Origin of the sequence: Micromonospora humi, from assembly GCF_900090105.1 — a bacterium.
Lineage (GTDB): Bacteria > Actinomycetota > Actinomycetes > Mycobacteriales > Micromonosporaceae > Micromonospora > Micromonospora humi.
The window spans coordinates 1-55,103 of record NZ_FMDM01000002.1 but is presented as its reverse complement, the minus strand read 5'-3'; the positions used below and the strand labels follow the sequence as shown (position 1 = coordinate 55,103).

The window sequence follows — 55,103 nt, the reverse complement described above, 5'->3', positions numbered from 1 at the left end:
AGACCGGTCAGGAATCGAGAAGCCCGACCCACGCCACCCCCACTAGCGTGACCACCATGACGATCACCATCCACTACGCGTTCCTGCCCCACACCGACGCCGACGCCGCCATCGCCTTCTACCGCGACACCCTCGGCTTCGACCTGCGCAACGACGTCGGCCAGGGCGACACCATGCGCTGGCTCACCGTCGGCCCACCCGAGCAGCCCGAGACCGGCATCGTCCTGCACCCCCCGGCCGTCGACCCCGGCATCACCGACGACGAACGCCGCACCATCCACGAACTCATCGCCAAGGGCAGCTACGGCGCGCTCACCCTCGCCACCGACGACCTCGACGCCCTGTTCGACCGCCTCCAGGCCAGCGGCGCCGACGTCGTCCAGGAACCCACCGACCAGCCCTACGGCGTACGCGACTGCGCCTTCCGCGACCCCACCGGCAACCTCATCCGCATCAACCAGCGCCCCTGAAACCCGTCCACGGTGACCGACACCCCCCGCACCCGCGGCCAACGCCGCCACGACACCACCCACCGCCTCGAACACGACATCGACTGCTGGGTCGCCAGCGCAGACACCGACGGCACCCCCCACCTCGTACCGCTGTCCTTCCACTGGGACGGCCACACCCTGCTGCTCGCCACCGAGGCCGACAGCCCCACCGGCCGCAACCTCGCCGGCGGTCGCGCCCGCATCGCCCTCGGCCACACCCGCGACGTCGTCATGATCGACGGCCACGTCGAAACCCTCGACCTCGACGCACTGCCCGACGAACGAGGGGAGCGGTTCGCCACCCGCACCGGCTTCGACCCCCGTACCCTGACGCCCTACCGCTGGTACCGCATCCGACCCCACCGCGTCCAAGCCTGGCGCGAGGTCGACGAGATGCCCGGCCGCACGCTCATGCGCCACGGCCGCTGGCTGGACTGAACCCCACCGGACGGAGAACCCATGACCACGGCCCACGCCGACAGCCACGACGTCATCCGCGTCCACGGCGCCCGCGAGAACAACCTGCGCGACGTCGACGTCGAACTGCCCAAACGCCGCCTCACCGTGTTCACCGGCGTCTCCGGCTCCGGCAAGAGCTCACTGGTCTTCGGCACCATCGCCGCCGAGTCGCAACGCCTCATCAACGAGACCTACAGCGCGTTCGTCCAGGGCTTCATGCCCACCCTGTCCCGACCCGAGGTCGACATCCTCGAAGGCCTCACCACCGCCATCATCGTCGACCAGGAACGCATGGGCGCCGACCCCCGCTCCACCGTCGGCACCGCCACCGACGCCAACGCCATGCTGCGCATCCTCTTCAGCCGCCTCGGCCGACCCCACATCGGCCCACCCAACGCCTACTCGTTCAACGTCCCCTCCGTCCGCGCCGCCGGCGCCATCACCGTCGACCGCGGCCCCGGCAAGACCCAGACCAGGAAAGGCACCTTCAACCGCCTCGGCGGCATGTGCCCCCGCTGCGAGGGCCGCGGCAACGTCAACGACATCGACCTCACCGTCCTCTACGACGCCGACCGCAGCCTCAACGACAGCGCCATCACCATCCCCGGCTACAGCATGGACGGCTGGTACGGCCGCATCTTCCGGGCCAGCGGCATGTTCGACCCCGACAAACCCATCCGCGACTACACCGAACGGGAACTGCACGACCTCCTGCACAAGGAACCCACCAAGATCAAGGTCGAGGGCATCAACGTCACCTACACCGGCCTCATCCCCGCCCTCCAGAAATCCATGCTGGCCAAGGACGTCGACGCCATGCAGCCGCACATCCGCGCCTTCGTCGAACGCGCCGTCACCTTCACCACCTGCCCCGACTGCGACGGCACCCGACTGGCCCCCGAAGCCCGCTCCTCGAAGATCAACGGCATCTCCATCGCCGACGCCTGCGCCATGCAGATCAGCGACCTCGCCACCTGGCTCCGCGACCTCGACGAACCCTCCGTCGCCCCCCTGCTCACCGCGCTGGGGGACACCCTCGACTCCTTCGTCGAGATCGGCCTCGGCTACCTCAGCCTCGACCGACCCGCCGGCACCCTCTCCGGCGGCGAGGCCCAACGCACCAAGATGGTCCGCCACCTCGGCTCGTCGCTCACCGACGTCACCTACGTCTTCGACGAACCCACCATCGGCCTGCACCCGCACGACATCACCCGGATGAACAACCTCCTGCTGCGCCTGCGCGACAAGGGCAACACCGTCCTGGTCGTCGAACACAAACCGGAGACCATCGCCATCGCCGACCACGTCGTCGACCTCGGCCCCGGCGCCGGCACCGACGGCGGCGCCATCTGCTACCAGGGCACCGTCGCCGGCCTGCGCGCCAGCGACACCACCACCGGCCGCCACCTCGACGACCGCGCCACCCTCAAGGACACCCCGCGCACACCCACCGGCACCCTGCCCGTGCGCGGCGCCCGCACCCACAACCTGCGCGACGTCGACGTCGACATCCCCCTCGGCGTCCTCGTCGTCGTCACCGGCGTCGCCGGCTCCGGCAAGAGCTCCCTCATCCACGGCTCCCTGGCCACCCGCGACGACGTCGTCAGCGTCGACCAGAGCCCCATCCGCGGCTCCCGCCGCAGCAACCCGGCCACCTACACCGGCCTGCTCGACCCCATCCGCAAGGCCTTCGCCAAGGCCAACGGCGTCAAACCCGCCCTGTTCAGCGCCAACTCCGAGGGCGCCTGCCCCACCTGCAACGGCGCCGGCGTCATCTACACCGACCTGGGCATCATGGCCGGCGTCGCCAGCACCTGCGAGGACTGCGAGGGCAAACGGTTCCAGGCCGCCGTGCTCGACTACCACCTCGGTGGCCGCGACATCAGCGAGGTCCTCGCCATGCCGGTCAACGAGGCCGAGAAGTTCTTCGGCGCCGGGGACGCCCGCACCCCGGCCGCCCACACCATCCTGGACCGCCTCGCCGACGTCGGACTCGGCTACCTCACCCTCGGTCAGCCGCTGACCACGCTGTCCGGAGGGGAGCGGCAACGACTCAAGCTCGCCACCCGGATGGGGGACAAGGGCGGCATCCACGTCCTCGACGAGCCGACCACCGGCCTGCACCTGGCCGACGTCGCCCAACTGCTCGGCCTGCTCGACCGGCTGGTGGAATCCGGCAAGTCGGTCATCGTCATCGAACACCACCAGGCCGTCATGGCGCACGCCGACTGGATCATCGACCTCGGCCCGGGCGCCGGACACGACGGCGGCCGGATCGTCTTCGAGGGCACCCCGGCCGACCTGGTGGCCGCCCGGTCCACGCTCACCGGCGAGCACCTCGCCGACTACGTCGGGGCCTGACCCCGCGAGGCCCGGGGCGGCGGCGTCCGGCACCGACGCCGCCGCCCCGACCAGCCCGCCATCCGAGATTCGATAATCTACATTATGTCAAGTAAACCGGATCGGGGCCTCCCCGGACCTCACTCCGCCACCGGATCGTCGAGCACCGCGGCCAACGCGCGCGCCTGCTCGACGTGCGGCCCCCGCGCGAGCGACACCAGCGCCTTCCACAACGCCCAGCCGCGCGCCCGCCGCCACGTGTCCGCCGGCAACCCGACGGCGCCGGAGAACACCGCGCGCTCGGCGCCCACGCACCACGTCCACGCCGGCACCAGATCGCAGGCGGGGTCGCCGACACCGCACTGCCCGAAGTCGATCACCGCGGTGAGCCGCCCGTCCGCGACGAGCAGGTTGCCGGCGGAGACGTCGCCGTGGAACCACACCGGCGCGTGCGGCCAGGCCGACGTCAGCGCCCGCGCCCACACCGCCCGGCAGGCGGCGGTGTCCACCCGGTCACCCAGCACCGCCAGGGCCTGCTCGACCTCGTCGCCGTAGACGCTCGGGTGGCAGCCCCGGAACGCGGAGTGCCGGCCGGCGGCGGGTCCGCCCACGGACGGGACCCGACGCAGCGCGGCCAGCAGGCCGCCCAGGTCGCGCGCCACCGCGGCGCGGTCGAGGTCGCGGGTGGCGGCCAGGGTGTCGCCGGGCAGCCACCGTCGCACCGACCAGGGGTACGGGTAGCCGGCGCCGGGCGCGCCGGTGGCGACCGGTTCGGGTACGGGCAGCGGCAGGTGGCGGGCCAGGATCGGCAGGCAGTGGTCCTCCTTGGCGATGCCGGGCACGTAGCCCTCGGCGCTGGGCAGTCGGACCAGCAGCTCGTCGCCGAGGTGGAAGGTCCGGTTGTCCCATCCCTGCCGGGCCACGGCGGTCACCGGCAGGTGCGCCCAGCGCGGGAACTGTTCGGCGACGAGGGTGCGGACGAGCGTCTCGTCGATCTCCACCATGGGGCCCAGTCTGCGGGGCGCGGCAAGCGCTTTTCGGCCGCTCTCCCCCGCAGCGATCACTGGCGGGAACGCGAGAATCATGCATAATATCTCTTATGCATGACAAACCGGACGAAATGGTAGTAACGTTGATCGAGGAGTTCCTGACCGCCCGGGCCACCCGCAAGCCCTCCCCCCACACCCTCGCCGCGTACCGGCGGGACCTCAACGCGGTGGCGGCGCTGGTCGCGGCGGACGGCGACGACGCCACTCCCCTCCCCCCGGACCGGCTGCCGGTGGGCGACCTGTCCCCCCGGGTGATGCGCGCGGCGTTCGCCCGCTTCGCCGCCCCCCGCGCCGCAGCCTCCGTCCACCGCGCCTGGTCCACCTGGAACAGCTTCTTCACGTTCCTGGTGGCCGAGGGCGTCGTACCCGGAAATCCGATGCCGGCGGTGGGGCGGCCCCGCACGCCGCTCCCCCGGCCCAAGCCGCTGCGCGGCGAGGACACCCCGGAGGAGTTGCTGGCGGCGGTGGCGCGGGCCGAGGGCCGGCAGCGTGACCCGTGGCCGGAGCGGGACCTGGCGGTGCTGGCGCTGGCGCTGTGTGCCGGGTTGCGCCTGTCGGAGCTGCTGGCGTTGCGGGTGTCGTCGGTGGCCGGGCGCGACGGTGAGCGGCGCGTCGACGTGGCGGGCAAGGGCGGTCGGCCGCGGACGGTGCCGATCGAGGTGGGCGTGGACCGGGTGTTGACCGGTTATCTGCAGAGCCGGCGGTTGCGGTTCGGGCGGCGCAGCGTGCGGCCGGACGGGCCGTTCCTGGTGGACCGGGCGGGTGAGCCGTTGCGTCGCGGTGGCCTGCAGTATCTGGTGGAGTCGTGTTACCGGCGGGCGGGCGTCGGTGACCGGGTGCCTCGGGGGGCGCGGTTGCACGCGTTGCGGCACACGTTCGCGACCCGGTTGGCGGAGGACGGGGCGGGCGCGGCGGAGATCATGCGGTTGCTGGGGCACGCGTCGTTGGCGTCGTCGCAGACGTACATCGAGGTGACGGCGGGTCAGCAGCGGGCGGCGGTGGCGGCGAACCGCACGAATCGCGCGTTGTCGGGGCTGTCCGGTCTCTAGCGTGGCGTCGGCGGGGTGGTCGGGAAGTCGGCGGCGCGGGAGAGGCGCTCGTTGGCCCGGATGTCGGCTGCCCTCTCGGTGAGGGTGGCGGTGACCGCGTCGAACGCGGCGCCGCCGAGGACGAGCCGGTGTGGTGGTGGGTCCTGGTTCATCGCCTCGACGACGGCGCGGGCGCCGCGCCGGGGGTCGCCGGGTTGGGCGCCGTGTTGGTCGATCATCGCGGTGCGGACCTGCTGGAGCATCGGCTGGTAGTCGTCGATGGTGTCGCGCGTCGGCTCGTCGGCGAAGCCGGCGTAGGCCTGGGTGCGGAAGGCTCCGGGTTCAACGGTCAGGACGCGGATGCCGAGGGGGGCCACTTCGTCGCGCAGCGCGTCGGTGAGTCCCTCGATCGCGTGTTTGGCGGCGCTGTAGTAGCCGAATCCGGTGACCGCGCGCAGGCCGGCGGCGGAGGACATGGTGACGATCCAGCCGGTGCCGCGGGCGCGCATGCCGGGCAGGGCTGCGCGGGTGACCGTCAGGACGGCGAAGAAGTTCAGTTCGAACATGTGTCGTACGTCGGAGTCGGGGGTGCCCTCGACGGATCCGTACCAGCCGCGTCCGGCGTTGTTGACCAGCACGTCGATGCCGCCGAATCGCGCCTCGGCGGTGGCGACGGCCTGTCGCGCCTGGGCGGGGTCGGTCACGTCCAGCGGCAGGACGAGGGTCCGGTCCGGCTGGGTGTCCGCCCAGTCGCGCAGCGGTTCGGTGCGTCGGGCGGTGAGCACCACCCGGTCGCCGGCGTCGAGGGCGGCTTCGGCGTAGGCCATTCCGAATCCGCCAGGGCTGCCGCCGGTGATGAACCAGGTCCTCGCCGTCGGGGCGGTCACGGCTCGATCACCAGGCGGGCGATCAGCCCGTTGCGGAGGGTGAATCGGAAGTGCAGGTCGGCAGTGCCGCCGGGGAAGTCGCCTTCGAGGTGGTGCACGGCGTCGTAGTGCTGGTCGTCGGTCTTGGCGGCGGCGGTGAGTGCGGTGGTGTAGGTGTATTCGCCTGTCGATCGGGACAGCCAGGCGCGGATCTGCTCGGGTCCCTGGTGGGTGCGGCCTTCGTCGGTGACCGCCGCGTCGGGCGTGAGGAGCGCGACGGCGGCGTCGAGGTCGCGCGCCTGGTGCGCGGTGAGGTATCGGGTGATCGTGGCCGGTAGTTCGTCGGGTGCGATCGGGCTTGCCTGGTTCCAGTCGGTTGCGTTCATGTGCCCACGGTGAGGTTTCTCGTCGGGAGAGGGTCAAGTCGTCGACTCTCTCGTGGGGGGAGGGTGCAGAGTGAGGGGCATGCGCAGGGGCCTGACGATCGGTGAGTTCGCGACGCTCACCCACCTGAGTGTGCGGACGTTGCGTCGTTACCACGAGGCCGGTCTGTTGGAGCCGGAGACAGTGGATCCGTTCACCGGTTACCGCTACTACGCTACGGAGCAGATCCCGGCGGCGCAGGTGATCCACCGACTGCGTGAGTTGGATGTGCCGTTGGTCGAGGTGAAGGCGATCCTGGCGACGAACGACCCGGATCGGCGGTCCGCCTTGATCGCGGGGCATCTGCGTCGGCTGGAGGAGGCGTTGGAGCGCACCCGCGGGGCGGTCGCCGCGCTGCGTCGGCTGTTGGGGCCGGAGGACCGTGAGTCGCCGGTCGAGGTGCGTTCGGTGCCCGGGGGTGCGGTCGCCGGTGTGCGGGGGGACGTGGAGTTGGCGCGGGCCGGTGCCTGGTACGACGGTGCGATGGCCGAGTTGGACGCGGCGTGTCCGGTGGGCGAGCGGACCGGGCCGCCGGGCGGGCAGTACGCGAACGAGTTGTTCACCGGTGGCGTCGGTGCGGTGGTGGTGTACCGGCCGGTGCGTGACCCGCGTCCGTCGGGGCGGGTCGAGGTGGTCGACCTGCCGGCGGCGGAGTTCGCGGTTGCCGTGCACCGCGGGCCGCACGATGACATCGACGTGACGTACGGGCGGCTCGGGGCGTGGGTGGTCGGGCACGCGCTGGCCGTCGACGGGCCGGTCCGGGAGACGTACCTGGTGGGGCCGCGGGACACCGACGTGCCGGCGGATTGGCGTACCGAGATCGGTTGGCCGGTCTTCCGCCTCTCCCCCGCCTGACCCTGCCGCGTGGATGTCGGGCTGGCAGGATCGCCCGGATGCGGGTGGGTGCGGCGCGGGCGGTGGCGGTGGACTGGGTGCGGGAGCGGATGCGGGTCGATCCGTCGATCGAGGGGGCGGTGTTCAGCGGGTCGACGGTGGGGTTGCCGGACGATGCGGTGTTGCCGGTGTCGTCGGACGTGGACGTGCTGCTGGTGCGCGACTCCCCCGGCGTGAAGGTGGGCAAGTTCGTCCGCGGTGGGGTGCTGCTGGAGGTCAGCACGGTGACCTGGGCGCAGTTGGGCAGCCCGGAGGACGTGTTGGGGTCGTGGGTGTTCGCGCCGATGTTCCGTACCGACGGGGTGATCGCGGATCCGTCGGGGCGCTTGGCCGCGGTGCGGCGGCGGGTGGCGGCGGGGTTCGCGGATCCGGTCTGGGTGCGGCGGCGGTGCGCGGGCGTGCGGCGGCGGGTGGAGGACGGGTTGCGGGCGCTGGACGCCCGGGCGCCGTTGGCGGATCAGGTGTTGGCGTGGGTGTTTCCGACGTCGCTGGTGGCGGTGTGGCCGGCGGTGGCGGGGTTGGTGGATCCGACGGTGCGGCGGCGGTACGTCCGGGCGTCGGAGGTGTTGGCGGGTCACGGGTGGGGTGGGCGGTATCCGGAGTTGTTGGCGACGTTGGACGGCGGTGGCGTGGACGCGGGGCGGGTGCGGGAGCATCTGGCCGGGTTGGCGGTGGTGTTCGAGGAGGTGGCGCGGCTGCCGCGGGAGGGTTTCGCGTTCGGGGCGGATCTGGGTGCGGCGGGGCGGCCGGTGGTGGTCGACGGCGGCGCGGAGTTGGTGGCGGCGGGGCGGCACCGGGAGGCGATGTTCTGGGTGCTGGTGACGTACGCGCGGTGTGACGCGGTGGTGGCGGCGGTGGCGCCGGAGCGGGCGCGGGTGGTGCGGCCGGGGTTCGAAGCGGTGTTGGCGGATCTGCGGGTGGTGTCGGCGGTGGACCGGCGGCGTCGGGCGGATGCGGTGTTGGCGTCGTTGCCGGCGTGGCAGGCCGTGGTGGATGCGGTGTCGCGGCGGGTTGTGGCAGGCTGAGGGGGACGCGACTGGCGGCACGGGGATGGGTGAACCATCGGGGAGCTCGTCGTGGGGGTCGACCGCCTGGGCCTCCGCGGGCGAGGTGTCGCATGTCTTCTTCTTCGTCGGTTTCCGTGGTGTCCGGTGCGACCGCGCGGCTGTTGCCGGGTGGGCCGGTGGCGGATGAGGTGTTGGCCGAGGTGGCCGCGTCGGTGGCGCGGCTGCGGGCGGCGGGGGTGACGCCGGCGTTGGCGACGGTGCTGGTGGGTGACGACGACGCGAGCGCGGGTTACATCCGGATCAAGCAGCGGCAGGCGGCGGAGTTGGGGTTCGCGTCGCCGCACGTGCATCTGCCGGCGTCGGCGTCGCAGGCGGATCTGCACGCGGTGGTGGCGGACTTCAACGCCGATTCCGGGGTGCACGGGGTGTTGGTGCAGCATCCGATTCCGGGGGGCCTGGACTACGACCGGGCGTTGGCCGAGGTGGATCCGGACAAGGACGTCGACGGGATGCATCCGGTGAACATGGGTCGGTTGGCGTTGGGGTTGCCGGGGCCGTTGCCGTGTACGCCGGCGGGGATCGAGGCGTTGTTGGCGTTCCACCGGGTGCCGGTGTCGGGCCGGGAGGTGGTGGTGCTGGGTCGGGGTGCGACGTTGGGTCGACCGTTGGCGATGTTGTTGGCGCAGAAGCGGCCGACGGCGAACGCGGCGGTGACGGTGGTGCACACCGGGGTCGCGGACTGGCCCCGGTACACGCGGCGGGCGGAGATCCTGGTCGCGGCGGCGGGGGTGCCGGGGATCGTGCGGCCGGAGCATGTGCGTCCGGGTGCGGTGGTGGTCGGTGGCGGGGTGCGCTACGAGGGACGGCGGTTGCTGCCGGACGTGGACGAGTCGTGTGCCCGGGTGGCGGGGGCGATCACGCCACGGGTCGGTGGGGTGGGTCCGACGACGGTGGCGATGTTGTTCCGTAACGCGGTGCGGGCGGCGCAGCGGCAGACCGGGTTGGGGTGAGGTCTCAGCCGAGGTCGACGACGAGGGGCCGGTGGTCGGAGATGGTGGCCAGCGGCGTGTCGACGGCGGTGACGGGTGGGAGCCGGTCGAGGTGGTGGGGGTCGGCGAGGACGTGGTCGAGTTGGACGCGGGGTTGTCCGGCCGGGTAGGTGGCGCGGCGGGCGAGGGGCCGCCAGCGGGTGAGCGCGGCGGCGGGGCCGGCGGGGAGGTTGAGGTCGCCGAGCAGGATCCGGGGGGCGGGCAGCGCGCGCAGGGCGCGCACGACGCGGCGCAGTTGCCAGATGTTCCAGCCGGGGACGAAGGACAGGTGGGTGGCGGCGACGGTGAGGGGGCCGTGGGGGGTGTCGAGGACGGCGGCGAGCACGACGCGGGGTTCGTCGCGGAGCAGGACGAGTCCGCCGCCGGGGCCGGGGACGTAGATGGGTGAGCGTACGGGTGCGGCGCGCAGGCGGGTGACGTGCCAGGTGCGCACGGGGTGGCGGCTGATGAGTCCGACGCCGTAGAGGGGTTCGCCGTGGCCGTCGTCGTCGTGGGTGAGGGGGCGGAACTGTTCGCCGGGGGTGCCGACGACGGCGGCGGCGAAGCGGTGGTGTTCGGCGTCGAGGGCGCGGGCGGCGAGGGCGGTGAGGTCGAGTTTGCCGCTGCGGGTCTGGTCGCGGTCGACTTCCTGCAGGGCGAGGACGTCGGCGTCGAGGGCGGTGACGGCGGCGGTGAGCCGGTCGGGGTCGACGAGCCCGTCGGTGAGGGAGCGGCCGTGCAGCAGGTTGAAGGTGGCCAGGCGCACCTGCACACCCTACGTCGCTCTGGCAGGCTGGCCGGGTGCTGAAGCTGCTGTGCTGTTCGATGCTGGTGTTCGTGGCGGTGGCGTGCGTGGGGATGTGGTTGCGGCGGCGTCGGGGCCGGTGAGGCTGGCCACAGCCGTTCTTCCCGGTGGCGGCGGGGTGGGCAGAATGCGCGGCGTGGATGCGTGGGCGTTGACGACGTTGCTGTGCGTGGCCGCGTTGGCGGGCTGGGTGGACGCGGTGGTGGGCGGCGGCGGCCTGGTGTTGTTGCCGGCGTTGTTGGTGGCGGCGCCGGGGGTGCCGGTGGCGACGGCGTTGGGGACGAACAAGTTGGCGGCGATCTTCGGCACGTCGACGGCGGCGGTGACGTATGCCCGGCGTACGAAGCTGGACTGGGCGGTGGCGGGTCCGGCGGCCGGGTTGGCGGTGGTGACGGCGGGTGTGGGTGCGGCGTTGGCGGGGGCGGTGCCGGCGGGGGCGTACCGGCCGGTGGTGTTGGTGGTGTTGGTGTCGGTGGCGGTGTTCGTGGTGACCCGGCCGCGGTTGGGCACGGTGTCGGTGCCGTCGCGGCGGACCCGGTCGCGGGTGGTGGCGGCGGTGCTGGTGGCCGGGTTGGGCATCGCGTTGTACGACGGGTTGATCGGTCCGGGCACCGGGACGTTCCTGGTGTTGGCGTTCACCGCGTCGGTGGGTGCGGATTTCGTGCACGCCTCGGCGATGGCGAAGGTGGTGAACGCGGGGACGAACCTCGGCGCGTTGGTGGTGTTCGGGGTGAGCGGGCACGTGTGGTGGTGGTTGGGCGCGGCGATGGCGGTGTGCAACGTGGCGGGGGCGGCGGTGGGCGCGCGGATGGCGTTGCGTCGGGGCGCGGGGTTCGTGCGGGTGGTGTTGCTGGTGGTGGTGCTGGCGTTGGTGGCGCGGTTGGGCTACGACCAGTGGGTGGTGGGCTGAGGTGGCGGTGCGGGCGGAGCACGACCGGGCGGTGCTGGCCGGGCTGTTGGGGCGGGATCCGGTGTTGCACGCCTACCAGTTGGGTGATCTGGACGATTTCTTCTGGCCGTTCACGTCGTGGTTTCGCGCCGGCGACGAGGTGGTGTTGCTGTATCACGGGGTGCAGTTGCCGACGGTGTTGGCGTTCGCGGCGCCGGGTCGGGTGGCGGCGTTGGCGGCGTTGCTGAGGCGGGTGGCGCCGGTGTTGCCGGCGCGGTTGTACGCGCACCTGTCCCCGGGGCTGATCGGGGCGCTGGCCGGGTCGTTCGGCCACGTCCCGGGTGGGCGGCACCATCGGATGGCGTTGACGGATCCGGGGCGGCTGGCGGGGGTGCCGCCGGCGGGCGAGGTGTTGGGGGCGGCGGATCTGCCGGAGTTGCTGCGGTTCTACGAGCGGGCGTATCCGGGGAACTGGTTCGACGCGCGGATGGTGGAGACGGGGCAGTACGTGGGGGTGCGCGACGGCGGTGAGCTGGTCGCGGTGGCGGGGGTGCACGTGTTCTCGCCGGCGTACGGGGTGGCGGCGTTGGGCAATGTGGCGACGGTGCCGCGGTGTCGGGGGCGGGGTCTGGGCGCGGCGGTGGTGGCGGCGTTGTGCGGGCGGTTGCGCGAGCGCGTGGGGCACGTCGTGTTGAACGTGAAGGCGGACAACACGGCGGCGGTGCGGTTGTACGAGCGGGTGGGGTTCACCCGGGTCGCCGACTACGACGAGTTCTCGCTGGTGTCCCGGGTGGGGTCAGCGGCCGCGGCTGGGTGAGTCGAAGCGCCCGGCGCGGATCTCGCGCAGTGCCTGGCGGCGGGTGTCGCCGCGCAGGGTGTCGACGTAGAGGCGGCCGCGCAGGTGGTCGGTCTCGTGTTGCAGGGCGCGGGCGAGGAAGCCGCTGCCGGTGATGGTGAGCGGTTCGCCGTGCTGGTCGTGGCCGTGGGCGGTGGCGTGCAGGGCGCGGGGGGTCGGGAAGTAGAGCCCGGGGATGGACAGGCAGCCCTCGTCGTCGTCCTGGAGTTCTTCGGACAGCTCCAGGGTGGGGTTGACGAGGTGGCCGCGGTGGCCGTCGGCGTCGTAGACGAACACCTGGGTGTTGACGCCGATCTGGGGTGCGGCGACGCCGGCGCGGCCGGGCGCGCCGAGCAGGGTGTCCATCAGGTCCTGCACGAGGGCGCGTAGTTCGGCGTCGAAGGTGGTGACGGGTTCGCTGGGGGTGCGCAGGACGGGGTCGCCGATGATCCGGATCGGGCGCATAGTCATGCCCGGAAGGGTATCCGTCGCTTACCGGGCGCGGGTGTCACCGGGCGGGTGGGAGCAGTCCGGTGTCGGCGATGCGGTCGCGTAGCGGGCGGCGGCGCAGCGCGTCGAGCACGGCGTACAGCTCGTCGGCCAGGGGCACGGGCAGTTCGGTGTCGAGCCGGCGTACGGCGGCGGTGGTGGCGGCCCATTCGGCTTCGACGGCGGGTAGCAGGGTGCGGGCCCGGTCGGTGAGGGTGACGATGCGGTGCCGGGCGTCGGCGCCGGGGGTGAGGGTGACCAGGCCGGCGTGGCGCATGCCGGCGACGGTCTGGCTGGCGGCGGAGTGGGTGACGCCGACGCGGGTGGCCAGGTCGCGGATGGGTAGCGGCCCGTCGGCGACGAGCACGCGCAGCACGGGTGAGTAGCGGGGCCGGTAGTCGGTGAGGCCGAGGCGGGCGTGCACGGCGGCGACGTCGGCGTCGAGGGTGTCCAGGACGTGGCGCAGCAGGGTGCCGAGGGCGTCGCGGTCGGGGGCGGTCACGTCCGCTAATGTAACAGCGCTGTTGTATCCGGTGTCGGGGAGGACCGCGGACATGTATCCACCGATCGAGCCGTACGCGTCGGGTCACCTGGACGTCGGTGACGGCCAGCGCGTGTACTGGGAGACCTGCGGCAACCCCGACGGGCGGCCGGCGCTGGTGGTGCACGGCGGCCCCGGCTCCGGCGCCGGCGCGGGGTGGCGCCACCTGTTCGACCCGGACGCCTACCGGATCGTGCTGTTCGACCAGCGCGGCTGCGGGCGCAGCACCCCGTCGGCGGCCGACCCGGCCACCGACCTGTCGACGAACACCACCGGGCACCTGGTGGCCGACATGGAGGCGCTGCGCGCGCACCTGGGCGTCGAGCGGTGGTTGCTGTGCGGCGCGTCGTGGGGTTCGGCGTTGTCGCTGGCGTACGCCCAGGCCCACCCGGGCCGGGTCACCGCGCTGGTGCTGTTCAGCGTGGTGGCCAACACCCGCCGGGAGATCGAGTGGGTGACCCGGGACATGGGCCGGGTGTTCCCGCAGGAGTGGGCGCGTTTCCGCGACGGGGTGCCCGAGGCCGAGCGCGACGGTGACCTGGCCGCCGCGTACGCCCGGCTGCTCGACGACCCGGACCCGGCGGTGCGGGACCGGGCGGCGCGCGACTGGTGCGCCTGGGAGGACGTGCACGTCTCCCTCGCCGGCGGCCACACGCCCAGCCCCCGCTACGCCGACCCGGTGTTCCGCTACGGGTTCGCCCGGCTGGTCACCCACCACTTCGCGAACCTGGGTTTCCTGGCCGACGGTCAGCTCCTGCGCGACGCCGGGCGCCTCGCCGGCATCCCCGGGGTGCTGGTCCAGGGCCGCCTCGACGTCAGCGGGCCGCCGGACATCGCCTGGCGGTTGACCCAGGACTGGCCGGACGCCCGGCTGGAGATCGTCGAGACCGGCGGCCACGGCGGCGGGCACGGCATCGGCGAGCGGGTGGTCGCCGCGCTGGACGCGTTCGCCGCCGCCTGAGCCGGCGCGCTCAGCCGGCGGCGAGCAGCGCCCGCACCGGGGCGGCCTTGGCGGCGGCCTCCGCGACCTCGGCGGCCGGGTCGCTGCCCCAGGTGATGCCGCCGCCGGCCCACAGGTGCAGCCGGTCGGCGTCGGCCGCGGCGGTGCGGATGGTCAGGCCCAGGTCGAGCCGGTCCGGCGCGACCCAGCCGAGGGCGCCCATGCCGGCGCCGCGCCCGACCGGCTCGAGCGCGGCGACCTGGGCCAGGGCGGCGTGCTTGGGCGCGCCGGTCACCGACCCGCCGGGGCACACCGCGCGCAGCAGGTCGGCCAGGCCCAGCCCGTCGGCGGGCGCCGCGGACACGGTCGACTCGGCCTGCCACAGGTCGCACCAGCGGCGTACGGCGAACAGCTCGTCGACGCGCACCGAGCCGGTGCGGGCCACCCGGGCCAGGTCGTTGCGCTCCAGGTCGACGATCATCACGTGTTCGGCGCGTTCCTTGGCCGAGGTGAGCAGCTCGCGGCGCCCGGCGGCGGTGGCCGGTCGGGTGCCCTTGATCGGGCGGGTGACCAGCCGGCCGCCCGACACGGCGACGAGTGTCTCCGGGGAGGCGCAGCCCAGCGCCCAGCCGGGCCCGGTCAGGGTGCCGCCGTAGCGGGCGCCGGGCAGCGCGGCGAGTCGCGCCAGCGCCGGGCGTGGGTCGCCGGCGTACCCGGCGGTGGCGTGCCCGACGAGGTTGACCTGGTAGACGTCGCCGCGGGCGATGGCGGCGCGGACCGCCTCGACGGCGTCGGCGTGCGCGCGGGGGGTCCAGCTGTCGCGCCAGTCCCCCAGCCACCAGCCGCCCGTGGTCGGCGGCGGCGGCGTCGTCTCGGCGTGCCGGTAGACGACCACGACCAGGTCGGGCAGCGCGGGCACCGGGGTGGGCGCGCCGGTCGGCGCGCCGATGGCGTACGCGCCGGCGGCGGCGGACAGGAACAGCGCCGCCCCGCACACCCCGTCGGGCGCGTGCCGGCCGGGTCGGGTCAGGTCGTCGACGGGTACGCCGTGTGCGCCCAGGAAGCGTTGGGCCAGGTCGGCGGGGTCGCCGCCGTCGCCGAGGCGCCACTGCAGCCGGGCGGTCTCGACCAGTCGGGACCGGCAGGACCGCGGTGCGCCGGGCACATCGACCGGTACCTGTGGGAGCGCTTCCACGACGTCCGGTCGGTTCCGGATCATCCGTTCAGCCGATTCTGGGTGAACAAGACGCATCCTTGCTCGATGCCGCGCGGTTTCGCTTGGTACTGTGCGTCACTGGTCATGTGAACCATGACACAGTGCCCCCACAGTCCGGAGAACCCGATGTGTCAGCACCAGCCCACCTGCCCCTCCGCCGACGCGACCGACCGCGAAGCCGCCCGCGTCCTCGCCTGCTTCCCTGAGCAGGGCTGGAGCCTGCTCTGCAACGGCGTCATCGTCTTCGAGGACACCGGTGAGCTGCTCCCCGACGGGCGGACCATCGCCCCGCACCGGGGACCGGCCCGCCACGCCCTCGTCGCCTGAGCGATCACGCAGCGTCAGTGAGCGTACGCGCCGGCGGTGACCGTCGGCGCGCCGGCCGGGGCGGCGATCCACCCACCGCCCCGGCGCGATGCGCTCAGTCCTCCTCGAACGCCTCCGGCGCGGGGCACGAGCAGACCAGGTTCCGGTCGCCGTACGCGCCGTCGACCCGCCGCACCGGCGGCCAGTACTTCCCCGCCCGGTCCACCCCGGCCGGGTAGGCGCCCACCGACCGCGGGTACGGGTGCGGCCACTCGTCGGCGGACACCATCGCCGCGGTGTGCGGCGCGTTCGCCAGGGGGTTGTCCCCCGCCGGCCACCGCCCCGACGCCACCTCGTCGATCTCGGCACGGATGGCGATCATCGCGTCGCAGAACCGGTCCAACTCGGCCAGGTCCTCGCTCTCGGTCGGCTCCACCATCAGCGTGCCGGCCACCGGGAACGACATCGTCGGGGCGTGGAAGCCGTAGTCGATCAGCCGCTTCGCCACGTCGTCGACGCTGACGCCGGTGGCCTTCGTCAACGGCCGCAGGTCCAGGATGCACTCGTGCGCCACCAGGCCCTTGTTGCCGGCGTACAGCACCGGGAAGTGCTGCCGCAGCCGCGCCGCCACGTAGTTCGCCGCCAGCACCGCCACCGCGGTGGCGCGGGCCAGCCCGTCCGCGCCCATCATCCGCAGGTACGCCCACGGGATCGGCAGGATCCCCGCCGACCCGTAGCGGGCCGCCGAGATCGCCGGCCGCCCGTCGACGTGCCCGCCGACCGGGTCACCGGGCAGGAACGGCGCCAGGTGCGCGCGCACCGCCACCGGCCCCACGCCCGGGCCGCCGCCGCCGTGCGGAATGCAGAATGTCTTGTGCAGGTTCAGGTGCGACACGTCCGCCCCGAACTTCCCCGGCTTGGCGAACCCGACCAGCGCGTTGAGGTTCGCCCCGTCGACGTACACCTGACCGCCGGCGTCGTGGACCTTCGCGCACAACTGGGCGATGCCGGTCTCGTACACCCCGTGCGTCGACGGGTACGTCACCATGATCGCGGCCAGGGCGTCCCGATGCTTGTCGATCTTGGCGTCGAGGTCGACCAGGTCGACGTTTCCGTCGGCGTCGCAGCCGACCACCACCACCCGCATGCCGGCCATCACCGCCGACGCGGCGTTGGTGCCGTGCGCCGACGACGGGATCAGGCACACGTCGCGGTGCCCCTCACCCCGGTCCCGGTGGTAGGCGCGGATCGCCAGCAGCCCCGCCAGCTCGCCCTGCGACCCGGCGTTGGGCTGCACGCTGACCGCGTCGTAGCCGGTCACCTCCGCCAGCCACCCCTCCAACTGGGCGATCAGCCGCCGGTAACCGGCGGTCTGCGCCTCGGGCGCGAACGGGTGCAGGTGCGCGAACTGCGGCCACGTCACCGGTTCCATCTCGGTGGTGGCGTTGAGCTTCATCGTGCACGACCCCAGCGGGATCATGCCCCGGTCCAGCGCGTAGTCGAAGTCGGCCAACCGCCGCAGGTAGCGCAGCATCGCCGTCTCCGAGTGGTGGGAGCCGAACACCGGGTGGGTGAGGAAGTCCGACGTGCGCGCCAGCGAGGCCGGCACCGCCGCGTCGACGTCGCCGTCGACGCCGTCGACGCCGAACGCCGCCCACACCGCCGCGACGTGCGCCGCCGTGGTCGTCTCGTCGCAGGACACCCCGACCCGGTCCGCGTCGACCAGCCGCAGGTTCACGTTGCGCTGCGCCGCGGCGGCCACCACCTGCGCGGCCCGCCCCGGCACCGTCGCGGTGACGGTGTCGAAGAACGCCACGTCGGCCACCTCGACGCCGCCGGCACGCAACCCGGCCGCGAGCCGCGCCGCCGCCTCGTGGGTACGCCGGGCGATGGCGCGCAGCCCGTCCGGGCCGTGGTAGACCGCGTACATGCCGGCCATCACCGCCAGCAGCACCTGCGCGGTGCAGATGTTGCTGGTCGCCTTCTCCCGCCGGATGTGCTGCTCGCGGGTCTGCAACGCCAACCGGTAGGCCGGGTTGCCGTCGGCGTCCCGCGACACCCCGACGAGGCGGCCCGGCAACATCCGCTCCAGCCCGGCGCGCACCGCCAGATAGCCGGCGTGCGGGCCACCGAAGCCCATCGGCACGCCGAAACGCTGCGTGGTGCCGGCGGCGATGTCCGCGCCGATCTCCCCCGGCGGGCGCAGCAGCGTCAACGCCAGCAGGTCCGCCGCCACGGTCACCAGCGCCCCGGCGTCGTGCGCGGCGGCGACCAGTCCGGCGTGCTCACGCACCGCGCCGGACGCGCCCGGGTACTGCAGGTGCAGGCCGAAGAACTCCGCCGGCAGCGCCTCGACGTCCAGGTCGAGCACCCGCACCTCGATGCCCAGCGGCTCGGCGCGTCCGGCGATCACCGCGATCGTCTGCGGCAGCGCGTCGGCGTCCACCACGTACACCGGGCTCTTGACCTTGCTCGCGCGGCGCGCGAGGGTCATCGCCTCGGCCGCGGCGGTGCCCTCGTCGAGCATCGACGCGTTCGCCGTCGCCAACCCCGTCAGGTCGGTGACCATCGTCTGGAAGTTCAGCAGCGCCTCCAGCCGGCCCTGGCTGATCTCCGGCTGGTACGGCGTGTACGCGGTGTACCAGGCCGGGTTCTCCAGCACGTTGCGGCGGATCACCGCCGGGGTGTGCGTGCCGTGGTAACCCAGGCCGATCATCGACACCGCGACGGTGTTGTCGGCCGCGAGGGCGCGCAGTTCGGCGATCGCCTCCCGCTCGCCGGCCGGCGCCGGCAGGTCCAGGGTGCCGTGCCAGCGGATCACCTCGGGGATCGCCGCGTCCATCAACTCGTCGACGGAGCCGTAGCCGACGGCCTCCAGCATCCGGCGCTCGTCGTCCGGGCCGGGGCCGATGTGCCGGTCGGCGAACTGCTCTGCGGTCATGCGCGGCGCTCCTTGCGGGGGCGAGGTCGACGGGTCGGCCTCCCCCTGAGTCGCGCTGACGCGCTCCACAGCGCCTGCCCACGTGGTCCTTTTGCCTGAGAGGTTCCGGGGAGAATCTGCCCCTTCGGCGCCGTCTGCTCGACGGTCTCTCCCACGTGGGTGGTACCGGCACCCTCCACGCTACCAGCGGCCGTGTTTCCGGCTCATGTCCCGGGGGTGATCACACCGGCGCGGGCGCCGACGCCGCGAACCGGGCCGCCACCGCGGTCAGGGTGGCGCCCAACGGCGCGTCCAGGCGCAGCGTGGCGTATCCGTCGCCGCGGGTCGCCCCCTGGTTGACGATGCCCACCGGGATGCCGTGCTTCGCCGCGCGCAGCACGAACCGCCGACCCGACATGACCGTCAACGACGAGCCGAGCACCAGCAGCGCCCGGGCCCGCTCGACCAGGGCGAAACAGTCCGCCACCCGGGCGGCGGGCACCGTCTCGCCGAAGAACACCACGTCCGGTTTCAGCATGCCCGCGCCGCACACCGCGCAGTCGACGGTGCGGAACCCGGCGACCGCGTCGTCGGGCAGGTCCACGTCGCCGTCGGGGTTGACGTGCGCCACGGCCGCGTCGAACCCCGGGTTGGCCTCGCTGAGGCGCCGGTGCAGCTCCGCCCGGCCGGTGGCGTTGCCGCAGTCCAGGCACGTCACCTCGTCGAGGCGCCCGTGCAACTCGATCACCCGAGTCGCGCCGGCCGCGGTGTGCAGCCCGTCGACGTTCTGGGTGATGATCCCGCCGAGCAGCCCGGCGTGCTGCAACCGGGCCACCGCCCGGTGCCCGTCGTTGGGCGTCGCCCCGGCGATGGTGCGCCACCCCAGGTGGCTGCGCGCCCAGTAGCGCCGCCGCGCGTCCGGATCCCGGGTGAACGCCTGGTAGGTCATCGGGGTGTGCCGGCGCGCCGCGCCGCTGGGCCCCCGATAGTCCGGGATGCCCGACTCGGTGGACAGCCCCGCACCGCTGAGCACCACCACGTCCCCGGCGGCCACCAGCCGCGTCAAGGCCTCGAACGCATCTCCACTCACCCGTCCATGCTCCCTCGCCCACCCCCAAACCCCCACCCCGCGCCCACCTACCCTCGTCGATCTTGGACTTGCGGCGCCCAGGAACGTCGGTTTCGGCCGGAAACCGGAGGCGCCACAAGACCAAGATCGGCGCGACAACCCGCCGGCCCGGAGGTTGCCGGGCGGCTACGGTGGGTCCATGCGCGTCGTCATCGCCGGAGGGCACGGGAAGATCGCCAAACTGCTGGAACGGGAACTCGCCGGGCGCGGGGACACCGCCGTCGGGCTGATCCGCAACCCCGAACACGCCGCCGCCCTGCGCGCCGCCGGCGCCGAACCGGTCGTCTGCGACCTGGAACACACCGACGTCGACGCCCTCGCCGCCCACCTCGACGGCGCCGACGCGGTCGTGTTCGCCGCCGGCGCCGGCCCCGGCAGCGGCGCCGACCGCAAGGACACCGTCGACCGCGGCGCCGCCGTGCTGCTCGCCGACGCCGCCGTACGCGCCGGCGTCCGCCGCTACCTGCTGGTCTCCTCGATGGGCGTGGACAACCCGCCGGCACCCGACACCGACGACGTGTGGGCGGCCTACCTGCGCGCCAAGAAAGCCGCCGAGGACGACGTCACCGGCCGGGACCTCGACGTCACCGTGCTGCGCCCCGGCCGGCTCACCGACGACGAACCCGCCGGCCGGATCACCCTGGCCCGGCCCGTCACACCCGGCGCGGTCAGCCGCGCCGACGTCGCCCGGGTGCTGCTGGCCCTGCTGGACGCACCCGACACCGCCGGGCACACCGTCGAACTCGTCGCCGGCGACACCCCCATCGCCGAGGCCGTCGCCCGCATGTGAGGAAGGGCCCCCTCGCAACGCCTGACGTCGAGAAGGGGCCCCCTCTCACCTCAACGCTGGTGACGCGGCAACGCCGGCTGCGCCTCGCCGGCGCCCACCGGCGGGGCCTCCCGGGCGATGCGCTCCATGGTGCGCGCCAACTGCTCACTGCCGTCGTCCAGGTGCCGCGCCGCCGCCCGCATGTGCGACATCATCATCTCCCCGAAGATCCGCAACGCCTCCCGCGTGGCCACCGAATCGTCCGCGTTGCCACCGGCCGCGCTGCGGTACTCCATCACCGCCCGCTCGGCCTCCTGCTTCGCCTCCTCCGCCGCCGCCCGCAGGTAACTCTCGTACTGCGTGCGGGCGTACTCGGCGACCCGCCGGGCGTAGTCGTGGGCCTGCGCGATGATCTGCTCGGCCTCCCGCTGCGCCGCCGACAACAGGTTGACCTCCTTCGCCGCCGGCATCACCGGCTTGTCGGCGCTCGGGATCACCCCGTGCCGGTGCAGCTCCAGATGGTCGTTGAGCCGCTCGTTCTCCGCCCGCAGGTTCGCCACCTGCGCGGCCAACAGATCCAACTCGTCGGCCACCTGCAACCGGAACCGGTCCACGTCGGCCTGCTCGTAGCCGCGACGGGTGAACGCCGCCGACCCGAACTCCCACCGCCGCACCCGATCCGGGGTCAGCCGCACCTGCACCGGCCCGGACACCTGCTGCGCGTCGTAACCGCTGATCGGAGTCGCACTCACCGGAAACCTCCGTCAGGGGTGGTCACGGTACGCCACGTCGGCCCGTACCAATGCTTACCGAAACCCTCGTGGTGCAGCTGACCCGGCTGGTAGCCGGCACCCGTCAACGCCGCCACCGAATGGCCCACCATCTCGTCCGACCCGCACACGTACACATGCCGCGACCGCCAGTCCCCGTCGGCCAGCACCCGGTCGACCACCCGCGCCACCTCACCCGGGCGCCGCGGATCCGACCCCGTCACGTACGACACCCGCAGCCACGGATGCGACGCCGCCACCTTGTCGATCGCCTCGCTGTCATAGAACTCCGTACGCGAGCGGGCCCCCACGTACAGGTCCACCTGCCGCCCCGAACCCTCCGCCGCGACCTGCTCCACCAGCGCCTTCACCGGCGCCCAGCCGGTACCCCCGGCCAACAGCAGCAGATCCGACGAACCGGCCGGCCGCAACGTCAACCGGTCCCCCACCGGCGCCGCCAGATGGATCTGGTCACCCGCCGCGCACCCGTACACCAACCGCGACGACACCGCGCCACCCGGCGCCGCCCGCACGTGCAACTCCACCGTGCCGTCCGGACGCGGCGCGTTCGCCGGCGAGTAGTACCGCCACGACCGCACCGCCGGATGCGACACCCCGATCGACTGCCCCGGCGTGAACGGCAACAGGTACTGCGGCCGCACCGTCACCACCGCCACGTCGAAGGTGCGCCGCTCGTGCGCCAGCACCTCCGCCACCCACCACGGCGGGGAATGCGCCTCCGCCGCCTGCGCGGCCTCCGTCATCACCTGCGCGACCAGCCCGTACGCCGCCGCCCAGTCCGCCGCCAACTCCTCGGACCACGCCGCGCCGCTGAAGTGCCGCAACGTCTCCAGCAGCGCCCCACCCACCGCCGGATAGTGCTCGGCGCGCACCGCGAACTTGCGGTGGTCGGCGCCGAGCTGCTGCAGGAACCCCACCAACCGGTCCACCTGGTCCACGTGCGACACGATGTGCCCCAACGCGGACACCAACCGGTCCCGCTGCCCGGCCATGTTGGTGCCGAACATCTGCCGGGTCTCCGGATGCGCCAGGAACAACGTCGAATAGAAGTAGAGCGGCACCTGGTCGCCGTGCCCGGCCACCAGCGACCAGCTCTGCTTGAGCCGTGCCGCGTCCACGCTCAGGCGTTCCCCGCCGACACGACCTGGTCCCGCACCTGACCGAGCACGACCTGCACGTCGGCGATCACGTCCGCCGGCACACCCAACTCCACCAACGTCGCCGTCAGGTGCTCGCCGACCTTCGCGTAGTGCGCGCCCGCAATGTCCAACGGCTGGTGCGCCTCCGCCAGCCCCCGCCCCGCGTACTCGTTCGGGCCGCCCAACACCACCGCCAGCATCAACGCCAGGTGCCGCCGCTGCTCGGCCATGTCCACCCCGGTGAAGTAGCCGGCCAGGTCCGGGTCCGCCAACACCTTGTCGTAGAACAGCTCCACCGCGGCCTTCACCGCCGCCGCGCCGCCGATGCGCTCGTAGTGGGAGATCGGGGTGGTCTCGCTCGTCACCGTCATGCTCGGTCCTTCCGCCAGGGGGCCGCGGCAGCGCCGCGGCAGGGGCATCGCCAGCCGACGCGGCGTCACCCACCGTGACGTCGACGCGCCGACGACCGAGACGGACCATAGCGCCTCCGCCGCCACAGTTCACGCGTGCCCTATCGGCGTCCCGACAACCCTCAACTACGGACGGTCAACAATCCGGCCCCATCCGATGGACGCGGCGCACGCAGCCCACCACAGCCGGTCAACCCGGCCCCCGTACCGTCTCTTTCGGACACTGCGCAGACACCCACCGCCACCTGCGCACACCCGCCCCACCACGCACACCGGTCGCGCCGACACCCCGAACCGGCCCCGGACACCCCACCACGCTCACCGTCGGTCACCGAAACGACGAATCGCGCCGGGCCGAAAGGCCACGACGCGATCCCGTGCACGAGACGCCGATCGATCAACCGGCCCGACGCCGCGCCCGACGCGCCGCCAACTCGTCCCCCACCGACTCCACCTCCGGCTCCACCGCCGGGGAACCCCGCTCCGGACCCCCCGCCGGCTCCGCCGGAAGATGCGACAACGAACCCTGGATCTCCTTGAACGCGCCACCGATCGCGATGCCGAACACCCCCTGGCCGCCCTGCAACAGGTCGACCACCTCCTCCGGCGACCGGCACTCGTACACCGTCGTCCCGTCGGAGATCAACGTGATGCCCGCCAGATCATCCACGCCACGCGACCGCAACGCGTCGATCGCCTTGCGGATGTTCTGCAACGACACCCCGGCGTCCAACAACCGCTTCACGACCTTCAACACCACCAGGTCGCGGAACGAGTACAACCGGGACGTCCCCGAACCCGACGCGTCACGCACACTCGGCACCACCAGAGACGTCCGCGCCCAGTAGTCCAGCTGCCGGTAACTGATGCCCACCGCCGAACACGCGGTCACACCCCGGTAGCCCACCTCACCGTCACCGGCCAGCGGTTCCCCACTCGGACCAGGATCCTGCGGCTCGTGCATCGGACCAACCTCCCCGCCCGTGCGGCGCCACGTCGACTTCCCCGTACGCGCACCCCTCGACACGGCCACCCTAACGCCGCCGAGCCGACGACACCGGCAGGAGACACCCGACACGCCGCGCCACCGACAGCACACACGGCGGCAAGCCGCCACCACCGTGACAACCACCGCCGCGCACCCCGACCCACCGGCCGGCCACCGCTCAGCCCGCGAAATCCTCCGGACGCACCTGGTCCAGGAACTCCCGGAACTTCTCCACCTCGTCCTCCTGCTCGTCCGGGATCACGATCCCCGCCTCGCTGAGGACCTGCTCCGCACAACGAATCGGCGCACCCACCCGCAACGCCAACGCGATCGAGTCACTCGGCCGCGCCGACACCCGCACCCCGTCACCCAGCAGCAGATCCGCGTAGAAGACGTTCTCCTTCAACTCGGTGATCTCCACCGCCCGCAACGGCGCCTGCACCGCCGCCAACACGTCCCGCAGAAGATCGTGCGTCAACGGCCGAGCCGGCTTGACACCCTGCTGCTCGTAAGCGATCGCCGTCGCCTCGACCGCGCCGATCCAGATCGGCAGATAGCGGTCCCCCTCGACCTCCCGCAGCAGGACGATCGGCTGGTTGCTGGGCAACTCCACCCGAACTCCGACCACGCTCAGCTCGCGCACCGCCGCCTCCGTGTCGTCGTCACCTTCGCACCGCGCCCTTCCCTGCACGGTACACGGACCAGGACACGCAAGTCCCACGCGCTACGTGCACCACGCCTCGACAGACGGGCTTACCCCGGCAAGCCTACGACACGCCCACTCCGGCCGAACGGCGCGCGCCCACCCACGACGAAGGGCCGGACACCCCACGGCGCCCGACCCCTCACCGACCCAACGTCGACCGCAGCCCCACCCGCACCAACGCCGCGTGCAACTGCTGCGACAACGCCATCAACTCCCGCGCCGTCTCCGCCGCCCGGGCCCGCGCCGCCGGATCACTCTGCCGCGCCAACGGCGCCACCAACTGCGCGAACAGACCGACCTCCCGATCCGCCGCCGACCGGTACGCCCGCAGATGCCGCGGCTGGAACCCGTACGCCGCCAACCCCGCCACCGCACTCGCGATGATCAACGCATCCGCGTCGTACCAGCCCGGCGGATCCGACACGAGCACACCGAGCCGCTCCAACTCCACCAACGTCGACTCGTCGACGCCGCTGCGCGACAGCAGCTCCGACCGGCCCAACCGCACCTCGGACGACTCGACCGGCTCCACCGACTCCCGACCCGGCACCTCACCACCCGGACCGACCGCCACCAGATTCGGCCGCGACCGCCCCGACGGCGCACCCGACGAATCCCACTCCGCCAACTGCTCCCGGATCACCCGCAACGGCAGATACTGATCCCGCTGCGCGGTCAGCACGAACCGCAGCCGCGCCACGTCGTCCCAGCCGTACTTCCGGTAACCCGCCGGCGTCCGCTGCGGCTCCACCAGGCCCTCGGCCTCCAGGAACCGCAACTTCGAAATCGTCACGTCCGGAAACTCCGCCCGTAACTGCGCCAACACCTCGCCGATGCTCATCAGCCCAGGCGAGCGCGCCGCACCGGACGGCGTCGAAGCCGCAGGCTCGTTCACCCCCGGCCGGCCTCCTCCTCCGGGCGCGGACCGGCGATGAACACCACCCGAAACTTGCCGATCTGCACCTCGTCACCGTTGCTCAACGTCGCCGCCTCGACCCGCTCACGGTTCACGTACGTGCCGTTCAGGCTGCCCACGTCCCGCACCGTGAACGTGCCACCGTCGCGGTGGAACTCCGCGTGCCGCCGCGACACCGTCACGTCGTCGAGGAAGATGTCACTGTCCGGGTGCCGTCCACTCGTCGTCACATCGTGGTCCAACAGGAACCGGGCACCCGCATTCGGGCCCCGGCGAACCACCAGCAACGCCATTCCCGGCGGCAACGAACCGGACATGCGGCTCGGCACCACATCGGTGTCCGGCCCCTCCAGCACTTCGTCGAGCGAACCGAGATTGAGCGTCGAAGTGACGTCGAGCGGGGGGAACTCGTCGTCTGGGCGCGTCATGGGACCACCTCACGGATCTGTTCGGTCGGCGTCGGGGAATGGCGGGTCTGGCCGCCGGGCAAACCCACACCCGGCGGCTGGCTCCCCGTGCCCGGGAAGGCGCATTCCGCAACGCTCAAACTATTGGTTCTCGGTCGACTGGGCGAGCCTAGCCAGCGCCGAAATGCAGGGCAACCGGACGCGCGGAACCAACCCCGCCGCCCGGAACGACACGAACTCAGCTCTCGGTGAGCTCGCGGTACGCACCAGCGGTCAACAGACCCTCGACCGCCGCCGGATCATCCGGAGTGATCTCCACCAACCAACCCGCACCGTACGGGTCCGTGTTGATCACCTCCGGCGTGTCGGCCAACGCCTCGTTGCGCGCCGACACCGTGCCACTCAACGGCGCGTAGATCTCCGACACGCTCTTCGTCGACTCGATCTCCCCCAGCGACTCACCGGCCGCCACCACCGCACCGGCGTCCGGCAGTTGCACGAACACGATGTCACCCAGGGCGTCCTGCGCGAAGTGCGTGATACCGACGCGGACGACACCACCGTCACCACCGACCACCCACTCGTGCTCGGCGGTGTACCGCAGATTCTCAGGAATCACCAACTGCGTCCTTCGTCATCGGCGCACCGGGAGGAACCGGCGCGGCCGCGACCGGTCAGGAGACCGGCCGGGCGTGGTCCAGCTTGATCGGCGCGTGCAGCTGCGAAACCTCCACAACCTCACGATCCTCGGACGTCACGTTACCGCCGTTGTTCCGCACCGTTGAGACCACCCCGCCCGGAATGTTCAAAGCCGTACGCATCGTCGCCGGGTCACCGATCACCAGGATCGTGAACGGGCCACCCAACCGACGCCCGTCCACCACCAGACCACCACCGGAGGCGTCCACGAAATACGTCGACGCGATGACCCGCACCGCGGTGCCGTCCGCACCCTGGATCTGCATCGCCTCCGCCCCCGCGCCCCGCAACTCCTGCACCGCGTCCAGGATCCGCGTCGACGACATCGCCTTGCCCGACCCCGAGAACCGCACCTCCAGGCCCGGCCCCACCGCCGGCAGCGTCCCCGCCAGGATGCCCAGCTCGTCCGCGCGCCGCGTCGCCTCCTGCAACGCCGCCTGCCGACCCTGCGCACCCGAACGCAACTGCCGCTGGCTCTCCTCCAACGCCTCGATGTCCTGACGCAGCCGCCGCTCCCGCGAATCCAGATCCGACGAGATCCGCACCAGGTCCTCCTCCCGCGTCGCCGCGAGCGTCGGATCCGTCGACGTCGTCTTGAGCTGCACCACCAGCGTGAAACCCAACAACGCCAGCAACACGCCGATCATCGCGCCCGCCGAGGTGAACCGCCGCGCCACCGGCACCCGCCCACGCTCCGACCCGGCCGCACCCGGCTCGTCCTTCGGCGCCGCCGACTCCTCGGGCTCCACCGGCAGCGCCGGCTCGACCGGGTCGGGCTCCGGGCCCTCGGGCACCACCGGCTCCACCGGGGCCAACGGGCTCAACTCGTCCGGATCCGGCGCGTCCGGACGCGGATCCGGCTCACCCGCCGGACCCGACGACCGCCCCGGCACCGCCGGCTGCGGCCACCCCGTGCCCGTCTCCCTGTGCTCCTCGCTCATCGCCACCAACCTACGCCCGGAACAGGTGCCGGCGGATCGCCGCCACGTTCCCGAAGATGCGCACCCCGAGCACGACCACCACGCCGGTGGACAACTGACCACCCACACCCAACTGGTCACCCAGATACACGATCAGACCCGCCACCAGCACGTTCGAGATGAACGACACCACGAACTGCTTGTCGTCGAAGATCCGGTCCAGCTTCGCCCGCACCCCGCCGAACACCGCGTCCAACGCGGCCACCACCGCGATCGGCAGATACGGCTGCAACGCCGCCGGCACCGTGGGATCCAGGTACACCCCCAGCACCACACCGGCGAGCAACGCCAGCACCGCGATCATCGGCCACCTCCGGAGGGACTGGGGGAAACACCCGAGCCGGACGGCCCGGGGCTGGACGAACCCACGACTGGCGAACCCGACGGACTCGGACTCACCGAGGGCTCGGCGTAGCGTAGCCGTGGCTCGGGAGCGGCCGGGAGGGTGAGGTCGTCGACCTCCTTCACCCCGAACGACAACCCCTCCGTCCGCGCCACCTCCCGCATCAACGCCGCCGCCCGGCCGTCGTCGAACCTGTCCCGCATCGACCCCGGCCCGATCGCCTGCACCTCGTACGGGCTCGTCACCGGCCGGTAGTCCACCAGGATCGCCTCACCGGCCTGCCGGATCGTCGTCGTCGCCGTCAACCGCTGCCCGTTGATCGACACGGCCTCCGCGCCCGCCGCCCACAGATCGTTCGCCACCTTCTGCAGATCCGAATACAACACCTGCGACTCCGCCACGTCCTCGCCCGTCACCGCGTCCTGGTCGCGCGGGGCGTCGGCCAACCGCACCACCACACCGTCGCCCCGCACCCGGCCCAGGCCGGTGCCCGCCTCCAGATCGCGCAACCGGGACGCCTGCGAGCCGCCCAGCGCCGCGTCCCGCTGCCGGCCGACCTCCTCGCGCAACTGCTCCGCCCGGGAGGTCAACCGATCGGTCTCCGCCTCCCGCTGCTTGATCTCGGCGATCAGCCCGGCCCGCGCCGTCGCCCGGCTCGGCTCCGCGGCCATCGTCTCCTGGTACGCCACCGCGAACAGGAAGCCGATGACCGCCAACACCGCCAGGCTCACCGGCCGCCCCAGCACCTGCCGCGCCCGCGACACCGGACCCGTCGCACGTCGCGCCGCCGCGTCGCGGTAACCCGGATCCAGCGGATTGCGGAACAGCTCGGTCAGGAAGTCCGGCGCGTACACCCGCGCCGACGGGTCGCGCTCGGCGTCGCGCGGCGGCGCCGTCATGCCGTCGCTCCCGCGCGCCGGGCCCGCATCTCCCGGACCAGCCGGCGGGCCTGCACCACGTACATCGCGCCGGCGACCCAGTAGAGCACCAGACCCCACCACGCCAGCCCCCACCCGATCGCCCCGGCGGCGGTGGCCGCACCCGGCGCGGCGTCGGCCAGCAGCAGGAGCGGGAACGCGGCCAGCAGCAGGAACGTCGCGGTCTTGCCCACGTAGTGGACCGGCGGCGGGCCGTAGCCGTGGCGGCGCAGCACCCCCAGCGAGCCGAGCAGCAGCAGCTCACGGGCCAGCAGCGCGGCGGTGAACTGCCAGGGCACCACCTCGCGGGCGGTGAACGCGAGCAGCGTCGCCAGGATGTAGAGCCGGTCGGCCAGCGGGTCCAGCAGCTCGCCCAGCCGGCTCACCTGGCGCATCCGTCGCGCGATCCAGCCGTCCACCCAGTCGCTGGTGCCGCCCACGGCCAGCACCGCAACGGCGATCACGTCGGCCCGGACGACGAGGAAGAGCCAGAGGAAGAGCGGCACACCCAGCAGCCGCACGAAGCTGATCAGGTTGGGCAGGGTGAGGACGCGATCGGCCGCGGCCGTCGAACCATCCCCCGGGTGCTCCGCCGGAGCCGGCCCACGCGACACCCCAACCCCCCTTCGCAGCACGGTCCGGCAGCCGTACGAGCGGCCGCCGGAAGAACGTGCGCGTTGTCGGCCGGTCAGATGCCGGCGCCCTCCCCGATGCGGCCCACCATCGAATCGATCATGCGCCGGCCAGTTGCGCTGCCACTATATCGGGCTCCCCCACGTGCTCCGCCCGCTGCGCTGCGTGGCTGCTCAGTGTCGTGACGGTGGTGACCGTCACAGCGGCTAAGGCATCCTAGGACACTAGCTGAATGCGGGAGCCGGTGCGGCGGACCGGACATCAGGCGGTGCGCGCGGTCGAGTCGGAGCCGGTCTGCGGCGCGTTCATGGTGGCCGCCTGGCCGAACGCGAGCAGCGCCAGCAGCAGCTCGTGCTGCACCCGGTTGGGCATCCGGTCGAGCACGGCCTGCACCGCCCGGTGCCGTCGCTCCTGCAGTTCCCGCAGCAGCGACTCGGCGGCGTTCGTCGGCAGCAGGCGCACCTCGCGGCGGTCGCGCGGATCGGCCACCCGACGCAACAGGCCCACCGCCTCCAGCCGGTCGCAGAGCCGGCTGGCCGACGACGGCACCACGTCCAGCAGCTCGGCCAGCCGGTTCACGTTGGTGTCCGGGTGCGACATGATCAGCGACAGCACCCGCAACTGGGTGGGCGAGACGCTGACGGTGTCCCGCGAGACGGCGGAGTCGAGCACACCGATGAGCGCCCCGGCAGCCGCCTCGACGGCCGCGGCAAGATTCGGAGGTCGCTCCACCCGCTGTCCCCTGCGATCGTCTCGCTCGTGTTCGCTCCGCCGCTCCGGTCACTGCCCGGTGACGTCGTCCGACCGGCTGGAACCGCGCCAGTCCAGGCAGACGACGACCGCGTCGTCGCGGAGATCCGCGTCGGCATGATACGCGTGCAGTTCGCGCATCACCGTACCAACTGCCTCGGTCGCCGGCTGCAGCCGAGTGGACCGCATCGCCCGCGCCATCGCTCGATTCCCGTAGGGCTCCTGCTCGTCCGGCTCCGCCGCGTACACCCCGTCGCTGACCACGAACAGCCGGTCCCCCGGCTCCAGGCCGAACTCCTGCACCGCGTAGCGGGTCTCGGCGAACATGCCCAACGGAAGCTGCTGCTCCAGCGTGACCCGGGTGACCCGGCCGCCGCGCAGCCGCAACACGTGCGGGGAACCGGCGTCCACCGCCCGCACCACGCCGCGCCGGTCGTCCAGCTCCAGCAGCAGCGTGGCCACGTGCCGCTCCCCGCGGTGCTGGTAGAAGATCGTGTCGGAGGCCAGCTCCGCCTGCTCGACCAGGCTGCCGCCGGAGCGGCGCGCGTTGCGCATGGCGTTCACGGTCACCGCGGTGAGCAAGGACGCGGACAACCCGTTGCCGGCGCCGTTGAGCACCGTGACGGTGAGCCGATCACCGTCGACCGACCAGTCGAAGTGGTCGCCGCCCACCGTGTAGGCCGGTTCGAGCTGCCCGGCCAGCAACACGTCGCCGTGCCGGACGCTGCGCCCGGGCAGCAGGTCCCACTGCATCTCCGCGGCCATGCTGAGCCGTTCCCGGCGGCGCGCCCGGCGGTAGCGGTCGGTCTCCCGGTCGGCCGCCCGGATCGCCACCGCCAGGTCGCCGGCCGCCTCCCGCGCGGCGGCGACGGTCTCCGCGTCCGGCGTGGCCGGCAGCTCCACCATCAGCACGCCGAGCCGCTCCCCCCACACCGACAGCGGCAGGTAGGCGCGGCAGCGGCCGTCGTCAGCCGTGTCCAACACCGGCTGCTGACTGCTGAAACAGCGCTGGGCCACGCCGTGGGAGCGGAGCGGGCCGCCGTCGGGCCGATCCGGGTCCAGCACCGGCCAGAGGCCGCTGGACCGGTAGTCGGCGACGAACACCTCCGCCCGCACCGCGCCGAACGTCTGACGGAGCACCGCTTCCGCGGCCTCCGCCAGCTGGTCGGGTGGCGCCGTGCGCAGGGCACGCGACACCGGTCCGGACGCCTCCGGCATGTGCTCATCCTCCGATGACGACTATTGCTACAGGGCAAACATCATACGGAGGGCCACCGACACCGGGCCGGGGGTGCCGGTCAGCCGGCCGGACGCTGCGCCAACGCGCCGTAGAACGCGTCCGGCACCGGCTCCGGCTCGCCCACCGGCCGCCACCGGGCGACCGGCACGACGCCCTCGACCGTGGGTCGCCACCGACCGAGCAGCGGCGCGAACCGCTCGGGCGCGCGCATCCGGAACGCCGGACCCATCATGGCCAACGCCTCCGGGTGCCCGGCCAGCTCCTCGCCGTCGACGTCGATCGCCAGCCAACTGCCCGGCGCCACCGCCTCGTACAGCTCGTCGAGGGTGCGGGCGAGCGTGTCGTCGTCCAGGAACGCGGCCAGCCCGAGGAAGACCACCCCGACCGGCCGACGCCCCCACCCCGGCACGAAGCGGCGCAGCAGGGCCGGGTCGAGGGTACCGATGTCGGTGGCGTCACCGTGGCCGTAGCCCACCCGGTCGCTGCCGGCCAGCAGACGCCGGCCGAGCCGGACCGTCTCCGGGTCGACATCGGTGTAGAGGACTGTGGCATCCGGCACCACCTCGTGCACGTTGCCGCAGGTCGGGACGCCGGCGCCGAACACCAGGAAGCCGTCGACACCCTCGGCGGCGATCGCCCGCACCGCCCGGCCCAGGAAGCCCCGCAACGAGCGGAAGATCGCCGCACACGGCCCGTACGCCGCCTCGAACGCGGATGCCGCCGCCACGTCCACCGGGCGGTGGTGCCGGCCGCCGAGCCAGTGGTCGATCATGCGGGCGGTGCTCGGTGCCTCCGGTGCGGCCATCGACGAGGCTCCCTCCCCTGGGCGCTGACCGCCAGCGTACCGAGCGGTCCACTCACGCGGTATCGGCCCGGCGGGGCCACGCCGGCCGCGATACTGACGCCAGGGCGGCCGGCGACGGGAGGCACGGGGTGAACTCGGCGAACGGCGCGGCAGTGGTGGTGGGCGTGGACGGCTCGGAGCCGGCGGCCCGGGCGGTACGCCTGGCGGCCCGGGAGGCCGACCGCCGCAACCGCCCGCTGCGGGTGGTGCACGCCTTCATCTGGCCCCTGCTGCGCGTGCCGGTGTCCGCGCCCGCGCAGTCGCCGCCCGGGGCCGGCCTGCGCCACCAGGCCGAGCAACTGGTCACCGACGCGGTCGCGGTGGCCCGGGCGGAGTGCCCCGGGCTGCGGATCACCGGCGAGATCATCGACGGGGAGGCGGCCGCCGTGCTGCTCGGTGAGTCCCCCGCCGCCGCGCTGGTGGTGCTCGGCGACCGGGGTCTCGGCGGCTTCGCCGCGCTGGTGGTCGGCTCCGTCGCGGTGCAGGTCGCCTCGCACGCCGACTGCCCGGTGCTGATCGCCCGCGGCACGGACCGCGCCGCCGGCCCGGTGGTGGTCGGCGTGGACGGCTCGCCGCTGTCCCGCGACGCGGTCGAGTTCGCCGCCGGCACCGCGTCCGCGCGCGGCGCCCGCCTGCACGCCGTGCACGCCTGGACCCATCCGACCTCGCGGGGGCCGGGCGACATGCAACCCCTGGTGTACGACGAGGACCAGGTACGCGACGAGGAGGAACGGGCGCTGACCGAGACACTGGCCGGCATCGACGAGCGCTGGCCGGATCTGCCGGTGACCCGCGAGGTCGTGCACGCCCGCCCGGTCGCGGCGCTCACCGCGGCCTCGCGCGACGCCCAGCTGGTCGTGGTCGGCCGGCAGGGGCGCGGCGAGCTGACCGGGCTGCTGCTCGGCTCGGTGAGCCAGGCGGTGCTGCACCGCGCCGACTGTCCGGTCGCGGTGGTGCGCGCCCCCGACTGAACGGTTGTCCGCGCCCCGGGCGGGTAGACGGTGCCGTCAGCCGAAGCGACCGGAGGAGGCGGCGATGCCAGGACCACGGCCGGGCAGCAACGCGTACGACAAGCAGCGGGCACGCCTGCGCGACCGCGTCGAGCAGTCCGGACGGGCCGCCGACCAGGAGGCGAACCAGGTGGCCAACCGGATCCTGCAGGACGACCGGGGTCAGCGGGGCGTCGTGCGGGGCGAACGGACCTACGGACCCAAGGGTGAGCGCGAACCGGGCGACCCGAAGTGAGGGCGGCACCGCTGGTCGACGGCGCCATCGCGGGCGCCGTCGGCAGCGCCGTGCTCAACGTGGTCAGCTATCTCGACATGACGGTACGGGCCCGCCCGGCGAGCACCACCCCGGAGACGACCGCCGGCCGACTCGCCGACGTGGCGCACGTCGACCTGGGGCCGGTGGAGGAGGCCGCGAACCGCCGGGCCGGCCTGGGGCCGGTGCTCGGATACGTCACCGGGATCGCGGCCGGGGCGGCCTTCGGTCTGCTCGCCGCCCACCGGCGGGTGCCGCTGCCGGTGGCCGTGCCGCTGCTCGGCGGCGGGGTGATGGCCGTCTCGGACAGCTCGATGACGCTGCTCGGTGTCACCGACCCGCGCACCTGGCGCCGGATCGACTGGCTCTCCGACCTGGTGCCGCACCTGGCGTACGGGTTGACGGCCGCGGCCACCTGGCGGAGGCTGCGGCCGTCGTCGTGACCCGCTCAGCGGTCGCTGGCGTCGTCGGCCACCGGCTCACCGGCCGGGCCGTACGGCGACGTCTGCCCCTTCGGCACCGGCCGCCCCGCGTCGGCGTTCGACGTGCCACCGCCACGCGAGCGGTCCCCGCCGCCGACGGCGGACTTCCGGCTGTCCTGGCTGGTCGCGCCGAGGTCGTTGCGGCGAAGTTCCTCCTGCTGCGGCTTGACCACAGGTCTCTCCCTCCGGTGGGTGCGCACGGCCGTCGACCGGGCACGTGAGCGGGGTACCCGCCGCCGCCCGGCGCATTCCGCCACCGCGTCGGGGTCTGGTCCGGCTCCCGGTGGGTAACCGGGACGAATGGCGGACGATCGGAACGTGGCGCGAGCCCTGCTGGACCGGCAGTCCCGCACGTACGCGGAGGAGGCCGGGATCACCCTCGCGGACCGGCCCGGCCCGCTCTACCAGCTGCTGGTGCTCACCACGCTGCTGAGCACCCGGATCCGGGCGAGCGTGGCGGTGGCCGCGGCGCGGGAGTTGTTCACCGCCGGTTGGCGCACCCCGCAGGCGATGGAGGCGGCGAGCTGGCAGCAACGGGTGGACGCGCTGGGTCGGGGTCACTACCGGCGCTACGACGAGCGGACCGCCACCATGCTCGGCACCGGCGCCCGGCTCTGCCTGGACCGGTGGCACGGCGACCTGCGCCGGCTGCACCGGGAGGCCGGCGCGGACCGGACGGTGCTGCGCCGGTTCCTCACCGAGTTCCCCGGCATCGGCCCGACCGGCGCGGACATCTTCCTGCGCGAGGCGCAGGCGGTCTGGCCCGACGTGCGCCCGTACGCCGACCGGCGGACCCTGGCCGGGGCCCGGCGCCTCGGCCTGCCGGCGAACCCGGGCAGCCTGGTCGGGCTGGTCGGGGAGGCGGACTTCGGGCGGCTGGCGTCGGCGCTGGTGCGGGTGGCGCTCGGCGAGGAGTCGGCCGGCGAGGTGAGCCGCACCGCCGCGGCGTCCGGTTGAGCCGACGCGGCTACTTGGCCGGCCCGGGCCGGGTCAGGTGCCAGGCCAGCAGCGAGGCGAGCAGCGCGAGCAGCACCACGCCGCCGGAGATGCCGCCGCCCTCGCCGCCGCTGGCACGGTGCCCGGTGGCGCCGAAGTAGATCACCGCCAGCCCGGCGAGCACGGTGACGAACGTCCGCAGTCCTCGGTCCTTCACGCCCCGCACGGTATGGCCGGCGGTGGCACCGGGCCCGCGGTTCGCCCCGGATGTCCCCCGTTCGGGTCAGTCGGTCTCCAGGTCGTCGAGGGAGACCGCGTGCGTCATCAGCCAGCGGGCCAGCGCGGCCATCCCGAACAGCCACAGCGGCGCCGACTCGGTGGTGCCGTTGGTGGCGAAGATGGCGAACCGCAGGTCCGGGGCCCGATACGCCTCGATGCGCCATCTGTGGTTCTTGTCCCGCCAGATCGCGGAGGGGTCCATGGCGTCACGGTAGGTGACCGGGCCGGGCCGCCGTCGCCGGTTGGCTCACCAGCTCGGCACCAGGTCGTCGCCGAGGACCACGCCGAGCCCCACCACCACGAGCGACACCCCGATGCCACCGACGATCCACCAGCCCAGCCCGCTCCAGCCGGAGCGGCGCGACCCGGTGGCGGGCGCGTCCGCGCGCCAGCACTCCCGGTACGCCCAGGCGAGCACGCCGACGCCGAGCGGCAGCAGCCCGATCCAGAACCAGTACCACCGCGTGCCGAGCACCGGCGGTGGGCCGGCGAGCAGGGTGAGCAGCCAGGCGGCACCGATCACGAGTGCGATCACGGTGGCGGCGTCGGCGAGCGCGTCGGCCCGGGTGTCGCCGAAGTGGGTGGTGGCGTCGAGGGCGCGGGGGTCGGCCAGCGGGTCGGTCCACGGGTCCCGGAACCGACCGCTGTCCGGGTCCGGCGACGCGCCGGTCGCCGCCGGGGACGGGGAGCCGGGATCGGCGCCCGGCTGCGGATCCGGGTCGGCGCCGTCCTCGCCGTCGGTCACCGGCGCAGGCACGTACGCGTAGTGGAAACGGCCGTCGGGGCGGGCCCAGACCACCGTCGAGCCGCCCTCCGCGAACCGGGGTTCCGGGCGGCGGGCCCAGGGGCCGGAGTCGTCCCATCCCTCGGCACGGGTGATCGTCAGCACCCGGCCGGCGGCGAGGTCACGCTGCAGGCCGGCCTCGTCGTCGGCGCGCGGCGCGGTCCACCAGGCCAGCGCCGCCCAGACCAGCCAGCACGCCAGCAGCGCCGCCGGCAGCGCCCGCCGGCGCAGCCAAGCCCGGTCGAGACGACGCGTGTCGATCATGCCGATACTCTGACATCCGCGCGCAACCGGTCAGCCGGGCGGGCGGACCACCTCGCGGGCGTCGTCGGGCAGCCGCCGGGTGACACCGCGCCGGTCCAGCAGTTCCAGCAGCGGCACCGCCACCCGGCGGGTGGTGCCCAGCGCCTGCCGGGCGGCGCTGAGCGTGAACGGCTGCGGCAGGCCGGCGAGGACCCGCGCCGCGTCGTCCGGCGCGCCCGGCAGCAGCACCACGTTCTCCGCCAGCTTCAGCAGCGCGCCGGCCCGCACCGCCGCGCCGATCTCCCGCGGCCCCAGGCCGAGACCGGCGAGGTGGTGGGTCTCGGGGGCCTGGAACGGCCGGTCGCCGTACTCGGCGCGGACCCGCGCCACCGCCCGGGCCACCGGTTCGGGCAGGGTCCCGGCGGTCGCGGCGGTGACCAGGCCGTCGCGCAGCCGCAGCGGCGGACGCAGCAGCGCGGTCACCAGCACCCGGTCGGGCAGGCCGAGGCGGTGGCGCAGCACGTCGACCGGCACGCCGGCGGCGAGCGGGTGCTCGCCGGCGTGGCGGGTGACCTCCTCGGCGAGCCGGCGACCCAGGTCCCGCCAGTGCTCCGGGTCGGCGAGCCAGTCACCGACCACCGGGCTCGCGGTGGCTGGCACGCCCATCCGTCTGAGCTGCCCGGCCCGCACCAGTCGCCGGCGGCGCAGCTCACCGGCGAGGTCGGGTCGCCCGTCCAGCCCGGCCAGCACGCCGGCCCGGGCGGCGGCCGCGCCGCGGCGGCGCAGCGGCGGCGGGTCCACGTCCAGCACGGTCACCCCGCCGGCCACGTGGTGCCGGCCGGGGTCGCGCAGCAGCGCCCGGTCGCCGATCAGCAGCGGCAGCGGCCGGGCCAGGCGCAGCCGGACCGTGTCCGGGCCGAGCGGCCGGACCCGGGCCGGCACCGCCGCGGAACCCACGTGCAGCATGAGCGTCGCCGGCAGGTCGGCGGCCGGGTCGCCGGTCAGGCGCACGTCGAGCAGGTCGGTGCGGCCGAAGCGGCCGGGGCTGAGCAGGGCGTCGCCGCGTCCCACCCGGTCCCGGGCCAGGCCGCGCAGGTTCACCGCCACCCGCGCCACCGCGTCGACCTCGGTGCGGGCGACGCCCAGCGAGTGCAGGCCGCGTACCCGCACCGGCTCGTCGGTGGCGGCCAGTTCGAGTTCGTCGCCGACGCGCAGCCGGCCGCCGCCGAGGGTGCCGGTGACCACGGTCCCGCTGCCGCGCACGGTGAACGCCCGGTCCACCCAGAGCCGAAGCGGGGCGTCCCGGGCCGGGTCCGGCAGCCGGGCGACCAGGCGGTCCAGGGCGGCGCGCAGCTCGGGCAGGCCGGCGCCGGTGACCGCGGAGACCGCCACCGCCTCCACCTCGCCGAGCGACGTGCCGGCGATCTCCTGCCGGGCGCGGGTCATGGCCGGCGCCGGGTCGGCCAGGTCGGCGCGGGTCACCGCCAGCAGCCCGTGCGACACCCCCAGCGCATCCAGCGCGGCCAGGTGCTCGGCGGACTGCGGCATCCAGCCCTCGTCGGCGCCGACGACGATCAGCGCGGCCGGCACCGGACCGACCCCGGCCAGCATGTTCGGCACGAACCGTTCGTGCCCGGGCACGTCGACGAACGCCAGGGTGCCGCCGGAGGGCAGCGTGGTCCAGGCGAAGCCCAGGTCGATGGTCATGCCCCGGCGGCGCTCCTCGGCCCACCGGTCCGGCTCCATTCCGGTCAGCGCCCGGACCAGCGTGGACTTGCCGTGGTCGACGTGCCCGGCGGTGGCGACGACCCACACCGCGCTCAGCCCGCCACGCGCAGGATCGCGGCGCGCACGTGCCCGTCGGCGCTCTCCGGCACCGCGCGCAGGTCGAGCAGGAGCCGGCCGTGCAGGACCCGGCCGAGGATCGCCGGCTCACCGGTGCGCAGCGGCACGGCGTAGCGCTCGGGCAGGCTCAGCGCCCAGGAGTCCAGCTCCACGCCGGGCGCGCCGCCGCCGCCGACGACCGCCGCCGCCGGCACCACCTCGGCCTTGCAGCCGTCGGCGCCGAGCAGGTCCCGCAGCCGTTCGGTGCGCTCGCGCAGCCGGCCCGGGTCGGCGCGCAGCGCGTCCCCGGTCGGCGTGGCCGGGGCGTGCAGCGTGGCGGCGAGCGCGGCGAGGGTGAGCTTGTCCACCCGCAGCGCCCGGGCCAGGGGGTGCCGACGCAGCCGCTCGACCAGGTCGGCGTCGCCGAGCAGCAGGCCGGCCTGCGGCCCGCCGAGCAGCTTGTCGCCGCTGGCGGTGACCAGGTGCGCCCCGGCGCGCAGCGTGCTCGCCGCGTCCGGCTCGTCGGGCAGCAGCGGATCCGGCGCGAGCAGCCCGGAGCCGATGTCGACGACCACCGGCACGCCGAGCGTGGCCAACTCCCCCACCGGGACGGCCGAGGTGAAGCCGGTGACCACGAAGTTCGACGGGTGCACCTTGAGCACGAAGCCGGTGTCCGGGCCGATCGCGGCGGCGTAGTCGGCCCGGGTGGTGCGGTTGGTGGTGCCCACCTCGCGCAGCCGGGCGCCGGTGCTGGCCAGCAGGTCGGGCAGGCGGAACCCGTCGCCGATCTCGACCAGCTCGCCGCGACTGACCACGATCTCCCGGCCGGCGGCGAGCGCGGTGGCGGCCAGCACCAGCGCGGCGGCGCCGTTGTTGACCACGTGCACGGCGGCCGCGTCGGGCACGGCGACGGCGAGCGCGTCCAGCGCCTCCCGGCCGCGCCGGGCCCGCCGGCCGGTGGCCAGGTCGAGTTCCACGTCGGTGTGCCCGGCGGCGGCGACCAGGGCGTCCACGGCGGCCGGCGCGAGCGGGGCCCGACCGAGGTTGGTGTGCAGCACCACGCCGGTGGCGTTCAGCACCGGCCGGGGCGTGCGCCCGGGCAGCGCGGCCAGCGCGGCGTCGCGTACCCGCTCGGGGGTGATCTCGCCGCGGCGGGCGCGGTGCTGGGCCGCGACGATCGCGGCCTTGACCCGGTCGCGGCCGAGCGTGCCGGCGGCGGCCGCCAGCGCCGGGTCCGCGAGCAGCGCGTCGGTGCGCGGCACCCGCCGCCGCGGGTCCACCTCACGCATCAACGCTCCCCCGGACGGTTTGGCGGAGACGGACGGGAATCGAACCCGCCTGGCCCGGGTCCCGGACCACACCGGTTTTGAAGACCGGGAGGGGCACCAGCCGCCTGAACGCCTCCACGCAGCAGTCAACCACAGCGGCCCGCCGGCCGCCCGGCAAGGTGCTCAGGCCCCCCGGTCGGCGCGTTCCCGCTGCGGGACCACGGTGTACTTCGGGTCGCGCGCCGACGCGACGCCGCCGTGGAAGATGCCGAACCGGGTGCAGACGGAGGCGGCGAGCAGCGCGCCGCCGGAGGCCGCGGAGAGCAGCCGGCTGCGGCGGCCGAGCCACGCGCCGGCCACCCCGGCGGCGGTGAGCGCCCGGCCGGCGCGCAGCAGCCGCCCGGGGGTGCCCGCCGCGTAGGGCTCGCTGAGCAGGCCGAGACGGTTCTCCACCCGGTGCGCGCCCCACAGCTCCAACGCCGCGCCGGCGACCGCGAGGCGTCGCGCCGGCCCGGCCTGCCCGGGCGGCGCGGCCAGCAGCCCGACGCCGGCGCCGCTGGCCAGCGCGCTGCCCGCGAAGATGACCGGCAGCTCCGGGTACGCCTCGTGCCAGGACGGCACCGCCGTGTCGGCCAGCAGCACCCCGGTGTACGTGGCCAGCGCCGGCGCGGTGACGGCGGCGACCAGCCCGGCCGCGTGCCCGGTCGGCGGCAGCAGCCGGCGGACCGGCCCGAGCACACCGTGCGGGGGCAGGCGGGGCGCGACCTCGGCGACCGCGGCGATCCCGGCGGCCGGGCCGAACGCGCTGAGGATCCAGGTGCCCACGGACATCGGCGAGGTCAGCTTCGCCACCCGCAGCATGTGGTGGAAGCGGCTCGGCCGGCCCAGGTCGTTGATGAGGAAGTACGCGCTGGCGCTGACCGCCGCCAGGGAGGTGGCCCGGCCGGCGCGGCGCAGTGCCGGGCGGCCGGTGAGCTGCCCGCCGGCGGCCAGCAGCGAGGAGCCGGCGGCGAGCCCGCCGGTGAACAGGTAGGCGGCGATGTCCCACTTCCACACCGGCGGCTTGAGCACCGGCCGGCCGTAGTAGGAGGTGAACTCCGCCGGCGGCACGGTGAGCTGCTCGCCACCCCTGCCACCCTTGCCGCCGCGCCGGCGACCCACGGTCGGCGCGGCGTCGCGGGGCGGGTGCGGGGTCAGCCCCGCGTCCCGGGCGCCGGCGTCGGTGCGTCCCACCCCGGCGCCGGTGCCGGTGGCCCGGCTGCCGCTGTCGGCGCGGCCCACCCCACGGGCGGTCGGCGAGCCGGGCTCCCCGCCGGTCCGGTTCGCGACGGCGGTCCGCTCGGCGGCCAGGCGCTCCCGGAAGCGACGGAACAGGGCACCCACCGGACGGTCCGGGCTCACGACGATCCTCCGACGAACGCGGCGACGGTCGCCGCCGCCATGGCCAGCGCGGCCAGGCCGGCCCGCTTCCACATCTGCGGCAGGTCCCGGGTGGTGACCACCGGGTCCGGCGGCAGACCGTACACCTCGGGTTCGTCCAGCAGCAGGAAGAACGCGCCGTCCCCGCCGACGCCGTCGGTCGGGTCGTGGCCGTAGAGCCGGGCCTCCGGCACGCCGCGCTCGTGCAGCGTGGCGACCCGCTGGGCGGCCCGGTCGCGCAGCTCGTCGAGCGGACCGTACTGGATCGACTCGGTGGGGCAGGCCTGCGCGCAGGCCGGGGTCATGCCGGCGCCCAGCCGGTCGTAGCAGAGCGTGCACTTCCACGCCCGGCCGTCGTCCTTGCGCTGGTCGATGACGCCGTACGGGCAGGCGGAGATGCAGTAGCCGCAGCCGTTGCAGATGTCCTCCTGCACCACCACGGTGCCGAACTCGGTGCGGAACAGCGAACCGGTCGGGCAGACGTCCAGGCAGGCCGCGTGCGTGCAGTGCTTGCACACGTCGGACATCATCAGCCAGCGGAAGTCGCTGCGACTCTCCGCGCCGGCGCCCCGCCCGGGCGGCTGCGCGCCGGGCATGCCGAGGAACTCCGGCCCGGTGGACATCCGCGCCGCCGACTCCGGTCGGCCCGGCGGCAGGCCCGGGTTCGTGCCGGTGTCGGTGGCCGTGCCGGCGCCGACCGCCGCCGACGCCGGGCTGCCGGCCGCCGGCCCGGTCGGGTCACCGGCGAACGGCGGCGTGCGGTGCCCCGCCGGGCGGGGCTGCTCGATGAACGCCACGTGCCGCCAGGAGTTCGCGGTCAGCGCGCCGGTGTTGTCGTAGGACATGCCGAGCAGGTCGAAGCCCGAGTCCGGGACGCCGTTCCACTCCTTGCAGGCGACCTCGCACGCCTTGCAGCCGATGCAGACGCTGGTGTCGGTGAAGAAGCCCATCCGGGGCGGCGCGGCCTCCCAGCCGGCGTCGGGCGCCGGGTCGAGCGGTCCGTACAGGCTGTTGGCGTCAGGCATGGTCTTCTCCGTCGCGCGCCGCGGCCTCGGGCGTCTGCTCGTCGGTGCTGCCGGCCGCGTTCTCGCCGCCCAGCACGTCGGTGGTCACGATCGGCACCTTGCGGTCCGGGGGCATGCCGGCGCGCCGCTGGTAGTCGCCGACCAGGTCGAGCAGGGCCGGCCCGGTCGGTCGACGCCCGGACCGGATGTCGCAGGTGCCGACCTTGCTCTCCTGGATGAGCACGTTCGGGTCCAGGGTGATGCCGAACAGGTCGTTCGCCGAGTCGCCGGTGACCAGCCCCTCGCTGCCGAAGTGGTAGGGCAGCCAGACCTGGTGGATGATCCGCCCGTCCACCCGCAGCGGGGTGAGCCGGTCGGTGACCAGCACCCGCGCCTCGATCACCGCGCGCCCGCTGATCAGGTGCGCCCAGCCAAGATGCGCCAGCCCGACCTCAGCGGCCAGCTCCGGGGACACCTCGACGAACATCTCCGGTTGCAGCTCGGCCAGGCGCGGCACGGTACGGCTCATCCCGCCGGCCGTGTGGTGCTCGGTGAGCCGGCTGACCGTGAACACGTACGGGAAGACCTCGCTGTGCGGCTCCGGCGGGCTCGGGTTGATCCGGTTGATCGGGTGCTCGTAGATCTTGCGGGTCGGGTTGGCCTGCTGCCCGTAGAGCGGGTTGCGCATCGGCGACTCGGCCGGCTCGTAGTGCGTCGGCATCGGGCCGTCGAGCACGCCGCTCGGCGCGTACAGCCAGGCCTTGCCGTCGCCCTGCATGACGAACGGGTCGTCACCGGCGAGCGCCGCCGGCCCGGAGGCATCCTCCGGCGGCCGGTACGACGGCGGCTTCGTCTTCTCGAAGTCCGGCACGTCGTAGCCGGTCCACTCGCCGGCGTCCGGGTCCCACCAGACGTACTTCTTGCGCTCGCTCCACGGCCGCCCCTCCGGGTCGGCGGAGGCCCGGTTGTAGAGCGTGCGCCGGTTCGCCGGCCACGCCCAGCCCCACTCGGCGGCCACCCAGTCCTGCTCGTGCCGGGACTTGCGGCGGGCCGCCTGGTTCACCCCGTCGGCGTAGACGCCGGTGTAGATCCAGCAGCCGATCGCGGTGGAGCCGTCGTCCTTCGCCTCGGCGAACGCGTTCAGCGGGCGGCCGGTCGCCACGTCGAAGCCGTTGATCTCCCGGAGCACCGCCTCGGCGCTCGGCTCGGCGTGCGCGCCGTGCGTCGGGTAGTCCCAGGCCAGGTCCAGCAGCGCCCGGTCGCGGGGCTTGGTGGAGGCGGCCAGCTTCTCCCGCAGGACCCGGCCCAGGTGGTAGAAGAACCACAGCTCGGAACGGGCGTCGCCGGGCGGGTTGACCGCCTTCTCCCGCCACTGCAGCATCCGCTGCGTCTGGGTGAAGGTGCCCTCCTTCTCCACGTGCGAGGCCGCCGGCAGGAAGAACACCTCGGTGCGGCACTCCTCCGGGACGATCTCCCCGGTGGCGATCTCCGGGCTGTTCTTCCAGAACGTGGCGCTCTCGATCAGGAACAGGTCGCGCACGACCAGCCAGTCCAGGTTGGCCATGCCCAGGCGCTGGGCCCGGCCGTGCGCCGAGCCGACCGCCGGGTTCTGCCCGAGCAGGAAGTAGCCCTTCACCTTGCCGTCGATCATGTTGAGGACCTGCTGGTAGGTCCCGTGGTCGCCGGTCATCCGGGGCAGCCAGCCGTAGCCGAAGTCGTTCTCCGGCGTCGCCGCGTCACCCCAGTACGCCTTGAGCAGGCTCGCCGCGAACGCCCGCGAGTTGCCCCAGAAGCCCTTCTGACCGGGGTGCCGGATGCTGTCCACCCACTTGTCGAACGTCGGGTGGTCGGCGTGGTGCGGCATCGGCAGGTAGCCGGGCAGCAGGTTGAACAGCGTCGGGATGTCGGTGGAGCCCTGGATGCTGGCGTGCCCGCGCAGCGCCAGGATGCCGCCGCCCGGCCGGCCCATGTTGCCCAGCAACGTCTGGATGATCGAGCCGGTGCGGATGTACTGCACGCCGACGCTGTGCTGGGTCCAGCCGACCGAGTAGACGAGCGCACCGGTGCGCTCCCGGCCGGAGTTCTCCGTCCAGGCGCGGGCCAGCTCCAGGAACTTCTCCTCCGGGATGCCGCAGACCCGGGCCACCATCTCCGGGGTGTAGCGGGCGAAGTGCCGCTTGAGGATCTGGTAGACGCAGCGCGGGTGCCGCAACGTCTCGTCCCGCCGGGTCTGCGCCGGCACCGGCTCGCCGTGCGACTCGTGCTCCAGCCCGGAGGCCGAGTCGCGCTCCTTGCCGGTGCCCCGGACCGTGGTGTTGCCCTCCTGCCCCTCGTACTGCCAGCTGGCGTGGTCGTAGGAGCCGGTCTCCGGGTTGTAGCCGGAGAAGAGGCCGTCCAGGTCCTCGGTGTCGGCGAACTTCTCGCTGACGATCGTGGCCGCGTTGGTGTACGCCAGCACGTACTCCCGGAAGTCCAGCTCGTTGTCCAGGATGTAGCGCACCACGCCGCCGAGCAGCGCGATGTCCGTGCCCGCCCGGATCGGCAGATAGGTGTCGGCGAGCGCGCTGGTGCGGGTGAACCGCGGGTCGACGTGGAAGACCTTCGCGCCGCGCTTCTTCGCCTCCATCACCCACTGGAAGCCCACCGGGTGGGCCTCGGCCATGTTGGAGCCCTGGATGACGATGACGTCAGCGTTGGCGAGATCCTGCTGGAAGTCCGTCGCGCCGCCGCGACCGAAGCTGGTCCCCAGACCGGGGACGGTGGCGGAGTGTCAAATCCGGGCCTGGTTCTCGATCTGGAGTGCCCCCATCGCCGTGAACAGCTTCTTGATGAGGTAGTTCTCCTCGTTGTCCAGCGTCGCGCCGCCCAGGCTGGAGATGCCGAGGGTCCGGTTGAGCGGGCGGCCCTCGTCGTCGACGTCCTCCCAGGTCTCGTCGCGGGCGGCGAGGATCCGGTCGGCGATCATGTCGAGCGCGACGTCGAGGTCCAGGTCCTCCCACTCGGTCGCGTACGGCCGGCGGTAGCGGACCTTGGTCTGACGCAGCGGGCTGGTCACCAGGCTCTTGCTGGCCGAGCCCTTCGGGCAGAGCCGGCCGCGGGAGATCGGGCTGTCCGGGTCGCCCTCGATCTGGGTGACCCGGCCGTCCTTGTGGAAGACGCGCTGCCCGCAGCCGACCGCGCAGTAGGGGCAGACCGAGCGGGCCACACCGTCCGCGGTCTCGGTGCGGGCGGTCAGCTCGGCGGAGCGCGCCGACTGGGCGGCGGCGCCGCGACCCAGCGGGTCGGTGCCGGTGAGTTGCCGGTAGACCGGCCAACCCTGGATGAACGTCTTCAGACCCACCCGGGCACCCCCTCCACGCGAAGATCGGCTGGCCCTTTGCACACTAGGCCAGCCGAACGACGCTCGCGAGTCGAGCGGAAAACAGCGCCGCCCCGACCGGAACGGCCGGGGCGGCGCTGGGCGTCGGTGTGCAGGTCGCCTCTCGGCGAGTGGCGCGACGCGGCTCCAGCCGAACGGTATTCCGCGAAGGCAATTTAGGTGAGGCCCGGGGACACTGGTCACACCGACGCTCTGCACAACGGTACCGGCACGGACCTTCTTCCGCCGGGCGTCGTGACCCCGGTCACCGACCGCGGCACCCCGCACCCCGGGCAGGGGTTACCCTGATGCCATGTCGGCCACCGTCAGCGCGTACCTCGCCCGGCCCGGGCGTCCCGCGGTGGTGGCGCGCACCCTGGCCGAGCTGGCCGGCCCCACCGCCGGCATCGTCGAGCTGCCGGTACGCCTGATGTGGAGCAGCGAGCGCGCCTTCGACCTGGCCGACCCGGACGAACTGCTCTGGATGTACGAGAACGTGCTGCGCGAGACCAGCCGGGTGGAGGACCTGCGGGAGTTGATCCACGCGGGCACGCTGCGCCGGGTGTGGTCGCTGCTCAACCTCCCGCGGGGCGTGCGCCTGGCCTGGGAGAGCCGGCACCGGAGCCTGCGCAGCGCGTGACGCACCCGCACGACTTCTACCGCGAGGTGGCCCGGGTGGCGCTGGCCGCCGCCGGCCCGCACCGCTTCGTGCTCGGCGGCGGCGTGGCCTGGGCGGCGCACGGCCTGGTCACCCGCCCCACCGAGGACGTCGACCTGTTCGCCGACGTGGAGGGCGCCGCCGCCGCGGCGGCCGCCGACGTACGCGACGCGCTGCGCCGGGCCGGCTACCGGGTGGAGGAGGCGGACCCGGGCGGGCTCGGCGAGGTGTTCGACGGCTTCGACCGCGACCTGCGCGACTTCGTGGTGAGCCGGGACGGGCGCGAGATCCGCCTCAGCCTGGCCCGCCTGGACAGGCACCGCAGCCCGGTGGTGATGGACCTCGGCCCGGTGATGGACGTGCGGGACCTGATCGCCAACAAGACCGCCGCACTGGTCAACCGGCGGGAGGTCCGCGACTACATCGACGTCGCCGCCGCCCTGGACCGGTACGCGGTGGCCGAACTGCTGGAGCTGGCCCGCCAGGTGGACCCGGCGCTCGACGACGCCGACGTGCGCGCGGCCGGCCGCTACCTCGACGCCCTGGCCGACCGCCGGTTCACCCGCTACGGCCTGGACGCGGCTCGGATCGCCGAGGTGCGCCGCCGGATGGCCGTCTGGCCCCGCTGACCCGGACGGCCGTCCGGTAAAAGACGTACGCCGGGGCCAGCTCGGCCGGCTGCCCGGGGCGGCCCACCGACACGTCGGTGCCGAACTGCTCCACCTTCTCCGCCGGCATGGTGGCCGGGATCAGCGGCGTCCAGATCGGTCCGGGAGCGACCGCGTTCACCCGGATGCCCCGGTCGGCCGGGGAGGAGACGAGCATGTCGGCCCCACCCCGGGCGATCGGCGGAAAACAGCAGCCGGTGACGACGGGGCGAACATCTCGGGGCGATGTGGCGCTCGTGACAGCTGGTGGTTATGGTGCGCAACGGCGCCCACGAGGCGCGTACCCCCTCCGAAAGGCACCGCATTGACCTCCTCCTCCGGCGCCTCGCGGCGTCAGGTGCTGGCCGTCGCCGCCGCCGCGGCGACCGCTCCCCTGCTCGCCGGCGCCCCCGCCGAGGCGAAGCCGAAGCAGCCGAAGACCTGGGACCTGACCGTCCTGGGCACCTCGGACACCCACGGCAACGTCTACAACTGGGACTACTACAAGGACGCCGAGTTCGACGACAGCAAGCACAACGACGTCGGCGTCGCGAAGCTGGCCACCCTGGTCAACCAGATCCGGGCCGAGCGCAAGGGCCGGGCCACCCTGGTCCTGGACGCCGGCGACACCATCCAGGGCACGCCGCTGGCCACCTACTACGCCAAGCAGGAGCCGATCACCAGCACCGGTGAGACGCACCCGATGGCCAACGCGATGAACGTGCTCAAGTACGACGCCGTCACGCTGGGCAACCACGAGTTCAACTACGGCCTGCCGCTGCTCGCCACCTGGATCAAGCAGCTCGGCTTCCCGGCGCTCGCCGCGAACGCGATCAACGAGAAGACCGGCAAGCCGGCCTTCCTCCCGTACGTGATCAAGGAGGTCCGGCTCGGCGGGCACGGCGCGCCGAAGCTGCGCGTCGGCATCCTCGGCCTGACCAACCCCGGCGTGGCCATCTGGGACAAGGCCAACGTCGAGGGCCGCCTGGTCTTCGCCGACATGGTCGCCACCGCCGCCAAGTGGGTGCCGGAGATGCGCCGGCGCGGCGCCGACGTGGTCATCATCTCCGCGCACGGCGGCGACAGCGGCACCTCCAGCTACGGCCCGGAGCTGCCGAACGAGAACCCGACCGCGCTGATCGCCGAGCAGGTGCCCGGCATCGACGCGATCCTCTTCGGGCACGCCCACAACGAGGTGCCGGAGAAGTTCGTCACCAACCTGAAGACCGGCAGGGCGGTGCTGACCTCCGAGCCGTCGAAGTGGGGCCAGCGGCTGACCCGGATGGACTTCACGCTCGCCCGGGAGAAGGGCTGCTGGAAGGTGGTCGACTCGTCGGCCACCACGCTGAACACCAACACGGTGGTCGAGGACCCGGCGGTGCTCGCGGCCGTGCGCGGCCAGCACGCCAAGACCGTCGACTACGTCAACAAGGTCGTCGCGCGGTCGAGCGTGGAGCTGTCCGCCGCCGAGTCGCGCTACAAGGACACCCCGATCCTGGACTTCATCAACCACGTGCAGACCGAGGTGGTCACCGCGGCGCTGGCCGGCGGCGCGTACGCGGGCCTGCCGGTGCTGTCGATCGCCGCGCCGTTCAGCCGCACCGCGGTCTTCCCGCAGGGCGACGTGCGCATCCGCGACGTGGCCGGCCTCTACGTGTACGACAACACCCTGGAGGCGGTCGTGCTGACCGGCGCCGAGGTGAAGGCGTACCTGGAGTACTCGGCGAAGTACTTCGTCACGGTGCCGGTGGGCGCCGCGGTCGACCCGGAGACGATCAGCGACCCGGCCGTGCCGGACTACAACTACGACGTGTTCTCCGGCGTCGACTACGACATCGACATCTCCAAGCCGGTCGGGCAGCGGATCACCCGGCTGGTGCTGGCCGGCACCGACACCCCGGTGGCGGCGGACGCGCAGTTCGTGGTGGCGGTGAACAACTACCGGCGCAGCGGCGGCGGCAACTTCCCCGGCATCGTGAAGACCCAGGTCTACAACGCGCAGCAGGAGATCCGCCAACTGCTCATCGACTGGGCGCAGGCCAAGGGCGTCATCGACCCGGCCGACTTCTTCGTGCCGAACTGGAAGCTGGTCCGCGAGGGCGTGCCGGTCTTCTGAGGCGTCCACGAGGGGCTCCGGCGTCGCGCCGGGGCCCCTCGCCGCATCTCACGCGGCCGTCACCGATGGCCCCGATGTTCCACCCGCAGCCCCTTCGATTGCACGAAGACGCGTCGCCGCCTGAGTGTTAGCCGCCAGCGCGCAGGTGCCACTCGGACTCGCCGCCGGCCGGATCAGGGCGGTCCGGGCGGCTGTCCGTCTCGGTGCTCTCCGCGCGTTCCTCGGGGCTGACCCGGGGCGGCAGCTCGCCGTAGCGGACATGCCGCAGGAACGCGTACTCCTCGTCGGTGAACGACGCGGCCGGCTCGCTCATGCCCACATTGTGCGCCCCCGCGAGACACCCATGCTGTTCCACTCGCGGGCCGGGTGGAACACGAGTGGAACAGCATGGGTGTCTCCGGCGGCAGGGACCGACCACCGCGGACGGGTGCGCTCCGCCGGTCACGCGTCGGTATCAACTGCGGTGGCGGGGGTATGCCGCCGCGACGGCCGACGAGGTGGAGGGCGAGATGCGCGCGGTACGGATGACCGCTCCCGGGGTGCTGGAGCTGACCGAGGTGCCCACCCCGCAGCCCGGGCCCGGCGAGGTGCTGCTGCGCGTCGGCGCGGTCGGCGCCTGCCACTCGGACCTGCACATCCTCGACGCGGCGGCGGGGACGTTCCCCACCCCGATGACGCTCGGCCACGAGATCGCCGGCACGGTGGAGACCCCCGGGCCGGGCGTGGACGGCTGGTCACCCGGGGACCGGGCGGCGGTCTACGGGATCATCGGCTGCGGCCGGTGCCGGGCCTGCCTGCGCGGTGAGGAAAACCGCTGCCGGGTCGTCCCGCTGGGCGGCATCGGGCTCAGCCGCGACGGCGGGCTCGCCGAGTACGTGGTGGTGCCGGCGTCCCGGCTGCTGCACGTGGGCGACCTGGACCCGACCCAGGCCGCCCCGCTGACCGACGCCGGGCTGACCCCGTACCACGCGGTGGAGCTGGCCCGGCCCCGGCTGCGTCCCGGCACCACCTGCGTGGTGATCGGCATCGGCGGGCTGGGGCACATGGCGCTGCAGATCCTGGTCGCCACCACCGCGGTGCGGATCGTCGCGGTGGACACCAGCGTCGCCGCGCTGGACCTGGCCGGCCGCCTCGGCGCGCACCACGTGGTGCAGGCCGGCCCGGACGCCGTCGACAAGATCCGCGAACTGGTCGGCCCGCCGCCGGACGGCGCCGACGTGGTGCTCGACTTCGTCGGCGCGCAGCCCACCCTGGACACCGCCCGGCAGGTCGTCGCCACCGGCGGTCAGCTGCTGCTGGTCGGCCTGGCCGGCGGCACGCTGCCGGTCCGGCCGGTCGCCGACGAACCGCCCACGGTGCCGCTGGAGACGAGCGTGGTGGTGCCGTTCTGGGGCACCCGGGCCGAACTCCAGGAGGTGATCGCGTTGGGCCGCGCCGGCCGGCTGCACGCCGACGTGCAGACGTTCCCGCTGGCCGAGGCGCCCGAGGCGTACGAGGCGTTGCGCCGGGGCGACATCCACGGCCGGGCGGTCATCGTCCCCTGACCGGGGGCAGCCGGTCGAGCAAGGCCAGCCCGGCCCGCACCGGCCGCCGCTCGAGCGCCTCGGCGAAGCTGACCCGGCCCTGGCAGAACCGGACGAACATCCGCCACCCGGGCGGGCTGGCCAGCATCGCGTGGAACACGTCGGGCCGCCGCTCGAACACGTCCAGCAGCCGGTGCCCGGCGCGCATCTCCGGCGCCAGCCGCCGCCCGACCTCCCGCCCGTACGCGTCGAGGTCGCCGCCGGCGACCGCCTCGCCGGCCAGGCGGCCGGAGCGCAGCGCGTAGCTGATCCCCTCCCGGCTCCACGGCTCCAGCAGGCCGGCCGCGTCGCCGGCGACCAGCACCCGGCCGTGGCGCAGCGGGGCGTCCTCGGCCCGGCAGCGGGTCAGGTGCCCGGAGTCGTGCTCCGGGACGATCCCGGCCAACCCCAGCCGGGCCACGAAGTTTCGCAGGTAGGCGCGGGTCCGCTCGCCCTCACCACGCGCGGAGATGACGCCGACGGTGAGCCGGTCGCCCTTCGGGAAGACCCAGGCGTACGAGCCGGGCACCGGCCCCCAGTCGAGCAGCACCCGCCCCCGCCACCGCTCCCGTTCGGCGGCGGGCACCGGCAACTCCAGTTCCAGACCCAGGTCGACCTGGTCGAAGCGCACCCCGACGTGGCGGGCGGTCACCCCGGAGGAGCCGTCCGCGCCGACCACCGCCCGGGCGCGCACCACCTCGCCGTCGGCCAGCCGCAGGCGTACCTCGTCGGGGTCCTGCTCGACGGCGCGCACCGCGACGCCCTCGCGGACCTCGGCGCCCGCGGCGACCGCGGCGGCGCGCAGCCGGTCGTCGAACTCCTCCCGGCGGATCATGGTCACCAGCGGTGTGCGGTGGCGGCGGGTGAACGCGCGCCGCCCGTCGCGGGTGAACGTCACCCGGTCGACGCGGTCGTGCGCGGGCACCTCGGCCCGGCCGTCGACCTCGGCCAGGGAGGTGCCGATCAGGCCGCCGCCGCACGTCTTGTACCGGGGGTGGGTGGCCCGCTCGACCACCAGCGTGCGGACGCCGGCCCGGGCCGCCGCGTGCGCGGCGGAGAGTCCGGCGGGCCCGCCACCGACCACGACCAGGTCCCAGACGATCACGGGTGCAGCCTAGGGCACCGCCGGACCGGGCCGCCCACCACGACCCTCGAACGGGTGGGCATCATCGCCGGCCCGCCGGGTAACCGCCGGTCGCCGGCTGTCCGCGGGTCGGGCGGCCCACGCCGAGGAGGAGCGATGCCTCAGGTCCAGCTGTCCGCGGTCGAGGAACGGGTCTACCAGGCGGTGACCGCGCTGGAGGTACGCGGCCACGTCCCCTACCCGGACATGATCGCCGAGGAGACCGGATTGAGCGAGGAGGAGGTGCACGAGCCGCTGCACTCGCTCACCGAGCGAGGGCTGTTGCACCGGGAGGACTCGCCGATGTCGGGCCTGGACTTCGGGCCCCGGTGGTGCGCACGCCAGACTGCCTGATCGCGCCGTTTGCCCCGCCGGGGTCCGGGTAGCGATCGGGGATGCGTGATCAACGGTCTGCGGGGGGCACGATGAGCGGTGGCCGGGCACCGGCGCCGGACGCGGGACCCGACGACAGGCGCCGCTGGCAGGCGCTCAGCGTCGGCCTGGTCGCGGCGTTCATGACGCTGCTGGACGTCAGCATCGTCAACGTCGCCGTCCCGTCGATCGACCGGGCGCTGGACGCCACCCCGAGCGATCTGCAGTGGGTGCTGTCCGGGTACGCGCTGACGTTCGGCCTGGTGCTGGTGCCCGCCGGGCGGTTCGGCGACGCGCGCGGGCGGCGTACCGCGTTCGTGGTCGGGGTGGGACTGTTCACGCTGACCAGCGCGCTGGCCGGGCTGGCCACCTCGTCGACCTGGCTGATCGTCGCCCGACTCGTCCAGGGCGCCGCCGCCGGCGTGGTGAACCCACAGGTCAGTGGCATGATCCAGCAACTGTTCCGAGGCGCCGACCGGGGTCGTGCGTTCGGGCTGCTCGGCGCCACCATCGGCATCTCCACCGCGGTCGGACCGCTGCTCGGCGGGCTGCTCATCCAGGTCGGCGGCGAGGAGCACGGATGGCGCTGGGTGTTCTTCGTGAACATCCCGGTCGGCATCGTGGCGATGGTCCTCGGCTGGCGGCTGATGCCGGCCCGGCCCGAGGGCCAGCCCCGCCGGCACCGGCTCGACCCGGTGGGCGTGCTGCTGCTCGGGGCCGGGGTCACCGTGATCCTGCTGCCGCTGGTGCAGCGGGAACAGTGGCAGGGCTCGGCCAAGTGGCTGCTCATCCCGCTCGGCCTGCTGCTGCTGGCCGGCTTCGCGCTGTGGGAACGCCGATTCGCCCGGCATGCCACACCCCTGTTCGACCTGCGGTTGTTCGGGCTGCGCTCGTACACCCTCGGTTCGCTGATCGGGCTGATCTACTTCGCCGGCTTCACCGCGATCTTCTTCATCTTCACCCTCTACCTCCAGATCGGCCTGGGCTACAGCGCGCTGGTCGCCGGCCTGGCGATCACCCCGTTCGCGCTCGGCTCGGCGCTCGCCTCCGCGCTCGGCGGCCGGGTGGTCACCCGCTACGGCCGGCCGCTGGTCGCGATCGGACTGCTCGCCGTGGTGGTCGGCCTGGTCGCGACCGACCTGGTGCTGACCGGCGGGCCGCACCAGAACGTGCCGCTGCGGACCGCGTTGCCGCTGCTCGTCGCCGGGCTGGGCAGCGGCCTGGTGATCGCGCCCAACCAGACGCTCACCCTCTCCGAGGTGCCGGTGCCGATGGCCGGCAGCGGCGCCGGCATGCTCCAGACCGGGCAGCGGATCGGCACCGCCGCCGGCATCGCCGCGGTCGGCGCGCTGTTCTTCTCGACGCTGGCGCAGCACCAGAACGACTGGGCGCTGGCGTTTCGGCACTCGCTGCTGCTGGCCGCCGGCATCATCGTGCTGGCGCTGGGCGTGGCCGTGGCCGACATCGTCGCCGGCCGGCGCCGGTCCTGAGCGACCCGTCCCGGCCAACCCGGACGGAAGTCCCGGAGAACTCTGCGTGACCGGGGCAGCGCGCGACACGTCGACATTGATAGATACGAGGGCATGACGAACACCCTCGACCGTCGTGCCCTGCTGCGCCTCGCCGGCGCCACCGCCGGCACCGCCGTCCTCGCCGGCGCCACAGTGGCCGGCGCCTCCCCCGCCGGCGCGGCCACCGCCGCCTTCCGGCACGGCGTCGCCTCCGGCGACCCCCTGCCCGACGGGATCCTGCTCTGGACCCGGGTCACCCCCACCCCCGACGCGCTGCCCGGCTCCGGCGCCGGCCCGGACGTCGAGGTGCGCTGGCAGGTCGCCGCCGACCCGGACTTCACCACGCCGGTCGCCGTCGGCACGATCGCCACCGGCGCGGCCCGCGACCACACCGTGAAGATCCCGGTCACCGGCCTCGCCCCGGCCACCACCTACTGGTACCGATTCGGGTACGCCGACGCCTGGTCGCCGACCGGCCGCACCACCACCGCCCCGCCGGCCGACGCGTCCGTCGACCGGCTGCGGCTGGGCGTGGTGTCCTGCGCGAACTGGGAGGCCGGCTACTTCGCGGCGTACCGGCGGCTCGCCGACCGCGACGACCTGAACCTGATCGTCCACCTCGGCGACTACCTCTACGAGTACGGGACCGGCGAGTTCACCGCCGCCGGCCGGGTGGTCCGGCCCACCCAGCCGGCGCACGAGGTGCTCACGCTGGCCGACTACCGGATCCGGCACGCGCTCTACAAGACCGACCCGCACCTGCAGGCGCTGCACGCGGCGGTGCCGTGGGTGATCACCTGGGACGACCACGAGGTGGCCAACGACGAGTGGTCCGGTGGCGCGGAGAACCACACGCCCGGCACCGAGGGGCCGTTCGCCGACCGGCTGGCCGCCGCCCGGCAGGCGTACCTGGAGTGGATGCCGGTGCGCATCGGTGTGGACGGGGCGATCTACCGACGGTTCCGCTTCGGCCGGCTGGCCGAGCTGTCCATGCTGGACCTGAGGTCGTACCGCTCGGCGCAGGCGTCCGGCACGGCCGTCGACGACCCGGCCCGCACCATCACCGGCGACGCGCAGATGGCCTGGCTGAAGGCGGGCCTGGCCGGCTCGACCGCCCGCTGGAAGCTGGTCGGCAACCCGGTGATGATCGCCCGGGTGGACGTGGGCGCGCTGCCCGCGTGGTTGCTCGGTCCACTCGGGAAGCTGCTCGGCATCCCGGAGAACGGCGCGGTGCTCAACGCCGACCAGTGGGACGGCTACAACGCCGACCGCAACGAGCTGGTCGACCACCTCCGGGCCACCGGCACCCGCGACGTGGTGTTCCTGACCGGCGACATCCACACCTCGTGGGCCAACGAGGTGACCACCCGGGCGACCGGGTCGGCCAACCCGGCCGCTGTCGAGTTCGTCGTACCGTCGGTGACCAGCGACAACGTCAACGACTTCCTGAAGTTGCCGGCCGGCAACGCGCTGAGCCAGCTCGGCGCGGGCCTGATCCGTGCCACCAACCCGCACGTGCGCTGGACCGAGCTGGACGGGCACGGGTACGGGGTGTTCGAGGTGACGCCGCAGCGCTGCCGGATGGACTGGTACCACCTCGCGGACCGGACCAGCAGCACCAGCGGCAGCCGCTGGGTGGCCGGCTGGTCGGTGGCCGCCGGGTCGTCCACGCTGCGGTCCGAGGGCGTACCCCTGTCCTGACACGCGCGAAGGCCGGCACCCGTGGTTCGGGTGCCGGCCTTCACGTGTGTGCTTACTTGGTCCAGTGCTGGTTGACGAGGTCGGTGGCCTGCTTCTCCCACTGGGCGTAGGCGTCGGGGTAGGCCGAGACCTGTACGGTCTGGGCGGCCTTGGTCAGCGGCATGTCCTGCCAGCCGTCGACCTGCTTGAGGCCCTTGAGGAACGCCAGGGTGGAGTATTCGGGGTCGGTGATCTGCTCCGGGCTGCCCCAACCGCTGGAGGGGCGCTGCTGGAACAGGCCCAGCGAGTCGTGGTCATTCTTGTCGCCGAGGTGGCCGAGGTTCTCCAGCTTCGACTCCTGCAGGGCGGTGGCGATCGAGACGATCG

At 73.7% G+C, this 55,103-nt stretch carries 59 protein-coding genes, 1 tRNA gene, 2 pseudogenes and 2 riboswitches (1 of these 64 running past the window's edge); of the genes and pseudogenes, 24 read left to right on the top strand and 38 right to left on the bottom strand.

Annotation, left to right across the window (positions count from 1 at the left end; all coding sequences use genetic code 11):
- The 4 genes in view from GA0070213_RS03330 to GA0070213_RS03315 are tightly spaced (at most 21 nt apart) and all read left to right on the top strand, a layout consistent with a single transcriptional unit that may run on beyond the window.
- On the top strand, window positions 1–51 hold the end of the coding sequence (locus GA0070213_RS03330; RefSeq protein WP_091056941.1) for a helix-turn-helix transcriptional regulator. Its footprint begins 402 nt before the window's first position; 51 of the gene's 453 nt are visible here — the last part of the coding sequence; its start codon lies beyond the left edge, outside the window; the stop codon is at window positions 49–51.
- Between the two features lie 5 nt (window positions 52–56).
- A complete protein-coding gene (locus tag GA0070213_RS03325; RefSeq protein WP_091058478.1) occupies window positions 57–470 on the top strand; it encodes a VOC family protein in 414 nt (137 codons plus the stop codon).
- Window positions 471–482: 12 nt separating this feature from the next.
- Window positions 483–929, top strand: coding sequence for a pyridoxamine 5'-phosphate oxidase family protein (locus GA0070213_RS03320; protein WP_091056938.1), 447 nt, complete (start codon window positions 483–485; stop codon window positions 927–929).
- Between the two features lie 21 nt (window positions 930–950).
- Entirely contained in the window at window positions 951–3,311 is a 2,361-nt protein-coding gene (locus tag GA0070213_RS03315) for an excinuclease ABC subunit UvrA (RefSeq protein ID WP_091056934.1), read from the top strand.
- A gap of 119 nt (window positions 3,312–3,430) precedes the next feature.
- Here the strand turns inward: GA0070213_RS03315 and GA0070213_RS03310 are convergent, their stop codons facing one another.
- The gene (locus GA0070213_RS03310; protein ID WP_091056930.1) at window positions 3,431–4,294 is read right to left on the bottom strand and encodes an aminoglycoside phosphotransferase family protein; all 864 of its coding nucleotides are present in this window, start codon (window positions 4,292–4,294) and stop codon (window positions 3,431–3,433) included.
- A gap of 95 nt (window positions 4,295–4,389) precedes the next feature.
- Between GA0070213_RS03310 and GA0070213_RS03305 the strand changes: the two genes are divergently transcribed.
- Window positions 4,390–5,388: a tyrosine-type recombinase/integrase gene (locus GA0070213_RS03305; protein ID WP_091056927.1), complete on the top strand. Its 999-nt coding sequence runs from the start codon at window positions 4,390–4,392 to the stop codon at window positions 5,386–5,388.
- On the opposite strand, the gene GA0070213_RS03300 is transcribed toward GA0070213_RS03305, so the two are convergent.
- Window positions 5,385–6,254 (bottom strand): oxidoreductase, encoded by an 870-nt coding sequence (locus GA0070213_RS03300; RefSeq protein WP_281182232.1) that lies wholly within the window; start codon window positions 6,252–6,254, stop codon window positions 5,385–5,387. The genes GA0070213_RS03305 and GA0070213_RS03300 overlap by 4 nt on opposite strands.
- Window positions 6,251–6,619, bottom strand: a complete 369-nt coding sequence (locus GA0070213_RS03295) for a nuclear transport factor 2 family protein (protein WP_091056919.1) — start codon at window positions 6,617–6,619, stop codon at window positions 6,251–6,253. Before GA0070213_RS03295 ends, GA0070213_RS03300 begins: the two co-directional genes overlap by 4 nt.
- Window positions 6,620–6,698: 79 nt before the next feature.
- On the opposite strand from GA0070213_RS03295, the gene GA0070213_RS03290 reads away from it, so the two are divergent.
- The 3 genes from GA0070213_RS03290 (at window position 6,699) to GA0070213_RS03280 (ending at window position 9,567) form a co-directional block, all read left to right on the top strand.
- A complete protein-coding gene (locus GA0070213_RS03290) occupies window positions 6,699–7,511 on the top strand; it encodes a MerR family transcriptional regulator (protein ID WP_091056916.1) in 813 nt (270 codons plus the stop codon).
- Window positions 7,512–7,549: 38 nt separating this feature from the next.
- Window positions 7,550–8,575 (top strand): hypothetical protein, encoded by a 1,026-nt coding sequence (locus GA0070213_RS03285; RefSeq protein ID WP_091056912.1) that lies wholly within the window; start codon window positions 7,550–7,552, stop codon window positions 8,573–8,575.
- Window positions 8,573–8,654, top strand: a riboswitch (ZMP/ZTP riboswitch). It overlaps the preceding gene by 3 nt.
- Before the next feature lie 13 nt (window positions 8,655–8,667).
- The gene (locus tag GA0070213_RS03280) at window positions 8,668–9,567 is read left to right on the top strand and encodes a bifunctional 5,10-methylenetetrahydrofolate dehydrogenase/5,10-methenyltetrahydrofolate cyclohydrolase (protein WP_091056909.1); all 900 of its coding nucleotides are present in this window, start codon (window positions 8,668–8,670) and stop codon (window positions 9,565–9,567) included.
- A gap of 4 nt (window positions 9,568–9,571) precedes the next feature.
- Here GA0070213_RS03280 and GA0070213_RS03275 read toward each other — a convergent pair whose 3' ends face one another.
- Window positions 9,572–10,351, bottom strand: a complete 780-nt coding sequence (locus GA0070213_RS03275) for an endonuclease/exonuclease/phosphatase family protein (protein WP_091058475.1) — start codon at window positions 10,349–10,351, stop codon at window positions 9,572–9,574.
- Between the two features lie 166 nt (window positions 10,352–10,517).
- On the opposite strand from GA0070213_RS03275, the gene GA0070213_RS03270 reads away from it, so the two are divergent.
- Window positions 10,518–11,300, top strand: coding sequence for a sulfite exporter TauE/SafE family protein (locus GA0070213_RS03270; RefSeq protein ID WP_091056906.1), 783 nt, complete (start codon window positions 10,518–10,520; stop codon window positions 11,298–11,300).
- A 1-nt stretch (window position 11,301) separates the two neighbouring features.
- Entirely contained in the window at window positions 11,302–12,096 is a 795-nt protein-coding gene (locus GA0070213_RS03265) for a GNAT family N-acetyltransferase (RefSeq protein ID WP_091056902.1), read from the top strand.
- Here GA0070213_RS03265 and def read toward each other — a convergent pair.
- Together def and GA0070213_RS03255 are read right to left on the bottom strand one after the other, a co-directional pair.
- Window positions 12,076–12,585, bottom strand: coding sequence for a peptide deformylase (gene def, locus GA0070213_RS03260; RefSeq protein WP_091056898.1), 510 nt, complete (start codon window positions 12,583–12,585; stop codon window positions 12,076–12,078). The genes GA0070213_RS03265 and def overlap by 21 nt on opposite strands.
- A gap of 37 nt (window positions 12,586–12,622) precedes the next feature.
- Window positions 12,623–13,105, bottom strand: a complete 483-nt coding sequence (locus GA0070213_RS03255; RefSeq protein WP_217628576.1) for a MarR family winged helix-turn-helix transcriptional regulator — start codon at window positions 13,103–13,105, stop codon at window positions 12,623–12,625.
- Between the two features lie 52 nt (window positions 13,106–13,157).
- Between GA0070213_RS03255 and pip the strand changes: the two genes are divergently transcribed.
- On the top strand, window positions 13,158–14,105 hold the full coding sequence (gene pip / locus GA0070213_RS03250; RefSeq protein ID WP_091056892.1) for a prolyl aminopeptidase: 948 nt from the start codon (window positions 13,158–13,160) through the stop codon (window positions 14,103–14,105).
- Between the two features lie 10 nt (window positions 14,106–14,115).
- On the opposite strand, the gene GA0070213_RS03245 is transcribed toward pip, so the two are convergent.
- Complete coding sequence (locus tag GA0070213_RS03245; protein WP_091056888.1) at window positions 14,116–15,303, bottom strand: chorismate-binding protein; 1,188 nt, start codon at window positions 15,301–15,303, stop codon at window positions 14,116–14,118.
- A gap of 123 nt (window positions 15,304–15,426) precedes the next feature.
- On the opposite strand from GA0070213_RS03245, the gene GA0070213_RS03240 reads away from it, so the two are divergent.
- Window positions 15,427–15,627 carry a DUF5999 family protein gene (locus GA0070213_RS03240; RefSeq protein ID WP_013286363.1) on the top strand — a complete coding sequence of 67 codons (201 nt, stop codon included), beginning with the start codon at window positions 15,427–15,429 and terminating at the stop codon, window positions 15,625–15,627.
- A gap of 94 nt (window positions 15,628–15,721) precedes the next feature.
- On the opposite strand, the gene gcvP is transcribed toward GA0070213_RS03240, so the two are convergent.
- Window positions 15,722–18,547: an aminomethyl-transferring glycine dehydrogenase gene (gene gcvP / locus GA0070213_RS03235; RefSeq protein ID WP_091056884.1), complete on the bottom strand. Its 2,826-nt coding sequence runs from the start codon at window positions 18,545–18,547 to the stop codon at window positions 15,722–15,724.
- Between the two features lie 73 nt (window positions 18,548–18,620).
- Window positions 18,621–18,711, bottom strand: a riboswitch (glycine riboswitch).
- Window positions 18,712–18,767: 56 nt separating this feature from the next.
- Window positions 18,768–19,616, bottom strand: a complete 849-nt coding sequence (locus tag GA0070213_RS03230) for an NAD-dependent protein deacetylase (protein WP_091056881.1) — start codon at window positions 19,614–19,616, stop codon at window positions 18,768–18,770.
- Window positions 19,617–19,794: 178 nt separating this feature from the next.
- Between GA0070213_RS03230 and GA0070213_RS03225 the strand changes: the two genes are divergently transcribed.
- On the top strand, window positions 19,795–20,445 hold the full coding sequence (locus GA0070213_RS03225; protein WP_091056877.1) for an NAD(P)H-binding protein: 651 nt from the start codon (window positions 19,795–19,797) through the stop codon (window positions 20,443–20,445).
- A gap of 50 nt (window positions 20,446–20,495) precedes the next feature.
- Here GA0070213_RS03225 and GA0070213_RS03220 read toward each other — a convergent pair whose 3' ends face one another.
- From GA0070213_RS03220 to GA0070213_RS03150, 15 genes are all read right to left on the bottom strand, one after another.
- On the bottom strand, window positions 20,496–21,176 hold the full coding sequence (locus tag GA0070213_RS03220) for a DivIVA domain-containing protein (RefSeq protein ID WP_091056874.1): 681 nt from the start codon (window positions 21,174–21,176) through the stop codon (window positions 20,496–20,498).
- Entirely contained in the window at window positions 21,173–22,333 is a 1,161-nt protein-coding gene (locus GA0070213_RS32470; protein ID WP_091056871.1) for a globin domain-containing protein, read from the bottom strand. The genes GA0070213_RS03220 and GA0070213_RS32470 overlap by 4 nt, the downstream gene beginning before the upstream one ends.
- Before the next feature lie 2 nt (window positions 22,334–22,335).
- Entirely contained in the window at window positions 22,336–22,725 is a 390-nt protein-coding gene (locus tag GA0070213_RS03210; RefSeq protein ID WP_091056867.1) for a group I truncated hemoglobin, read from the bottom strand.
- A gap of 436 nt (window positions 22,726–23,161) precedes the next feature.
- Window positions 23,162–23,728: a MerR family transcriptional regulator gene (locus GA0070213_RS03205; protein WP_091056864.1), complete on the bottom strand. Its 567-nt coding sequence runs from the start codon at window positions 23,726–23,728 to the stop codon at window positions 23,162–23,164.
- A 202-nt stretch (window positions 23,729–23,930) separates the two neighbouring features.
- A complete protein-coding gene (locus GA0070213_RS03200; RefSeq protein ID WP_091056860.1) occupies window positions 23,931–24,395 on the bottom strand; it encodes a bifunctional nuclease family protein in 465 nt (154 codons plus the stop codon).
- A gap of 202 nt (window positions 24,396–24,597) precedes the next feature.
- Entirely contained in the window at window positions 24,598–25,299 is a 702-nt protein-coding gene (ftsR, locus tag GA0070213_RS03195; RefSeq protein WP_175441184.1) for a transcriptional regulator FtsR, read from the bottom strand.
- 50 nt (window positions 25,300–25,349) lie between these two features.
- Complete coding sequence (odhI, locus tag GA0070213_RS03190; RefSeq protein ID WP_007071101.1) at window positions 25,350–25,802, bottom strand: oxoglutarate dehydrogenase inhibitor Odhl; 453 nt, start codon at window positions 25,800–25,802, stop codon at window positions 25,350–25,352.
- 217 nt (window positions 25,803–26,019) lie between these two features.
- Window positions 26,020–26,400 (bottom strand): glycine cleavage system protein GcvH, encoded by a 381-nt coding sequence (gcvH, locus tag GA0070213_RS03185; RefSeq protein ID WP_091056853.1) that lies wholly within the window; start codon window positions 26,398–26,400, stop codon window positions 26,020–26,022.
- A 55-nt stretch (window positions 26,401–26,455) separates the two neighbouring features.
- Window positions 26,456–27,421, bottom strand: a complete 966-nt coding sequence (locus tag GA0070213_RS03180; protein WP_091056849.1) for a DUF881 domain-containing protein — start codon at window positions 27,419–27,421, stop codon at window positions 26,456–26,458.
- A gap of 10 nt (window positions 27,422–27,431) precedes the next feature.
- Window positions 27,432–27,764, bottom strand: coding sequence for a small basic family protein (locus GA0070213_RS03175; protein ID WP_007071104.1), 333 nt, complete (start codon window positions 27,762–27,764; stop codon window positions 27,432–27,434).
- The gene (locus GA0070213_RS03170; RefSeq protein ID WP_091056845.1) at window positions 27,761–28,702 is read right to left on the bottom strand and encodes a DUF881 domain-containing protein; all 942 of its coding nucleotides are present in this window, start codon (window positions 28,700–28,702) and stop codon (window positions 27,761–27,763) included. The genes GA0070213_RS03175 and GA0070213_RS03170 overlap by 4 nt, the downstream gene beginning before the upstream one ends.
- Window positions 28,699–29,334: a cardiolipin synthase ClsA gene (clsA, locus tag GA0070213_RS03165; RefSeq protein WP_091056842.1), complete on the bottom strand. Its 636-nt coding sequence runs from the start codon at window positions 29,332–29,334 to the stop codon at window positions 28,699–28,701. Before clsA ends, GA0070213_RS03170 begins: the two co-directional genes overlap by 4 nt.
- Before the next feature lie 280 nt (window positions 29,335–29,614).
- Window positions 29,615–30,085 carry a MarR family transcriptional regulator gene (locus GA0070213_RS03160; RefSeq protein WP_091056839.1) on the bottom strand — a complete coding sequence of 157 codons (471 nt, stop codon included), beginning with the start codon at window positions 30,083–30,085 and terminating at the stop codon, window positions 29,615–29,617.
- 48 nt (window positions 30,086–30,133) lie between these two features.
- Window positions 30,134–31,321, bottom strand: a complete 1,188-nt coding sequence (locus GA0070213_RS03155; RefSeq protein WP_091056835.1) for a PP2C family protein-serine/threonine phosphatase — start codon at window positions 31,319–31,321, stop codon at window positions 30,134–30,136.
- An 80-nt stretch (window positions 31,322–31,401) separates the two neighbouring features.
- The gene (locus tag GA0070213_RS03150; protein ID WP_091056833.1) at window positions 31,402–32,148 is read right to left on the bottom strand and encodes an SAM-dependent methyltransferase; all 747 of its coding nucleotides are present in this window, start codon (window positions 32,146–32,148) and stop codon (window positions 31,402–31,404) included.
- A gap of 128 nt (window positions 32,149–32,276) precedes the next feature.
- On the opposite strand from GA0070213_RS03150, the gene GA0070213_RS03145 reads away from it, so the two are divergent.
- From GA0070213_RS03145 to GA0070213_RS03135, 3 genes are all read left to right on the top strand, one after another.
- Window positions 32,277–33,158 (top strand): universal stress protein, encoded by an 882-nt coding sequence (locus tag GA0070213_RS03145; protein ID WP_091056828.1) that lies wholly within the window; start codon window positions 32,277–32,279, stop codon window positions 33,156–33,158.
- A gap of 64 nt (window positions 33,159–33,222) precedes the next feature.
- Window positions 33,223–33,432, top strand: coding sequence for a phosphatidylethanolamine-binding protein (locus GA0070213_RS03140; protein WP_091056824.1), 210 nt, complete (start codon window positions 33,223–33,225; stop codon window positions 33,430–33,432).
- Entirely contained in the window at window positions 33,429–33,893 is a 465-nt protein-coding gene (locus GA0070213_RS03135) for a hypothetical protein (protein ID WP_091056821.1), read from the top strand. The genes GA0070213_RS03140 and GA0070213_RS03135 overlap by 4 nt, the downstream gene beginning before the upstream one ends.
- A gap of 5 nt (window positions 33,894–33,898) precedes the next feature.
- On the opposite strand, the gene GA0070213_RS03130 is transcribed toward GA0070213_RS03135, so the two are convergent.
- Window positions 33,899–34,105, bottom strand: a complete 207-nt coding sequence (locus GA0070213_RS03130) for a hypothetical protein (protein ID WP_091056818.1) — start codon at window positions 34,103–34,105, stop codon at window positions 33,899–33,901.
- A gap of 127 nt (window positions 34,106–34,232) precedes the next feature.
- On the opposite strand from GA0070213_RS03130, the gene GA0070213_RS03125 reads away from it, so the two are divergent.
- Window positions 34,233–34,889 (top strand): hypothetical protein, encoded by a 657-nt coding sequence (locus GA0070213_RS03125; protein ID WP_091056814.1) that lies wholly within the window; start codon window positions 34,233–34,235, stop codon window positions 34,887–34,889.
- 10 nt (window positions 34,890–34,899) lie between these two features.
- On the opposite strand, the gene GA0070213_RS03120 is transcribed toward GA0070213_RS03125, so the two are convergent.
- The 9 genes from GA0070213_RS03120 to fdh form a co-directional block, all read right to left on the bottom strand.
- Window positions 34,900–35,085 (bottom strand): hypothetical protein, encoded by a 186-nt coding sequence (locus GA0070213_RS03120; protein ID WP_091056811.1) that lies wholly within the window; start codon window positions 35,083–35,085, stop codon window positions 34,900–34,902.
- A 66-nt stretch (window positions 35,086–35,151) separates the two neighbouring features.
- Window positions 35,152–35,349, bottom strand: coding sequence for a hypothetical protein (locus GA0070213_RS03115; protein WP_091056808.1), 198 nt, complete (start codon window positions 35,347–35,349; stop codon window positions 35,152–35,154).
- Window positions 35,350–35,394: 45 nt separating this feature from the next.
- Window positions 35,395–36,195, bottom strand: coding sequence for a hypothetical protein (locus GA0070213_RS03110; RefSeq protein WP_091056805.1), 801 nt, complete (start codon window positions 36,193–36,195; stop codon window positions 35,395–35,397).
- 30 nt (window positions 36,196–36,225) lie between these two features.
- Window positions 36,226–37,989 (bottom strand): selenocysteine-specific translation elongation factor, encoded by a 1,764-nt coding sequence (gene selB, locus GA0070213_RS03105; RefSeq protein WP_091056801.1) that lies wholly within the window; start codon window positions 37,987–37,989, stop codon window positions 36,226–36,228.
- A gap of 5 nt (window positions 37,990–37,994) precedes the next feature.
- Complete coding sequence (gene selA / locus GA0070213_RS03100; protein WP_091056799.1) at window positions 37,995–39,287, bottom strand: L-seryl-tRNA(Sec) selenium transferase; 1,293 nt, start codon at window positions 39,285–39,287, stop codon at window positions 37,995–37,997.
- A gap of 20 nt (window positions 39,288–39,307) precedes the next feature.
- Window positions 39,308–39,403: transfer RNA gene (locus tag GA0070213_RS31380), tRNA-Sec, on the bottom strand.
- A 46-nt stretch (window positions 39,404–39,449) separates the two neighbouring features.
- Window positions 39,450–40,667 carry an NrfD/PsrC family molybdoenzyme membrane anchor subunit gene (nrfD, locus tag GA0070213_RS03095; protein WP_091056796.1) on the bottom strand — a complete coding sequence of 406 codons (1,218 nt, stop codon included), beginning with the start codon at window positions 40,665–40,667 and terminating at the stop codon, window positions 39,450–39,452.
- Window positions 40,664–41,710, bottom strand: a complete 1,047-nt coding sequence (locus tag GA0070213_RS03090; protein WP_091056792.1) for a 4Fe-4S dicluster domain-containing protein — start codon at window positions 41,708–41,710, stop codon at window positions 40,664–40,666. Before GA0070213_RS03090 ends, nrfD begins: the two co-directional genes overlap by 4 nt.
- Window positions 41,703–45,029 carry a formate dehydrogenase gene (gene fdh, locus GA0070213_RS03085; RefSeq protein ID WP_245716235.1) on the bottom strand — a complete coding sequence of 1,109 codons (3,327 nt, stop codon included), beginning with the start codon at window positions 45,027–45,029 and terminating at the stop codon, window positions 41,703–41,705. The genes GA0070213_RS03090 and fdh overlap by 8 nt, the downstream gene beginning before the upstream one ends.
- Before the next feature lie 331 nt (window positions 45,030–45,360).
- Here fdh and GA0070213_RS03075 point away from each other — a divergent pair, with 331 nt between their 5' ends.
- Both GA0070213_RS03075 and GA0070213_RS03070 read left to right on the top strand, forming a co-directional pair.
- Complete coding sequence (locus tag GA0070213_RS03075; protein ID WP_091056779.1) at window positions 45,361–45,687, top strand: hypothetical protein; 327 nt, start codon at window positions 45,361–45,363, stop codon at window positions 45,685–45,687.
- Window positions 45,684–46,334, top strand: a complete 651-nt coding sequence (locus GA0070213_RS03070) for a nucleotidyl transferase AbiEii/AbiGii toxin family protein (protein ID WP_091056775.1) — start codon at window positions 45,684–45,686, stop codon at window positions 46,332–46,334. Before GA0070213_RS03075 ends, GA0070213_RS03070 begins: the two co-directional genes overlap by 4 nt.
- On the opposite strand, the pseudogene GA0070213_RS03065 reads toward GA0070213_RS03070, so the two are convergent.
- Window positions 46,264–46,527: pseudogene (locus GA0070213_RS03065) on the bottom strand (SDR family oxidoreductase); the annotation flags it as partial. The gene GA0070213_RS03070 and the pseudogene GA0070213_RS03065 overlap by 71 nt on opposite strands.
- Before the next feature lie 150 nt (window positions 46,528–46,677).
- Here GA0070213_RS03065 and GA0070213_RS03060 point away from each other — a divergent pair.
- Window positions 46,678–48,468, top strand: coding sequence for a bifunctional metallophosphatase/5'-nucleotidase (locus GA0070213_RS03060; RefSeq protein ID WP_091056772.1), 1,791 nt, complete (start codon window positions 46,678–46,680; stop codon window positions 48,466–48,468).
- 127 nt (window positions 48,469–48,595) lie between these two features.
- Here GA0070213_RS03060 and GA0070213_RS03055 read toward each other — a convergent pair whose 3' ends face one another.
- Window positions 48,596–48,781: a hypothetical protein gene (locus GA0070213_RS03055; RefSeq protein WP_091056769.1), complete on the bottom strand. Its 186-nt coding sequence runs from the start codon at window positions 48,779–48,781 to the stop codon at window positions 48,596–48,598.
- Between the two features lie 196 nt (window positions 48,782–48,977).
- On the opposite strand from GA0070213_RS03055, the gene GA0070213_RS03050 reads away from it, so the two are divergent.
- The gene (locus tag GA0070213_RS03050; RefSeq protein WP_091058471.1) at window positions 48,978–50,012 is read left to right on the top strand and encodes an NAD(P)-dependent alcohol dehydrogenase; all 1,035 of its coding nucleotides are present in this window, start codon (window positions 48,978–48,980) and stop codon (window positions 50,010–50,012) included.
- On the opposite strand, the gene GA0070213_RS03045 is transcribed toward GA0070213_RS03050, so the two are convergent.
- Entirely contained in the window at window positions 49,999–51,135 is a 1,137-nt protein-coding gene (locus GA0070213_RS03045; RefSeq protein WP_091056766.1) for a geranylgeranyl reductase family protein, read from the bottom strand. The genes GA0070213_RS03050 and GA0070213_RS03045 overlap by 14 nt on opposite strands.
- 135 nt (window positions 51,136–51,270) lie before the next feature.
- Between GA0070213_RS03045 and GA0070213_RS03040 the strand changes: the two genes are divergently transcribed.
- The 3 genes from GA0070213_RS03040 (at window position 51,271) to GA0070213_RS03030 (ending at window position 54,737) form a co-directional block, all read left to right on the top strand.
- A complete protein-coding gene (locus tag GA0070213_RS03040; RefSeq protein ID WP_091056763.1) occupies window positions 51,271–51,507 on the top strand; it encodes a hypothetical protein in 237 nt (78 codons plus the stop codon).
- 71 nt (window positions 51,508–51,578) lie between these two features.
- Entirely contained in the window at window positions 51,579–53,015 is a 1,437-nt protein-coding gene (locus GA0070213_RS03035) for an MFS transporter (protein WP_091056760.1), read from the top strand.
- A gap of 93 nt (window positions 53,016–53,108) precedes the next feature.
- Complete coding sequence (locus GA0070213_RS03030; protein ID WP_091056756.1) at window positions 53,109–54,737, top strand: alkaline phosphatase D family protein; 1,629 nt, start codon at window positions 53,109–53,111, stop codon at window positions 54,735–54,737.
- Window positions 54,738–54,789: 52 nt separating this feature from the next.
- Here GA0070213_RS03030 and GA0070213_RS03025 read toward each other — a convergent pair.
- Window positions 54,790–55,103 (bottom strand): annotated as a pseudogene (locus GA0070213_RS03025) (hypothetical protein); the annotation flags it as partial.

Coding starts and splice junctions, on each gene's coding strand:
- GA0070213_RS03310 (WP_091056930.1), bottom strand. CDS start 4,294: ATGGTGGAGATCGACGAGACGCTCGTCCGCACCCTCGTCGCCGAACAG.
- GA0070213_RS03090 (WP_091056792.1), bottom strand. CDS start 41,710: ATGCCTGACGCCAACAGCCTGTACGGACCGCTCGACCCGGCGCCCGAC.
- selA (WP_091056799.1), bottom strand. CDS start 39,287: ATGCGTGAGGTGGACCCGCGGCGGCGGGTGCCGCGCACCGACGCGCTG.
- GA0070213_RS03040 (WP_091056763.1), top strand. CDS start 51,271: ATGCCTCAGGTCCAGCTGTCCGCGGTCGAGGAACGGGTCTACCAGGCG.
- GA0070213_RS03240 (WP_013286363.1), top strand. CDS start 15,427: ATGTGTCAGCACCAGCCCACCTGCCCCTCCGCCGACGCGACCGACCGC.
- GA0070213_RS03290 (WP_091056916.1), top strand. CDS start 6,699: ATGCGCAGGGGCCTGACGATCGGTGAGTTCGCGACGCTCACCCACCTG.
- GA0070213_RS03055 (WP_091056769.1), bottom strand. CDS start 48,781: ATGAGCGAGCCGGCCGCGTCGTTCACCGACGAGGAGTACGCGTTCCTG.
- GA0070213_RS03030 (WP_091056756.1), top strand. CDS start 53,109: ATGACGAACACCCTCGACCGTCGTGCCCTGCTGCGCCTCGCCGGCGCC.
- GA0070213_RS03280 (WP_091056909.1), top strand. CDS start 8,668: ATGTCTTCTTCTTCGTCGGTTTCCGTGGTGTCCGGTGCGACCGCGCGG.
- GA0070213_RS03075 (WP_091056779.1), top strand. CDS start 45,361: ATGTCGGCCACCGTCAGCGCGTACCTCGCCCGGCCCGGGCGTCCCGCG.
- GA0070213_RS03205 (WP_091056864.1), bottom strand. CDS start 23,728: ATGCACGAGCCGCAGGATCCTGGTCCGAGTGGGGAACCGCTGGCCGGT.
- GA0070213_RS03245 (WP_091056888.1), bottom strand. CDS start 15,303: ATGATCCGGAACCGACCGGACGTCGTGGAAGCGCTCCCACAGGTACCG.
- GA0070213_RS03305 (WP_091056927.1), top strand. CDS start 4,390: ATGCATGACAAACCGGACGAAATGGTAGTAACGTTGATCGAGGAGTTC.
- GA0070213_RS03210 (WP_091056867.1), bottom strand. CDS start 22,725: ATGACGGTGACGAGCGAGACCACCCCGATCTCCCACTACGAGCGCATC.
- GA0070213_RS03270 (WP_091056906.1), top strand. CDS start 10,518: ATGCGCGGCGTGGATGCGTGGGCGTTGACGACGTTGCTGTGCGTGGCC.
- GA0070213_RS03115 (WP_091056808.1), bottom strand. CDS start 35,349: ATGGACCCCTCCGCGATCTGGCGGGACAAGAACCACAGATGGCGCATC.
- GA0070213_RS03295 (WP_091056919.1), bottom strand. CDS start 6,619: ATGAACGCAACCGACTGGAACCAGGCAAGCCCGATCGCACCCGACGAA.
- GA0070213_RS03170 (WP_091056845.1), bottom strand. CDS start 28,702: ATGACGGCGCCGCCGCGCGACGCCGAGCGCGACCCGTCGGCGCGGGTG.
- GA0070213_RS03050 (WP_091058471.1), top strand. CDS start 48,978: ATGCGCGCGGTACGGATGACCGCTCCCGGGGTGCTGGAGCTGACCGAG.
- GA0070213_RS03110 (WP_091056805.1), bottom strand. CDS start 36,195: ATGATCGACACGCGTCGTCTCGACCGGGCTTGGCTGCGCCGGCGGGCG.
- GA0070213_RS03315 (WP_091056934.1), top strand. CDS start 951: ATGACCACGGCCCACGCCGACAGCCACGACGTCATCCGCGTCCACGGC.
- ftsR (WP_175441184.1), bottom strand. CDS start 25,299: ATGAGCATCGGCGAGGTGTTGGCGCAGTTACGGGCGGAGTTTCCGGAC.
- GA0070213_RS03140 (WP_091056824.1), top strand. CDS start 33,223: ATGCCAGGACCACGGCCGGGCAGCAACGCGTACGACAAGCAGCGGGCA.
- GA0070213_RS03325 (WP_091058478.1), top strand. CDS start 57: ATGACGATCACCATCCACTACGCGTTCCTGCCCCACACCGACGCCGAC.
- gcvP (WP_091056884.1), bottom strand. CDS start 18,547: ATGACCGCAGAGCAGTTCGCCGACCGGCACATCGGCCCCGGCCCGGAC.
- def (WP_091056898.1), bottom strand. CDS start 12,585: ATGACTATGCGCCCGATCCGGATCATCGGCGACCCCGTCCTGCGCACC.
- GA0070213_RS03175 (WP_007071104.1), bottom strand. CDS start 27,764: ATGATCGCGGTGCTGGCGTTGCTCGCCGGTGTGGTGCTGGGGGTGTAC.
- GA0070213_RS03125 (WP_091056814.1), top strand. CDS start 34,233: ATGGCGGACGATCGGAACGTGGCGCGAGCCCTGCTGGACCGGCAGTCC.
- GA0070213_RS03225 (WP_091056877.1), top strand. CDS start 19,795: ATGCGCGTCGTCATCGCCGGAGGGCACGGGAAGATCGCCAAACTGCTG.
- GA0070213_RS03285 (WP_091056912.1), top strand. CDS start 7,550: ATGCGGGTGGGTGCGGCGCGGGCGGTGGCGGTGGACTGGGTGCGGGAG.
- odhI (WP_007071101.1), bottom strand. CDS start 25,802: ATGACGCGCCCAGACGACGAGTTCCCCCCGCTCGACGTCACTTCGACG.
- pip (WP_091056892.1), top strand. CDS start 13,158: ATGTATCCACCGATCGAGCCGTACGCGTCGGGTCACCTGGACGTCGGT.
- GA0070213_RS03150 (WP_091056833.1), bottom strand. CDS start 32,148: ATGGCCGCACCGGAGGCACCGAGCACCGCCCGCATGATCGACCACTGG.
- GA0070213_RS03180 (WP_091056849.1), bottom strand. CDS start 27,421: ATGAGCGAGGAGCACAGGGAGACGGGCACGGGGTGGCCGCAGCCGGCG.
- GA0070213_RS03155 (WP_091056835.1), bottom strand. CDS start 31,321: ATGCCGGAGGCGTCCGGACCGGTGTCGCGTGCCCTGCGCACGGCGCCA.
- GA0070213_RS03035 (WP_091056760.1), top strand. CDS start 51,579: ATGAGCGGTGGCCGGGCACCGGCGCCGGACGCGGGACCCGACGACAGG.